This is a genomic window from Clostridioides sp. ZZV15-6598 (genome assembly GCF_020657705.1).
Classification (GTDB): Bacteria; Bacillota; Clostridia; order Peptostreptococcales; family Peptostreptococcaceae; genus Clostridioides; species Clostridioides difficile_F.
In genome coordinates this window covers 1-51,729 of record NZ_JAGWCS010000018.1, presented here as the reverse complement: position 1 = coordinate 51,729, position 51,729 = coordinate 1, and the positions used below count along the sequence as shown (strand labels likewise).

Below are 51,729 nucleotides of genomic sequence, written 5' to 3'. Positions count from 1 at the left end.
GTATATATAAGCATATAGAATATTTTTTATATTAATAAAATTTATTATATATCATATTGTTATTATATAATTATTGCCATAAAAAGACAAGGAAAAGTATAATTTTTAAGGGGGAAGGATTTATGAGTAAAGGATTCTTGACACCTGGGGAAACTGCACAAGCAACTATAAGTGCAGGCATTAAAAAAGCAAACATTTCAACACAAAATGCAATTTTATTAGGTTTATTTGGAGGAGCATTTATAGGTTTTGGGGCATTGGGAAGCATGATAGTTAGTCAAACTTTTGGCAAAATAGACCCAGGAGTAGCTAGCTTTTTAAGTGCTATGGTATTTCCAGTAGGTCTTATGCTTGTAGTGGTAGCAGGGGCAGAGTTATTCACAGGAAATACTTTAATGCTTATTCCACTTATGGACAAAAAAATAACATTAGGAAAAATGCTAAGAAACTGGGGACTAGTTTATTTTGCAAATCTAGTAGGTTCACTCCTTTTAGTGGCGCTTGTATACTATTCTTCTACATTAACAGGGGATGCAGCTACAAAAGCAATAGCTGTAGCAGAAGCTAAAGTTAATTCAACGATAGTTTCAATGTTTTTAAAAGCAATACTTTGTAACATTTTAGTCGTTTTAGCTGTATGGATGGCTACAGCATCTCAAGACATAGTATCTAAGTTAGCTTCATGTTGGGCAGTAATAATGTTATTTGTGTTATGTGGATTCCAACATAGTGTTGCAAATATGTTTTTTATACCAATGGGAATGGTATTAGGAGCAGACATTACTATGGTTCAATTAATAACTAATTTGGTATTTGTAACGCTTGGAAATGTAGTTGGAGGTTCTATAATAGTTGGGGGAATTTATTATCTTTGCTATGTGAAAAATAGTTAGATAAATAATACGAATTAAATAGCCTTTTAAAGCATTGATATCAGCGATATTGATGCTTTTTTTAAATTATTTATGTTCTTTTATATGTTGTTATTTTTTTTTTTTTACTTTATTATATATTTATTGAATATAGTTTGGAATTAAAAAACTTAAAAATATGAAATCTGTATGATAAGCAAAATCATATATTATTGAATATAGTTAATACTATATATTAATATAATTTAGATAATAATGACAACTGAAGTTTAGTATAATTTGGGAGGAAATACAATGAATAATCAAGATATATATGAAAATTTATTAAATATATTAAGCAAAGATGATATAAAAATAGATGAACCTATGAAAAAACATATCTCATTTAGAGTGGGAGGACCAGCAGATATATTGGTTAGACCTAGAACTGAAGAGCAGTTAAAAAATGTACTTCAGTTAGTGAAAAAAGAATCTATTCCATATTTAATAATTGGAAATGGTTCAAATATTCTAATTAAAGATGGTGGAATAAGAGGCATAGTAATAGAACTTGCAGACAACTTTAATTCTTATGAGATAAAGGACACTAAAATAATTGCTCAGTCAGGAGCTTTATTATCTGTTTTAGGTAAAGCTCTTCAAAAACACGAATTAAAAGGATTTGAGTTTGCCTCAGGTATACCTGGAACATTAGGTGGAGCATTAGCCATGAATGCAGGAGCATATGGTGGTGAAATGAAAGATATAGTAAAATCAGTAAGATTAATAGATATGGAAGGAAATATCTTTGAACTGTCAAATGAACAGATGGAATTTGGGTATAGAAAAAGTATAATAGCGAAAAATGGATATATAGCTTTATCAGCAGAAATAGATTTGCAAAAAGGAAATTATGATGAAATAAAAAGTTTAATGGATGACTTAACAACAAGAAGAACAACTAAGCAACCATTAAATTTTGCTAGTGCAGGAAGTACATTTAAAAGACCAACAGGATATTTTGCAGGGAAGTTAATAGAAGAAACTGGACTAAGAGGACTTACTTTGAGAGGTGCTCAAGTATCTGATAAGCATTGTGGATTTGTGGTTAATTTAGGAGAAGCAAGTGCTAAAGATATTTTAGATTTAATATATGTTATAAAAAGTGCTGTATATGCCAAGTTTGGAGTTATGTTGGAAGAAGAAGTCAAAATACTTGGAGAGGATTAACAAATGAAAATATTGGCTGATTATCATACACATACATTATATAGTCATGGTAAGGGAACTATTGAAGATAATGTAAAGGTGGCCATTTCTAAAGGGATAAAGACAATAGGAATATCAGACCATAGTTACAAACATATTGCATATGGTGTAAAGACGAAAGATATTCATAAAATGAGAGAAGAAGTAAATTCTTTGAATGATAAATATAGTGATATAAATATACTTTTGGGTATGGAGTGTAACATATTAGATGATAAAGGTAATATAGATATGGATGACAAATTTATAAAAGAACTTGACTATATTATGGCTGGATACCATTTTGGTTCTACTCCCACATCATTTGGAAGTTTATTAAATCATTGTAATAACTATATTTTTAAAACTGAAAAAGCAAAAGAGTATAATACAAAAGCTGTAATAAATGCAATGAACAATAATGATATTTTTGTAATTACGCATCCTGGTGATAAAGGTGATGTATATATAGAAGAAATAGCAAAGGTAGCAAAAAAGACAGATACGAGGCTTGAAATAAATAGTAGCCATTCTTTTTTAAATGTAAAACAAATCAACGAAATAAAAGAAATAGGAAATAAATTTATAATAGGGTCAGATGCACATTGCCCAGAAAGAGTGGGTGATTTTAAACGAGCGATGAAAGCTGTATATGATTCAAATATGAATATATCATTAGTAGAAAATATTATACTGTAATAACCAAAGATAAAAAGGAGGAGTTAGCAATGAAATTTGTTATAGTTACAGGTCTTTCAGGGTCTGGAAAAAGTGAAACAATGAGAGCTTTAGAGGATATGGGATTTTATTGTGTAGATAATCTACCTCCTGCTTTGATAACTAAATTTGCAGAATTATGTTATCAACCAAATTCAAGTATTGATAAAGTTGCTCTAGGTATAGATATAAGAGGAAGAAAGTTTTTTGAAGCTCTTCATGAGAGTTTAAACTACTTGGAAAAAGAAAATTATGAATATGAAATGGTTTATTTAGATTGTGATGATGATGTATTATTAAAGAGATATAAAATGACAAGAAGAAATCACCCATTGGCGAAAGACATGCAAATTCCAGAAGGTATAAAAATGGAAAGAAAAATAATGGAGCCTTTAAAGGAATTTTCTACATGCATAATTGACACAACTAATATGAAACCGAAAGACCTTAAGGAAGAAATAAAGAAAATATACTCTTCTGGTGAAGAAAATCCTAATCTAACTATATCTGTAGTATCTTTTGGATTTAAACATGGTATACTTGCTGACGCAGATTTAGTATTCGATGTAAGATTTCTTCCTAATCCCTATTATGTTGAAGAATTGAGATCTAAAACTGGTGATGATAAAGAAGTTAGAGATTATGTCATGAATTCTAAAATTAGTGAAGAATTTTATGTAAAACTTTTAGATATGATTCATTTCTTAGTACCTCAATATATAGAAGAAGGAAAACAACATTTAGTAATTGGTGTGGGATGCACAGGTGGCAGACATAGGTCAGTTACTATAACAAATCTTATAGCGGAGGATTTATCTAATAAAGGATATAGAGTTGTAAAAAAACACAGAGACTCTATGTTACGATAATGGAGGCAAACATGGCTAAATTACTTATTATTGTAGGAATTTTAGGTTGGATTGCATTAATTGTATCGTTATTTATATATAAGAAAGCAAAAAATGAAAAAGTAAGGTTATTTCAGAGGTCTGTTATTGAAAATAGAGACCCCAATGTAGTAGTAATAGGTGGAGGAACTGGTCAATCAGTGTTTCTAAGGGGGCTTAAACATTCTACACAGAATATAACTGCAATTGTCACTGTTGCTGATGATGGTGGAGGTTCAGGAGTATTAAGAGAAGACTTAGGAATGCTTCCACCAGGAGATATAAGAAATTGCCTATTAGCACTTGCAAATATAGAACCAACTATGAATGAAGTTATGCAATATAGGTTTACAGAAGGACTTTTAAAAGGCCAAAGCTTTGGAAATCTATTTTTAGCTGCTATGAATGGATTATATGGAAACTTTGAAAAAGCTGTGTATAAATTAAGTGAGATTTTTGCTATAACAGGTAGGGTCTTGCCAGTAACACTAGAAGATGTAAACTTAGTTGCTAAATTAAAAAATGGTGAAATAATAAATGGTGAATCTAGTATACCTGAAGAATCAAAAAATCAAAAAAGCTCTATTGATGAAATTTTCTTAAATCCTAAAGATGTTAAACCATTAGGAGATGTTATTGCATCTATTTATGATGCTGATATTATAATTATGGGTCCTGGAAGCTTATATACGAGTATAATACCAAATCTACTTGTAGATGGTGTTGTAGACGCTATTAAAGCCTCTCTAGCACCAAAAGTGTATATATCAAATATAATGACTCAGCCAGGGGAAACAGAAGGATATAATGTATTAGAACATGTTAATGCGATAATAAAGCATACTGACAATAATTTGATAGATTATGTGATAGCAAATAACGAAATATTGCCAGAAGGAATGCTTGATTTATATAAACAAGATGGAGCAGAACAGGTTTTACTAGATAAAAAACAAAAAGATAAGCTAAAAGAGATGGGTATAAAAACTGTAGAAAAAAATTTAATTGAAATAAAAAATAATTATATAAGACATGATGCAAAATATATATCTAACATAGTTATTGAGTTAGCCCTAAATCATAATTACAACAAAAGTTAGTAAAAAAGGATTTTAAAAAAAAGTGTAGAAATCCTTATCATTATGTTAGTTTTAAGGAGTGAACATCGATGAGAGAAGAGGTTAGTGCTGGTGGTGTGGTCCTGTTTGGCAATACGATTCTTTTACTAAGGAAGTTCAATGGAGATTGGGTGCTACCCAAAGGAAAAGTAGAAGAAGGGGAAAATAACCAAGAGGCAGCGTTACGTGAAGTAAGTGAAGAAACTGGAGTAAAAGCAGATATATTGAAATATTTAGGTGAAATACACTATACATTCAAAGAAAACTGGGATGAAAATAGAGCAGTTCATAAAACAGTTTTTTGGTATTTAATGCAAGCGAAAAATATGGATACTATTCCACAAAAAGAGGAAGGCTTTATTGATGCTAAATTTATCCATCTAGATAGAGTGGTAGACCTAGCTAGGTATGATGATGAAAAGGAGATAATAAAGGTTGCCTTACAAGAAATAAAAAAAAGGTTAAAGAAAAATTAGTTAATGGGTGATATATATGTCTTTTTCAACTGAAACCAAAAATGAACTAGCGAGAATTGTATCTGAGAATGAATGTTGTAATATAGCTGAACTGTCAGCTCTAGTTAAATCAGGGGGAAGTATACAAATTGTTGGATATAAAAAACTAAATTTAAAAATAACAACAGAATTAAACTCAATAGCCCGTAAAGTCTTTAAGTTATTAAAAAAGAATTTCAGCATAAATACGACAATTTCTGTAAATAAAAATCAAATGTTAAAGAGAAATAATAGTTATGTGTTAATGGTAACAAATGAAATGGGTTCAGAAATGTTATTAAAAAAGTTAGGTGTATTGGAAGAAAAAGAGGGATTTTTTACTATAAATAGAGTTCCAGAAAGTTTGGTTAAACATGAGGCATGTAAAAGAGCCTTTATAAGAGGAGCTTTTCTTGGTGGAGGTTCTATAAGTGACCCAGAAAAAAACTATCATATGGAATTTGTAACTAACAATGAGGATTTTGCAGAGTCATTAAAAGAACTTATAAATTCTTTAGGCTTTAATAGTAAAATTGTGGCTAGAAAAAATAACTATGTTGTTTATCTTAAAGAGAGTGAACAAATATCAGATTTGTTAAGTATTATAGGAGGACACCACGCTCTTTTAAGTCTCCAAAATACTAAAATAGTAAAAGAAATGAGAAATAATGTAAACAGAATAGTGAATTGCGAGACAGCTAACCTTTCTAAAACAGTAAATGCAGCCGTAAGACAAGTAGAAAATATTAGACTAATACAAGAAACTATAGGGATTAGTAGCTTACCAGAAAATTTACAAGAAATAGCCAAGATTAGAATTGAGTATGAAGATATGACTCTCAAGGAGCTTGGAGAGATGTTAGACCCGCCAATAGGAAAATCTGGTGTCAATCATAGACTTAGAAAAATAGAAGAAATCGCAACAGACTTGAAAAAAAAATCATTATAATAAATTTGAGGGGACAATCTCAAAATAAGAATTAATTTCAACATATAGGGCTATAGGTGGAAGTTAATTCCTATTTTGAGATAAAAGTCTCTGTTTTTGTTTTAAGACATATATTTGTGGTAAAATTAAATTTATAAAACAGGAGGTGATTTAATGGAAAAAGATTTTGCTCATCTTCATGTACATACTGAGTATAGTTTACTTGATGGATTTTCGAGGGTGAAAAAACTTATAAAAAGAGCTAAAGAATTAAATATGAGTTCAATTGCTATTACTGACCATGGCTGTATGTTTGGTGTTATAGATTTTTATAAAACAGCTATAGAAGAAGGAATAAAACCAATTATAGGGTGTGAAGTTTATACAGCTGCACGTGGATTAAGAGATAAAGACCCTAATTATGATAAATATCAAGGACATTTAGTTTTGTTAGCTAAGAATATGGAAGGCTATAAAAATTTGATAAAAATAGTCTCGACTTCATATGTAGAAGGCTTTTACTATAAGCCTAGAGTCGATATGGAAGAACTTAGAAAGCATTGTGATGGGATTATAGCACTTTCTGCATGTCTTGCAGGAGATGTTGCACGTGCTTTGATGAATAGAAATTATGAAAAAGCAAAAAAGTTTGCCATTGATTACAGAGATATATTTGGTGAAGAAAATTTCTTCTTAGAAATTCAAGACCATAATTTACCAGAACAGAGAGAAGTGAATTCTGGGTTGGTGAAATTATCAAAAGAGACTGGTATCCCATTAGTTGCTACTAATGATGTTCACTATGTAAATAAAGAAGATTCAAAAATACATGATGTTCTTATGTGTATTCAAATGGGTAAAACAGTAAATGACCCAAATAGAATGAGATTTGGAAGTGATGAGTTTTATCTGAAATCAAGAGAAGAGATGGAAGAGTTATTCCCATATGCACTAGAGGCTATTGATAATACTGTAAAAATAGCTGATATGTGTAATGTAGAGTTTGATTTTAATACTATACATCTTCCTAAATATGATGTTCCAGATGGATATACACCAGAAACTTATTTAAGAGAATTGTGTTTTAATGGATTAAAAGAGAGATATGATAATCCTGATAGTGAGATACTAGATAGATTAAATTATGAATTAGATGTAATTGAAAAAATGGGTTATGTGGAATACTTTTTAATAGTTTGGGACTTTATAAATTTTTCTAAAGAAAATAATATTATAGTAGGACCAGGTAGAGGTAGTGCAGCAGGTTCAATAGTAGCGTATACACTTAAGATAACTGATATAGACCCAATAAAATATTCTCTCCTATTTGAACGTTTTCTAAATCCAGAACGTATATCTATGCCAGATATAGATATAGATTTTTGCTATGAGAGAAGAGAAGAAGTTATAGACTATGTAAAACGAAAATATGGTGATGACCATGTTGCACAAATAATAACTTTTGGAACAATGGGTGCAAAAGCTGCAATAAGAGATGTCGGAAGAGTATTAGATATAGGCTACAATAAGGTTGATAAAATAGCCAAAGAAATACCATTTGCTTTAGGAATGACGATAGATAAGGCATTAGATACAAATCCAAATCTTAAGGATTTATATGACCAAGACCCTGAAACAAAAGAGATAATCAATATATCAAAGCAAATAGAAGGAATGTTAAGACATGCTTCCACTCATGCAGCAGGAGTTGTTATATCCAAGAATCCTGTAGATGAGTATGTACCTCTATACAAGCATCAAGATGCAATTACAACTCAATTTACTATGACAACACTTGAAGAACTTGGTCTTTTAAAGATGGACTTTCTTGGATTAAGAACACTTACAGTTATAAGAGATGCACTTGACTTAATAGAAAAGAATAGAACAATAAAAAATTACACTGAAAATATAGATTTTTCAAAGATGGACTATGATGATCCAAAGGTATATGAAATGCTTTCATCTGGAAATACTTTAGGAGTGTTTCAGTTGGAAAGTGCTGGTATGAGGAGTTTTATGAAACAACTGAAACCAGATAATTTTGAAGATATTGTAGCGGGGATATCTCTATTTAGACCAGGTCCGATGGACTCTATACCTGCATATATAAAAAATAAAAGTAATCCCAAAAATGTAACATACTTACATGAGAAATTAAAACCAATAATGGAAGTTACATATGGATGTTTGGTATATCAAGAACAAGTTATGCAGGTTGTTAGAGATTTAGGCGGATATAGTTATGGTCGTAGTGACTTAGTTAGAAGAGCCATGAGTAAGAAAAAAATGGATGTAATGGAAGAAGAAAGACAATATTTTATTCATGGGAAATTTGATGAAGATGGCAACATAGAAATCGCAGGATGTGTTAGAAATGGTGTAGAAGAGGAAATAGCCAATAAAATATTTGATGACATGATAGATTTTGCTCGTTATGCATTTAATAAATCACATGCAGCTGCATATGGAGTTTTAGCATATGAGACAGCTTATTTAAAAACATATTATCCTGTTGAGTTTATGGCAGCTTTAATAACTAGTGTTATGGGAAATACTGATAAGGTAGTTGAATATATAAGAGAATGTAAAGCATTAGATATAGATGTGTTGCCACCAGACATAAATAAAAGTTTTTCAAAATTCTCGGTTGAAGGTGACAACATAAGATTTGGTCTGGCTGCTGTAAAAAATGTTGGTGTAAATATAATAAACAATATAATTGATGAAAGAGAGTCTAATGGATTATTTATAGACTTAGTTGATTTAGTTAAGAGATTAGACCAAAAAGATACAAATAAGAGAGTAATAGAAAGTTTAATAAAATGTGGAGCTTTTGATAATATAAGTGAAAATAGAGCTAGTTTGATGGCTGGTTATGAAACTTTACTAGAAAGTGTATCTATGGACAGAAAGAAAAATGTTCAAGGTCAGATTTCATTATTTGATGCTTTTGGAGATAGTGAAGAAGATAGCGACTTTCAACAAATATATAATCTACCTAAAAGACCAGAATATGAAGAAAGAGAGAGACTTAATCTTGAAAAAGAAGTTCTGGGAATGTATGTAAGTGGGCATCCTTTATCGCAATTTGAAAAAGAATTACAGGAAAAAACATCTATAGATAATGGAAAGTTAAATTCATTAAAAGAGGATGAAGAATCATATATACAAATGAATGAAACAGATGCAATAATGGGTGGGATGATTGTAAATAAAACGATAAAAACCACAAAAAGAAATGAAATTATGGCATTTATTGAGTTGGAAGATTTATATGGTGCTATAGAAATAATAGTTTTTCCTCAGTTATTACAAAAATATAATGTTATTTTGAATGAAGATAATATAATTTATGTAAAAGGAACATTAAGTATAAAAGAAGGCGAAAATGCAAAACTTATAGCTAGAGAAATAAAAGATATAAAAGACAATACTGACTTTGAAGCTAAAAAATATAATTCAGTAAGAACTAAAAATGTACAAGCTGTGAAATTAGAAAGTGGAAAAAAACTGTATTTAAAAATAGATAGTATGTCTGACACAGATACAACTTACAGTATTATAGAAATAGCGAAGCAATATCCAGGTAATGACAGTATATACTTATATCCTATGGATGAAAATATAAATGGTAAGCGAAAAGCATATAAAATGACAGGAGTATCGACTTTTATATGTGATGAATTTGTAAACAATTTAGAAAGATTACTTCCTAGGGATAGCATAAAGATAAAAGCTTAATTTTTTGGATAAAAATCTAAATATATTATAATAATATGAAAAATATTGTCCGTTTTGTGATATAATATCACAAAATGGACATTTAAGGACATTTAATTTTTTTAGTCTTGATGGGATTGAAAAATGATATAGGGACGAAAAAAGTCCATTAAGATATGATATGAATGATTATAATAAAATTTGACATAAAATCCAAGGAGGTAAAAAATGAAAACTATAGGATTACTAACAAGTGGAGGAGATGCTCCAGGAATGAATGCTGCAATTAGAGCGGTTGTAAGATCAGCAATATATTATGGATGCAAAGTATATGGAATCAATAGAGGATATAAGGGATTATTAGAAGAAGATTTAACTGAAATGAACTTATCTTCTGTTGGGGATATTATACACAGAGGAGGAACTATATTAAAATCTTCTAGATGTGAAGAATTCAAAACAGAAGAAGGTAGATTAAAGGCAGTGAAAATTCTTAAAAAGTACAAAATTGACTGCTTAGTTGTAATTGGAGGAGACGGTTCATTTACAGGAGCTCAAAAACTTAGTGACTTAGGATTTCCAGCTATAGGTATACCAGGAACTATAGATAATGACTTAGCATATACAGATTATACTATAGGATTTGACACTGCAATGAATACTATTATAGATGCTATAGGTAAAATAAGAGATACATCATCATCTCATGAAAGAGTTAATATAGTAGAAGTTATGGGAAGACACTGTGGAGATTTAGCCTTATATGCAGGTCTTGCAGGAGGAGCTGAAACTATAATAGTACCAGAAGTAGAGATTAAAGTAGATGAAGTTGCTTTAAGATTAAAGACGACTCAAAAAAGAGGTAAGAGACACAGTATAATTGTGTTGGCAGAAGGAGTTGGAAGTGCTAGCGATTTAGAGAAGGAGCTTAAAAAGGAATCAGGAGCGGACTTAAGAGTAACTGTATTAGGTCATGTTCAAAGAGGAGGAAGCCCAACTGTATTTGATAGAATACTAGCAAGCAGACTTGGTGTAAGAGCTGTAGAATTATTACTAGATGGAAAGTCAGCTAGAGTTGTCGGAATAAAAGAAAATAAAATAATTGACCTAGAAATAAGTGAAGCTTTATCTCAAAAGAAAGTTTTTGATAAAGAAGCTTATGAAATGGCAAAAATATTATCTATATAAATCTTAGTATTTAAAATAAATCTGTGAAATAATATTTCAGGAGGAGCAAATATGTTAAATAATGTAAAGAAAACAAAAATTGTTTGTACACTAGGGCCAGCATCACAAAGTGAAGAAGTTTTAACTCAACTTATGCAAAATGGTCTAAATGTGTGCAGATTTAACTTTTCCCATGGTTCACATGAAGAACACAAGGAAAGAATAGATATGGCGAAAAAAGTTAGAGAAAAACTAAATAAACCAGTTGCTATATTATTAGATACTAAAGGTCCAGAAATTAGAACAGGTAATTTTGCAGACCCAGAGGTATCTTTAGAAGAAGGACAGAAATTTACTATAACTATGAAAGATGTTGTAGGAACTAAAGAAATATGTACAGTAAGTTATAAGGGTCTTGCTGAAGATGTTAAAGTAGGAGATTCTATACTAATAGATGATGGTTTAGTTGGTTTAAGAGTAAAAGAAATAAATGGCGAAGATATAATGTGTATCGTTGAGAATTCTGGAATAGTAAAAAATCATAAAGGAGTAAATGTGCCTGGTGTAAAAATAAATCTACCAGCAATAACTCCTAAAGATATAAGCGACATAGAATTTGGAATAAGTCAAGGTATAGACTATATAGCTGCTTCATTTGTAAGGAAAGCATCTGATGTACTAGCAATAAGAGAAATCTTAGAGAATAACAATGCAACTGATATACAAATTATATCTAAGATAGAAAATCAAGAAGGTGTAGAAAACTTAGATGAAATATTAAAAGTTTCTGATGGTATAATGGTAGCTAGAGGTGATTTAGGTGTTGAAATACCTACTGAAGAAATGCCAATAGTTCAGAAAATGATGATAAAAAAATGTAATGAATTAGCAAAACCAGTTGTAACTGCTACTCAAATGCTTGATTCTATGATAAGAAATCCAAGACCAACAAGAGCAGAAGTTACAGACGTAGCTAATGCCATATATGATGGAACAGATGCAATAATGTTATCTGGAGAAACTGCTGCTGGAAAATATCCTGTAGAAGCTGTAAAGATGATGGCTACAATAGCAAAAAGAACAGAAGAAACTTTGGATTATGATAGATTGTTAAAGGAAAATGGTACTAATAATGTTACAGTAACAGATGCAATAAGTCATGCTACTTGTACAACAGCTGTAGATTTAAATGCATCAGCTATAATAACATCTACTTCTTCAGGTTACACTGCTAGAATGGTGTCTAAATTTAGACCAAAATCTCCAATAATAGCTACTACAAATAATGAAAAAACTATGAATAAACTAGCTCTTACATGGGGAGTTTATCCAGTTAAATCTTCTGTTGCAGGAAATACAGATGAAGTTATAGAAAAGGCAATAGAGGCAGCTAGACAAGCGGATTATATAGATAATGGAGAACTAGTGGTTATAACTGCTGGAGTACCAGTAGGAGTGAGTGGAACTACTAACTTAATAAAGGTTCATGTAATAAGTGAAGAAATTGTTCAAGGTATAGGTGTAGGAAATCAAACAGTAGAAGGTAAAGTCCGTATAATAAAAAATGGAGATACTTGTGTAGACTTCGATAAAGGAGATATATTAGTTTCTACAACTACTGATGCTGAAATGAACAATTATATAGAAAAAGCAGGCGCTGTAGTAACTGAAAATGGTGGAATGACATCGCATACAGCTATTGTAGGAATAAATTTAGATATACCAGTTATTGTGTCTGCAAATGATATAACTAATCTAGTAAAAGATGGAGAAGTTGTAACAGTAGATGCATCAAGAGGTGTAATATATAGAGGTTCAACTAGAGTTTTATAAGAAAATAATAAATTTATTTTGTCAAGGGGCTTTATAAGCTCCTTTTTTTTTGGTAAAATAAAATATTGTAGCTTAGTAAAAAATATAGTTTAGTTAATAGCAAGATTTTAATATAAATTTAAAGAAAAAAATTTGTAAGGATTTAAATTTAATATAGTGATTGGAGGGTGATTTATGCTTTCAAAAAACGAGATGTATATTGTAGATATAGTAGACATTGGACAAGGTGGAGTAGGCGTTGGAAAGTACAATGGTATTACAGTTTTTGTAGAGGGCGGATTAATACAAGATAAAGTTAAAGTTAAAATTAATAAGGTCAAGAAAAATTATGTTGTAGGAGACATTGTTGAAATAATAGATAAGTCTCCATTTAGAGTAAAAAGAGTGTGTAGTGACAATCTTAAAGATTGTGGAGGGTGCCAAATACAAGATTTAGACTATAACAAACAACTTGAAATGAAAACAAATGAAGTTAAACAAGTGCTTACAAGAATAGGTAAGTTGGATGATGTGGTAGTTCATGATACTGTAGGTATGAAGAAGCCATATAGATATAGAAATAAAGCTCAATTTCCAATACAAAAGAACAATGGAGTTCCAATTATTGGTTTTTACAAGAAGAAGACTCATGATGTAATATCGACAGAAAAATGCGTAATACAACATGAACTAAATGATAAAATTGTTAAGATAATAAAAACATATATAAGAGCTTATAAGGTAAGCATATATGATGAAAAGACTCAGACTGGAGTAATTAGACATTTGGTAACAAAAATTGGATTTACAACTAAAGAAGTAATGGTTGTATTAGTTGCTAATGGAAATAGACTCCCATATCTTAAAGAATTAGCTTCAGTATTAGAAGAAAACATACCTGGGTTTAAGACTTTAGTTGTAAATATAAATGAAAAAAATACAAATGCCATTCTTGGAAAAGAGAATATAGTTGTGTATGGAGATGGTAAAATAAATGATTATATAGGAGATTTAGTATTTGAGATTTCTCCATTGTCATTTTTCCAAGTAAATCCTATACAAACTAAGGTATTATATGATAAAGCTCTTGAATATGCAGATTTAAAGGATACTGATACTGTTTTTGATATTTATTGTGGAATAGGTACAATATCTCTATTTTTAGCACAAAAGGCTAAAAAAGTTTATGGAATAGAAATTATAGAAGATGCTATAAAAGATGCTAAGGTAAATGCTAGGTTAAACAATATACATAATGCTGAATTCTATGTGGGTAAGGCAGAAGAGGTTGTTCCTAAGATGTATAGTGAGGGTAAGACTGCTAATGTTGTAGTTGTAGACCCACCTAGAAAGGGCTGTGACGAAAAGGTTTTAGAGACCATTGTTTCAATGAATCCTGAGAGGATTGTTTATGTTTCTTGTAATCCTTCTACTTTAGCAAGGGATTTGGATTATCTAAATATGCATGGATTTAAATGTATTGAGGCACAGCCTGTAGATATGTTCCCTCATTCTACACATGTGGAAACTGTAGCTAAGATAATTAAGAAATAGTAACACTTATATAGATTATAAATTAATAATATATTTTATTTGCCACCGATTTGCCACCATAATATGATTTCGGTGGCAAATTTATTTTACAATTCAATAATGAACAAAATTAAAGTTCTGTTTTTTAATAATGAACATACATTGTAATTATTATTCTCTGCAAGTATGATATTTCTAGGAGGATTACTAAAAATGCAGATAAAAAAAGAAGAAATAAAAAATAAAATTGCAGAAGTTGCAACAAATGAATTTTTAAAAAAAGGCTATGAAAATTCTTCTATGAGAACTATAGCTAAAAAAGCTCATACATCTATTGGAAATATGTATCATTACTACCCTAATAAAGAAGAACTTTTAAAATTTATAATAATGCCAACCATTAATGTAGTTGAGAAAAACCTAGCAAAACATGTCTGTTTAGAAGAAAATAAAGTGCTAACCAAGGAATCGGCTTTACTATATCTAGATGATTTAAATAACTTTTTAGAAAAAAGTGGATTTAAATATTTTCTAAATAAAAATACGATTATTCTTCTTAAGCTAGAAAGTACTGATTTAATCGTTTACAAAGAACGAATTATTAATAGTTTACGTAATCATCTAAAATGGCATTTAAACATAGATGATTTTCATTATTCTAAAATGATAATTAATATGTTAATAGATTGTATTAAATACATACTTATTGAGTATGAAGACTCATATGAAGCATACTTACAGTTTTCTAAAATATTTCGCATACTTTGTATGGGATTAATTGGACAAATATAACAATATTGTCTAAAAATAAAATATCATTAATTAAAATGAGAGGAGCATAGTAAAATATGCAATATTATTACAATCAAACAGAATGGAAATTAGTTCAACCATATTTACCTTTAAATAATCAGTTAAGAGAAAAAAATTTACCTAACGAATATTTTATAAAATGGGAAGGAATAAACATTCATATTGATCATTATAAAGTTGATAATCACAAGGGTACTGTTATTGTATTTCATGGGGTTGGTGGGAATGGGCGATTGCTTTCAAGTCTTTCTCTACCTTTAGTAGAAGCAGGATATGAAGTAATTTGCCCTGATTTGCCACTTTACGGAAATACAGAAATATTAAATGTTTTAAAAATTACTTATGATACATGGGTTGATTGTGGGACTTTTTTGGTTAACTACTTTCAAGATAAAGGTGAAAAAATATCATTATTTGGACTAAGTGCAGGTGGATTTTTAGCATATCAAGTGGCATGTAATTGTAAAAATATCTATGCATTAATGGCTTCTTGTTTTTTGGATCAACGTATTCCAATAGTAATTGAACAAACAGCTATTTCACCACTCATAGGAAAAGTAAGTAAAAAATGCCTACCTGTAGCAAATAAGTTATTTCCTAATTTCAAGATACCCATTAAACTAGTGGGAAATATGAAAAAAATTGTAAATAATAAAAACTTAGCTAAAATTCTTATCAAAGATAAAAAATCTTCTGGAAGTAGAGTAACAATATCTTTTTTATATGGGATGCTAAGCCCTTCTGTTAGTATAGAGCCAGAAAATTTTAATGATTGTCCAGTATTGTTAGTTCATCCTGAAAATGATTGTTGGACAGATGTATCATTAAGTAAACTGTTTTTTGACCGATTAACAGATAATAAAAAGATTACTATGCTTGAAGGTGCAGGACATTTTCCAATAGAAGAAAATGGATTGAATAAAATGAGTAGTTCTTGTATCATATTTTTGGAACAATGTTATGAAATAACAAATTTATAGAATTATTTTTATTGTCTTTATGTATTACTATAAGGAGAAATATAAAAAATACTTAATATGAAAAATTAATATTGAGTGAATATTAGGTTTGAAAAGACTCTTAAATTCTATAGAATAGAGAAATAAAACAAATCTAAATATATGAGTATGTAAAATTATACTTGAACATAAAATTATTTTATGGTAACCTATTGAAGTTTTAGTTATCAGAGAGCCAGATGAACAGACACAGAGCCGATAAATTTGTGAGTAATAGTGGTATATTGGCTCTGTTTCTATCTGTTTTTTATGTTTTTTAGTATTCATTTATAAATACATCAAATAATGCTGAAAAAGCAGTTATTGCATTTAATTATCCAACAAAAGACGTGTGTGGTTGTAATCCCCAACAGATTTTTTACTATCGATGTATAATTATATATGCATTAGTTTAAATAAAGATAAAATAAAGCAATAACATGCCAGTTAGGAGGTTATTTTATATATCTAAAATTAGTTGGTTCTAAAACCAACTAAAACTCCCTTTATTGTTTCGTTTTGTATAATATAGAGCATAGTCAGATTGTTTATATAAAGATTGAAAAGTATCTAAGTCACTTTCTAGTTTTGATATACCTATAGAACAAGAGTTGCTATCAGAACATAATTGTGCAACTTTTTTTGCCTTATTTTCAACATCTTCCTTAGACTGATTGATATATTCAAATACAGCAAATTCATCTCCTCCAAGTCTTCCAATAATAGCATCATTGGCAAACACTTTAGTCAAAACATTAGCAAATTGTATTAATATTTCATCTCCTCTAATATGACCAAATATATCATTTATTTGCTTAAAATTATCTAAATCAAAAATATAAAAATACCCACATGAAGTAGTTTCTAGTATTTCTTTTATATGTACTTCAAAGAAATGACGATTATATAATCCAGTCATAAGGTCTTTTTCTGATTTTAACTTAAATTCATGAGCCATAGCTAGAGCTTCTTTTGCTTTTTCAGTTATTGTTTTAGGATAGTATTCATCTTTTACTTGATCAAAGTTTGGAATAGAATGGTGCACATGGAGCAGTGTAATTTTACCATCTATAACTTTATATACCATAGTAAATCGAGTATCCATTTCTACATAGATTTCTCTTTCTAAGTACTCCTCCTCTATTACCCATAGGGTTCCATATACTATGAAAGTCTCATTTGTAACTTTAGTACATGAGTACCATTCATCTATAATTTTAAAATTTATTTCTTCTGATTCTTTTTGGTCTTTTTCAAGATTTATAATGAAGTTTTCTAATGATGTATAGAATTCATGTTTTCCTGTTCCAAACAATGTAAAATTATCTTCTAATAAAGAAATGATAAATTGTAAGCCATCCTCATCTGGATTTAAAATATAAATGTGCCAGATTTTCTTTGATAAATCACATAATTGTTCTTGTATTGTATTATTTTCCATAGAGTAACCCCTTAAGATTTGTAGTTTATAATTCTTTTAGTTAGTACTATTTATTTGGACGCTTGTGACAATATTATAATATAGAATTAAAAAAATTGCATCTGATTTGTATGATAGTGTACTTTATAAGATGTAAGTATAGGGTAATTATATCTAATGCAAATAATATATTTTTAAATTTCATTTAAACAAATTAATGAAAATTATTTTCAATTGTAAAAAAATAAGATAAATTTAAATATATGAGTATCTTAAATTATACTTGAACATAAAAAAGCTTTATGGTAAAATATCAACAATAATATTAGTAAAGGAGTGTCTTAATGTCGGAGTTATATATAATGGTAACCAACAAATAAATAGTTGGAGACGCATAGGTATTCTGTTTAATCAGAATTTTTAAGTGTATTTTTGATACATTTAATTGTTGTGTCTTACTCTGCCTTTATAGATAACTAACATATGACAACAAATAATAATATTATTATATATTACTTTGTTAAATTGTGGTGTAGTGGGCTTTAATCTGCTACACCTTTATTAATTTTACATAGTGTTATTATGAATATAATTATGTTGAAATAGAAAAGATTAAATTTTCTAGTCCACAGGAGTTTTCTGTTTTTGTGTAGGTAAAGATGTATACCACATAAAAAGGCAGATATAAATACCTGTGGACTTTTTTTGTAGAAAATACAAGATATGGAGGCAATAAAAATGAGTATTATTGAACTTAATGAACTGACTAAATCTTATAGAAGATTTGAGAAAGAACCAGGACTTATGGGAAGCATAAAATCTTTATTTAATAGAAAATATACAGAAAAAACAGCTATATCATACCTTGATTTAAAAATAGAGGAAGGAGAATTTGTCGGATTAATAGGGCAAAATGGAGCTGGAAAAACAACTCTTGTTAAGATGATGACTGGAATTATTGCACCATCCTCTGGAAAAATTTCTGTTATGGGTTATCATCCAAATAAATTAGAAAACAACTTTAAAAAACAATATGCTGTTGTTATGGGGCAAAAAAGTCAGCTATTTTTTGAATTGACACCAGCAGATACATTTCTATTGTTTAAGGAACTATATGATATATCTGATGAAGAGTATAAAAAGAATTTGGATTACTTTATAGAGTTGTTTGAAGTATCTGATTATCTAAATGTTCAAGTTAGAACACTTTCTTTAGGAGAAAGGATGAAAATGGAACTTATTGTAGCACTTCTCCATAATCCTAAAATTTTATTTTTAGATGAACCAACAATAGGTCTAGATGCAGTGGCACAAAAACAAATTAGGTATTTTCTGAAAGAAGTAAATGAGAAAAAAGGTACTACAATAATGCTTACATCTCATTATATGGAGGATATTAAGAGCCTTTGTAGCCGAAGTATTGTCATAGAAAATAGTCATAAAATATATGATGGCTCTACAGATGAATTATTTAATCATTTTCAAAATATAAGAAAATAACAGTTAGCTTTACTGATGAAACCAAAATTTTATTTCCAAAAGACTGTAAGGTTATTGAGCAAACAAAACATAAAATATCAGTAATTGTTCCAAAAGAAAAGGGGAATGAAACTGTTAAATGGATTTTTGATAAGTATGATGTTGAGGATGTAACAATTGAAGAAGAAGATATAGGGAATGTTGTAGAACGAATATACAAAGAAGGACGTGAAGAGTATTATGAACAACTATAATGAAGCATATTCAAGACAATCATTGTTTTATAGGTCTAAACAAAATATAAGAAAGTACTATGAAATAGCTAAAATTAATTTCAAAGTACAACTTATTTGGAGGTTTGATGTAGTAGTTAACATGATGTTTACTATTATAAAAATTTTATTTGCTTATATTTTGTGGAAGGCAATTTTTGGTGAAAATGACATAGTTTCTGGCTTTACATTCAATTCAATGTTGTCTTATTATATAATAAGTTCATTTTTATCAGGTATTGACATGTCAAGAAGTACAAGTGAGGAGATATGTAATCGTGTAAAGTTGGGTACCTTTTCAAAATACATGATTATTCCAATTGATGCACAAAATTATTTCTTTGCTAAAAATTTTGGAATGACCTTTTTTTACTTAGTATTTAATATGATTTCTGCTTTTGTATGGATTTTTATATTTAAAATAGATTTTGCCTTTACATCAAATCCAATACAGATTTTAATTTCAATTTTGATGATTTTCTTAGGGCTTATTTTTATGATGCAGCTTCATTTCTTTATTGGAATTTTATCATTTAAATTTCTAGAGATTGGTTTTTTTAGAATGATAATCGATAATATAACTGAGTTTGTTACAGGAACAATGATACCACTTGTACTTTTGCCAGAAGTTGTAGTAACTATTATGAAGTTCTTTCCATTTTATTACACAACCTATTTACCATCTATGCTATTAATAGGTAGAAATAGCAATGAGGCAGTGCAAGGACTGATTATTATAGCGTTATGGGTCTTATTCTTCTTTATAGTAAATAAAATCGTCTATAAGAGGATGAGAACACTATTTGATGGGGTGGGGATATAATGAAAAAAAATTTTAAAATAATATTTATGTTACTAAAAATGAAATTATCAAAAATGATGGTGTTTAGATTTGATTTTTTTGGAGCATTTTTTGTAGATAGTTCATTATTTATATTACAATTATTAATGTTTAATGGGATTTATTCTCATGTAGATTCAATAGGAGGTTGGCAGAGTGGAGAAATGCTAATATTTATAGGAACTTTTTCATTGATAAATGCTATAAACATGACTATTTTCTGTTTTGGAATTTATGATATTCCACGTAAAATTCAAGAGGGAGAATTAGATTATTATATTACAAAGCCAATAGACCCATTGTTTAGATTGACATTTGAGAATATTAATATCGGTTCGTCACCTTTAATTTTGGCAAGTATACTTATAGTTGTATATGGAGTATCTGAGTTAAACTCAGAAATAACTTTTGTTATGGTAATAGCATATACATGTATGGTGTTATTGATGACATTGCTTTTTTATGATGTGTGTATTATATTCCGAACAATTCCATTTTTTGTTATATCATCCTCTGCTATAATGAGATTAGAAGCTAATTTACTGCCAATGAACATGAAAATTCCGGGTGTAATTTATGAAGGTATTTTTAAACTTCTATTTTATTTAATTTTACCATATGGAATTATGTCAACAATACCAACTCAAATTTTGTCTGGGACACTGACAATAAAAGGGTTAATCTACTCAATTAGTATTGTATTTGTGTTTACAGTATTTATGTGGAGATTTTGGAAATTAGGAATGAAACATTATAAAAGTGCAAGTAGTTAATAAGTTTTCAGTTTTGAGGTGACAAGGAATGAAAAATATAGCAAATATTATTACTATACTTAGAATTATTTTATCAATAGCTTTGCTCAAAATAGATATGTTTTCTTCTTTATTTTTTACAGTCTATATTATGTGTGGAGTAAGTGATTTTCTTGATGGATATATAGCTAGAAAAATGAATATGGCAAGTAAGCTTGGTTCAAGGCTTGATAGTATAGCTGATATATGTTTCGTAATATCAATGTTTATTATTATGCTTCCAGTAATAAATATTTCAAAGTATATAGTATTATGGATATTAATAGTTGTCCTTGTTCGAATTACATCAATAATTATAGTGATTCGTAAATACAATACATTTGCTATATTACATACATATGGAAATAAATTATCTGGGTTTATGTTATTCTGTTTACCATTAGTTTATAACATTATGAATACAAATTTACTTGCAAGTATAATTTGTGTTATAGCAAGTATCTCAGCTATTGAAGAAGTAATAATACATCTATTATCTAAAGAGTTGAAAGTAGATGTTAGTAGTATTATAGAAGTACTTATTCATAAATCTGTTTCATATGATACTAGACGATAGAAGCTAAAATTTATATCAGCATTGATTGAAAGACGCAAAATAATTAGATTAAAGATTAAGGTGTTATCCTTATCGTATATGACATCATAATAGCAAGATATATTAAAACTCTATTTAAATAATTAGATATAATTTTTATGCAGAAAGGAGGTTTGTAAATGCATAATAATTTAAGTATTATTTTAAATAGAATTAATATACAGAATAATGATGTGAATGAGTGATATATTATATTCTAAAAATCAAAAAGAAGATAATATTCATGTGCAGGATAATTTACTTGCACAGAGATTTAATTTGTTTTCTTTATTAAAATTTGCACTTCCTACTATATTCATGATGATTTTTATGGGACTATATACGATTGTAGATACTATATTTGTATCTAGATTTGTAGATACAAATGCTTTATCTGCAATTAATATTGTCTGTCCTATTATTAATATTATTGTTGGACTTGGAACCATGCTCGCTACTGGAGGGAGTGCTATTGTAGCTTGCAAGATGGGGAATGGCGATATGGATGGAGCAAATAAAATCTTTACTTTGACTATATTATCTGGAGTTATAATTGGAATACTAATTACCAGTATAGGTCTTATATTTATGGACAATATTATTATATGGCTAGGAGCAAGTGACATTTTGATTCAATATTGTCGCTCGTATCTTTTTGTTATCTTGATTTTTGCTTCTGCTAATATATTACAGGTATTATTTCAAAGTCTATTTGTAACAGCTGGTAAACCTCAATTTGGATTATGGTTAGTGATTGGAGCGGGATGTACTAATATAATTCTAGATTATGTGTTTATTGTACCATTACAAATGGGTATTGGTGGAGCAGCACTTGCAACTGGTATTGGATACTTAATTCCAACTATTGCAGGTATAGTCTTCTTTTCGAAAAATAAAGGGGCACTTAGATTTTGCACACCTAAATTAGATAAAAAAGTATTATTTAAGATTTGTTTTAATGGCTCTTCTGAGATGGTGGGTCAGTTATCAACAGCAGTTACTACTTTTTTATTTAATGTCATGATGATGAGATTGATTGGTGAAGATGGAGTTGCAGCTATTACAATAATTATTTACTCTCAATTTCTTTTAACATCACTTTATATAGGTTTTTCAATGGGAGTTGCTCCAGTAATAAGTTATAATCATGGAAGTGGAAACAGTATTCAGCTGAAACGTATTTTTAAAATCTGTATATTGTTCATTTCAGTAGCATCATTACTTGTATTTATATTTTCTATATTGCACTCCCCAACTATTGTAGAAATTTTTTCTCCAAGAGGAAGCAATGTTTATAATATTACAAAGTATGGATTTTATATATTTTCTTTTAGTTTCCTTTTTTGTGGATACAATATTTTCACATCAGCAATGTTTACCGCATTATCAAATGGAAAGATATCTGCAATACTATCTTTTTTACGTACATTTGGTTTTATAACTATCAGTCTGTTGATATTACCAAGTTTGATAGATATAAATGGAATATGGTTAGCAGTGCCAATTGCGGAGGCTTTAACCTTATTTTTAACAGTCATCTTTATATATAGATATAAGAATAAATATGATTATATATAATTAGTAAATAACTACTTTAAAGTTTTTAATAAATAATTTGATTAGTATTCAATATATTAATTTAAAACTAGGAGTATAAGTTAATGGAATAATTATTTATATGCTAGAGTCATAACTTGATTGAGTATAGCTACTACTAATAGTAGCTATACTTTTTTTACTGTTTGTGTAATTTATGTTATGTCAATTTGTTGTAAGAGTAGTTAGTTGTTTGTAAACTTAAAAATGTTATCTTAACATTTCTAATAATTGATTTTATCTATTAGAGATGTTACTATTAGTAATATAAAAAAGAGCAAATAAAGATAGGGGGAAAAAATGGATAAAATTATTTTAGGGTTACTTATGATTAAGAAGTTGACAATTTATGAACTTAGAAACATTATAGAAATGAATTTTACTTCTATGTGTAGTAGCAGTATGGGAAGTATTCAAGCAGCAATAAAAAAATTACTTGAGAAGAAGATGATAGTATATGAAGAATTTGTTGAAAATAGTGTGAATAAGAAATTTTATACCTTAACTAATGAAGGAAAAGAGTGTTTTTTAGAATGGGTTCAGACAGCCATGATTTCTGGCAAGATGAAGGATATGGAACTAAGTAAATTATTTTTTATGGGATTTGTTCCGACTAAAAAGAGATTACCATTAATAGAATCTTATCTTGCTGACCTCAAAAAAGAAAAAGAGCAATTGGAGAATATTAAAAAACAGGACAACAATACTGCAAAGTTGCAATATATTGCTTATATAGAAAAAAATAAAACAGAGTTTAGCCACTTTTTGAAAGTTACTGAGAATTCTAACATACAAAAAGATATTCAAGATATAATTGATTTTGAATTATTGACTTTACAATTTGGAATTGATAGAACAAATTTTGAAATAGAATGGTTTGAAAAATTGAAGAACAAGTTAATTTGTGATTAACCAAATAAATAATTAGAGTTGAGAAAAGGGGGAAGCTAGTATGAAAGGAACTGTAATCATAACTGGAGCTAATTCTGGAATAGGAAAAGCAGCAGCATTTAAGTTTGCATCAGAAGGTTATAGAGTTATAATGGCATGTCGCAACATTAAGATTAGTGAACCAGTATGTAAGGAAATAATTGCTAAAACTAAAAATAATAATATAGATTTGCTTCAACTGGATATTTCATCAAAACAATCAATTCATAGTTTTTGTGATACATATAAGAAAAAATATGATGTTCTTGATATTTTAATTCACAATGCTGGACATTTTAGGCATGGAGAAAAAAGATTTCAACAAAGTATTGATGGTATAGAGCTAACATTTGCCATAAATCTGTTTGGACCAGTTCTTATGACTGACTTATTATTGGATGTACTTGCTAAATCAAAGAATCCTAGAGTTTTAAATGTTTGTAGTACAAATATAAAGCATTTCTTTGATGATAGAAGAAAACTTAATTTTAAAGTTTTGAGTGGTGAAACGATAGAAGATAAAGGGTACAATCCTTATAAGCTTTATGGAGATTCTAAAATGGCTTTGCTTATGGCTACAACTATGATGGAAGAAGAATACAAACATTATAATATAAGTGTAAATGCAATTATGGTTCCAGCAACAAAAATGAGTAAAGAAACAATTAAAAAATTTAATTCTTACTGGAAATTTCTTGCGTTCTTACAAAACTTTATTATACCAAAATCAGAAACTATTGGTGAAGCTTACTTTTCTATTTGTACTTCTAATATTTATGCAGATATTAATGGTAAACTAGTAAATCATCAAGGAAAAGTTGTTAAAATGGCTGATGATTCAATATCATTTATAAAAATTATGACAAGCAATGATATTTATCCACCTTATGTCGATAACAAAGAGATAATAGAGAAGGTATGGAATATATGCAAACAATATATTGAAAATGCTAAAAGTAATTTAGCAAAATAACATATGTTTATTATTTGGTACAATATGATAAAAAATTACTATTAAGTATAATTTAATTTATAATTAATATATACTTGATTTTATTTAATAGCTTTAATATACTTTAAGCAGAAAGCAGAAAGCAGAAAGCAGAAAGCAGAAAGCAGAAAGCAGAAAGTTAAATAATTGATAAATAAAAGATAATAACTCTTTATTAGGAGTGATTTTACTATGGAAACATACTTTAATAAGAAAATATTACTTGTTGATGATGAAAGAGATATAATCAATTTAATTGAGGAAGTCTTGATAAAGGATGGCTTTAAAAATATTGCTAAAGCTTATAATGGATTAGATGCACTTTCTTTGTGTAAGACAGAATGTCCAGATGTTGTTATTCTCGACATAATGTTACCTGATGTAGATGGGATAGAAGTATGCAAAAAAATTAGAGAGTTTTCATATTGTTCAATTCTCTTTCTTTCATCAAAAGATGATGATATTGACAAAATACTTGGTCTTAGTAGTGGAGGAGATGATTATATAACAAAACCATTTAGTCCAAGAGAAGTTGTTTTTAGAGTCAAAGCTCAGTTACGTAGACAACAATATCAAAGTGTTGCATCATCAGAAATTTCAATGATTAAACTAGGTAATATTACAATTGATACAGAAGGATGTCGTGTGTATAAAGATGCAAATGAAATTGAGTTAACAGGTAGAGAATATCAACTTTTAAGTTATATGGCTCAAAACTTAAATAAAATTATAGGGAAAGAAAGTCTTTATGAACAAGTATGGGGCGTATATAGTAGTATATGTGACAATACAATTATGGTACATATAAGACATTTAAGAGAAAAGATTGAAGATAATCCTTCAAATCCTAAAATACTAGTAACAGTCAAAGGGCTTGGATATAAGCTTGTGAATAGAGTTGATTAGACTGAATTTTAATAGTTATTTTTAGGCACCCATTTATGAGTGCCTATTAATATGCTTATATTTTAGTAAAATATTTACAGTCTAAAATATAACAAATACAAGAGATACTAAAATATTAAAAACAACTAATAATTAGTATTATCTATAAACAGAATATTTCCCAACAGTATAGTAATTTATATCAATTGTTTTTCTATATTAAATACCTTGTCAACCCAACCTTTATAAAACTTTTCTTCATGAGAAACCAAAATAATACTTCCTTTAAATTGTTTCAAAGCATTTTGTAAAGCATCTTTTGTTTCTGCATCAAAGTGGTTAGTTGGCTCATCTAAAATCAAGAAATTACAAGGGGACAACATCATACAACATAATTTAACTTTAGACTGTTCACCACCACTTAGTGTGGAAACACTTCTTGAAACATGTTCTTCTTTTACACCACACTTGGCTAAAGAACGTCTGATTTCTTTTGCACTTAATTTTGTATACTTATCCGCCATTATTTGAAGTGGTGTTTTAGTAGGATTTTCCCATTTTAAATCCTGTTCATAATAACCAATTTTTATTTGGTCTGAGAATATAAAGTTTCCAGAAATACAAGGAATATCTTTAACCAATGTTTTTAGCAAGGTGGATTTACCAATTCCATTGAATCCAGTTATAACTACTTTCTGACCTGCATTAACCGAAAAATTTAATTTTGGGAGCAATGAATAATAGTATCCAACTTCAAGATTAGTTACTGTAAGTGAGTTTTGTGCAGACATTTCAATTTCTGCAAATTGGATGCATGGTTTTCCTGTAAAGCTAGGAGGAGCTATTCTCTCTATTCTATCCAATTGTTTTTGTCTTCCTCTTGCAATTTTTGAATTTACACCAGCTTTATTTTTACGTATAAATGTTTCTTCTTTTTCTATTTTCTTTTGTTGTGCTTGATATTTTCTAATATAATCCTCCCTTAAGTGTGATTTTTGTTTAAGAAATTCTGAGTATTTTCCATGATATTTTTTAATCATTCCAAATTCTATATCGAGAATACCTGTAGAGATTTTTTCTAGAAAGTCAAAATCATGTGAGACTACAATAAATGCACCTCTAAATGTATTTAGATAGTTAGCAAGCCATTCAACATGTTCTTTGTCTAAAAAATTTGTTGGTTCATCTAATAATAAAACTTCATAATTAGAAAGTAGCAATTTTGCCATAATTACTTTTGCTCTTTGACCTCCACTAAGTTCCCCGATAACACGATTCATTCCTATTGAATCTAGTCCAAGACCATTTGCTACCTTATTTATTTCATTGTCTATAGAATAGAAATCACTTGCTATTAATTGCTCTTGATAAGTTGATGCCTTAATAAGTTGTTGCTCATCTCCAGATATAGCACTTTCCTGATATAGCAAATTCATTTCTTTTTCTATTGTATAGAGGTCTTCAAATGCAGTGTGTAAATACAGTGATATTGTTATATCTCTATTAATATCTGCATATTGGTCTAGATGACCTATTTTAATATTAGGTTGCCACTTAACCTCTCCTGTGTCTGGGATAACTTCTCCTAATAAAATTTTAATTAAGGTGCTTTTACCTGCGCCATTTTGCCCAACCACACCGATATGTTCACCTTTGAATAAATCAAAGTCAGTTTTTTCGTACAGTGATTTATCCATAAAACATTGTGATAAATTATTTACCTTTAATAAACTCATAATTCAAACTCCTTTTTTACTATAAAAATTTTATGAAAATAAAAAAAACAGAGGAATAGCATTATAAAATGCCGACCTCTGCTTTTGGAAAAACAAAAGGCCATAGATAAGCATTGCTATCTACGGCCATAAAATCTATATATCTATCGGCAACTAGGTAAATTTAAATAAGCATAGCTAAAAAACTATACTAAACCTATATTTGCCGATGAAGATAGAAGCTTTAAGCTTCCAGATTAACCTCTACACAACGCTTCATCGTATACATTTGTGTAGAGTTAAGTTTTCTAACAAGTTTAACTAATTTTATATAAATCATAATTGTTCACATCCTAATCTCAATATTAATTCTAATTCATTTATATTTAAATTGTACTATTGTACTTTTGATTTTTTCTTATTTAATTTAATACATATATCACTAATTATAGCTTAAATCATGTTATCATAATACTTAATCATAGTCAATATAAAAGATATTTTTACAGGACAACTTTTATAATACAATAAGTTTAAGTTATATTATAAAAATAAAGATAAAGGATATGAATTAATTACAATAAAATAGAAGATACTTACAAGATTTTAAAAAAGTAAATAGCTTCTTTTATTTGAATATATTTTTAAGTATTTATATCTATACAATATATAAATACTTAAATTATAGCAATTCTCCATATTTTTTTATAAAGATTTTTTTTAACATAGTTACCAATACCATATAAGATAAGATAGTAAAAATTAACCCTATAAAATAAATATCTGGAAGTGGAATCATGCCAATAGAATTTCCAAATGATGTATAAGGTATAATAGTCCCAATTGTAATTCCGATTGTTGTTAAAAGTGTTAGTTTCCATGAAGCTCTACTTTTAATAAATGGAATGTGTGGAGTTCTTATCATATGGATAACTAATGTTTGAGACCATAAAGATTCTACAAACCATCCTGCATGAAATAAAGATATAAAACCAAGTTGACTTGTAGTATCTAAGCTATGAAAACTTCCGCCAAATACCTTTGGACATATGAAAAAGTACATTAATATATATGTTGTAATATCAAATATTGAGCTAGTTGGACCAATCCAAGTCATAAATTTACTTATAGATGATGAGTCCCATTTTCTTGGTATTTTTAGATAATCATCATCTACATTATCCCATGGAATAGTTATACATGAGATATCATAGATTAAGTTTAGTACTAAAATTTGAATTGGTAACATTGGTAAAAATGGTAGAAATGCACTTGCTATTAATACAGAAAACATATTTCCAAAATTAGAACTTGCTGTCATCTTTATATATTTTATAATATTTGCATATGTTTTTCTTCCTTCAATAACACCTTCTTCTAACACCATAAGGTCTTTTTCAAGCAGTATAATATTTGCACATTCCTTAGCAATATCAACAGCTGTATCAACAGATATTCCAACATCAGATTCTTTCATAGCAGCAGCATCATTTATACCATCACCCATAAAACCAACAGTATGACCATTTCTACGAAGAGATGCAACTATACGAGATTTTTGTTCTGGAGAAAGTTTTGCAAATATACTTGTACATTTAACCATTTCATCAAGTTTAGTATCACTCATGTCTTCTATATCTGAACCAAGTAGAATATTTTCAACTTTAATACCTACTTGCTTACAAATACATTTTGTTACGGCATCATTATCACCAGTTAGGACTTTTACATCAACTCCATTTTCAAGTAAAGCTTTTATAGCATTAGCTGTACTTTTTTTGGGAGGGTCTAAAAATGCAAGATAACCTATTAAAACCATGTTATTTTCGTCAGAAACTGAAAAAGAATCTATAGGTGAAGGATTATTTTTTTGTGCAATACCCAAAACTCTCATACCTTCATCATTATATTTAGAAACAGTTGTAAGAACTTCTTTACGTATTTCATTAGTGATTAACTGAATATTACCTTTATATTCAACATGAGTGCAAATTGATAGCATTTCTTCAATAGCACCTTTTGTAATAAGCTGAGTTTTTCCTAGTTCATTTTTAACTACTACACTCATTCTTCTTCTATTGAAATCGAATGGGATTTCATCAATCTTTGTATAGTTTTTCCAAAGTTCTTGCATACCATTTTCATTTGCATGGTTGATAATAGCTATATCCATAAGGTTCTTAAGACCTGTTTGATGGTAACTATTTAAAAATGCATGACGAAGAACTCGTTTATCTTCTTTGCCATGAATATCAAGAGAGTATTCTAAGATTACTTTATCTTGAGTCAAAGTTCCTGTTTTGTCAGTGCAAAGTATATCCATAGCACCAAAGTTTTGGATAGAACTTAAATCTTTAACAATAACCTTTTTCTTTGACATAGCAACTGCTCCTTTTGCAAGGTTTGCAGATACTAACATTGGTAACATCTCTGGTGTAAGCCCAACTGCTACTGAAAGTGCAAACAAAAATGCTTCTGTCCAATCTCCTTTTGTAAAGCCGTTTACAAAGAGAACAATTGGAACCATGACAAACATAAATCTTATAAGCAACCATGAAACTGAATTAACACCCTTTTCAAAACTTGTTATAGTTTTTTTATTTGTTATTTGCTGAGCAATAGAACCAAATATAGTACAATCACCTACTGCAATGACAATAGCTACAGCTGAGCCACTGATTACATTACTACCCATAAATGCAAGGTTGTCTAAATCAAGAACATTATTTGAAGTACTTTTTTTAGTATTAGAAAACTTTTCTATTGGTTCACTTTCTCCTGTAAGAGAAGACTGACTAACAAATAAATCTTTAGATTGTAATATACGTACATCAGCTGGAACCATATCACCAGCAGCAAGATGGATAATATCTCCAACTACAACTTCTCTTAGTGGTATTTCCACTAATTCTTTAGAATTACGCATAACTGCTATAGTAGTATTTACCATTTCGCTTAGAGCTTGAGCTGCTTTTCCAGAGCGAGATTCTTGAATAAATTGCAATAGACCACTTATAGTTACCATTGTTAAGACTATAATAACTGTAGTTGCGTTTTTATCATTAGGTTTTGCTAAAACAACATCTGTAATAAAAGAAATTATAGCTAAAGCAAGAAGTACAATAGTAAAGGGATTTATAAAAGATTTTATAAATTTTTTTATCAAAGAATCACCATTTTTTTGAGTGATTTCATTTTTACCGTACTTATCTTGCATTTTATTAACCATTTTTTCGCAATAGCCATTATAAGAATTTTCATATTCGTTTAATAAAATACAGGCATTCATTGTAGCTGAATCAATTAAACGTTCTTTTGAAGTTGAACTAGATGTAGTTCTTGTAATAAATTTTTTATTTAATTTTTTTATCATGTCTAAATCCTCCTTAATAATTATCTGTTTTGTACAGAAAAAAGGAAGTAAAGACATAAGCCTGTGACGAAAACACATCGCTTATTTTATATTTATTAAAAACAGGCAGAAGAAATAAGACGTACAAAATAGTACATGTATTCTTCAAATAAGTGACTACTTCGCCCAACAGGGCTTATGCTACTACTACTTCCTACGTCCATTTTCTCCACCTCCTAAATTCAAAATATATAAACCTATAATAGACAAATAGGCATTAAAAAATCCCTTGTCAAAGCAAGAGCAATGACAAGGGAATTAAATCCATATAAAAATAACCAAGGTATAAAAACCTAAGTATATTTATAAAACAGTACAAACTGTTTCATTCATCGTTCAAGCTTTAACTTCATAGGGCGATGAAATTGCGTTAGATTATGCCTTGGAATCGACATAAACTGTTGACCTTCTCATAGTGTCTCCACTATTTTGCGGCAGCAACCCGTATCCCTATGGTAGCCTCACCTACCGAAATATTTAATTTCTCTAAAATTGTAAGCTATAAAAAAATATTTGTCAATAGATTTAAAAAAATTAGGTAAAGTTAATATTTTCTATTACTTGTTATAAATTATATATTTTTCCCTAGAATGGTATATTCATAAAATATTGCAACTTATAAAATCAAAGGTGTAGTATTGTTGAACTTTCAATGGTATGCTAAGATATTTATATAATTATAATAAATAAAAATATATAATGACTATATAAAAGTTATACATTCAGAGTAATCACTAAAAATATATGTTTATTATTCTTAGATAAACATATATTTTTTTAAGTATTAAGTATAATTATAAGTTTATGCATGATATAAATCTAAGTAATTTATTATTAGAATGATTATAAATAATTTGAGCAAAGATTTTATATGAGGGGGGATAAAGTTTGTGTCAATTAAGAGATTTATTTTCATCGTATTTTTAATTAATTGTATGATATTTATGTGTTTTCCAATACAATCACTTGCAAATACAGAAAATCGTGTTATAAAAGTAGGTTTTTTTGATTTTGAAGGATATCATGATTATGATAAAAATGGAAATAGAAATGGGTATGGATATGAATATCTTCATGAGATTGGAAAGCATACTGGATGGACATATGAATATGTATCTGGTACATGGGAAGAGTGTCAAACTATGTTAGAAAATGGACAGATTGACTTACTTACTTCTGCACAATATACAAAAGAACGTGCTGAGAAATTTGATTTTTCAGAAGTACCTATGGGAAGTAGTTATGCACGGCTTACAGTAAAAAGTGGAAACTCAAAGTATGTACCAAATGATTATAAAAATTTTAATGGAATAAAGATTGGACTACTTTATGGAAATAGTAGAAATGAACATTTAAAGAAATTTGCAAGTGAAAAAGGATTTAATTACACATCTAAATATTTTGAAAATCAGGAAGAATTGGAAAATGCATTAAAAAGCGGAAAAGTAGATGCAATATTAACTAGTAGTTTGAGAAAAGTTAAAAATGAAAATGTAATTGCTCAATTTTCTCCATCTCCATTTTATTGTATTGTAAAAAAAGGTAATACTGAACTATTACAAGAGGTAAATGAAGCGTTAGAAGATATTGAAATGGATAATCCAGCATATAAGTTTAATTTATATAGTAAGTACTATCAGTCTAGTAATAAAGATACATTTATTCTTTCTAAGGAAGAAAGCGATTACTTAAAAAGAAATAATCGTATACGTGTAGTAAGTATGCCAAACTCCTATCCATTATCATATTTAGATAAAGGTAAACTTAAAGGTATTATACCAGATATATTTAATTTAATTGTAAAAGACCTTGGATTAAGTATAGATTATGTAAAATCTAATTCATATAAAGAATCCATTGATATGGTAAAAGAGGGAAAAGCAGATGTTATATGTTTTTTTAATTCGGATTATGGATGGGCAGAGCAGAATGAAATTAAGATTACAGCTCCTTATATGAAATTGAACTATAGCACAATAACTAAAAATTACAAAAATACTAAATTTGATAATATGGCTGTTTCTGAGAGTGATATATTTAATGATGATTATCTCAAAGAACACTATAAAGGTATCAATATTCAAAGCTATAAATCTGAAGAAAAAGCTATAAATGCAGTGAAAAGTGGAGATGCAGATGCTGCATTTGTAAATACATATTCTGCTGAAGACTATATACAAAAAGACTATAATAATTTAAAAGCAATTCTAGTTACTGATTATAAAACTAATATATCTTTAGGTGTTGGAAAAAATATAAATCCAACATTATATTCCATTTTAGATAAGAGAATAAATGCACTTAATAAAGATGAGTGTTCAGAAATTATTGCAAAGCAGACAATTTTTCAAGACTATAAAATTAGCTTATCACAGTATATTCATCAGCATCCAGTTCAAACAGTTTTAATTTCTTTTTGTTTCTTTTTAGTTATAATAGCAGTACTTTCTTATGTTATTGCAATCAACAAAAGACATTCCACTCATATTTTTGATTTGGCATTTAAAGATATAGAAAATGGAGTTTGGAATTACAATGGATTTGAAGAACAAGCACCACGAATTCTAGAAAAGCATAGAGAAAAATTTTATGCAGTAATTGCTTTTGATATATCTAAGTTTGCTGTCATAAATGAAAATTACGGTAGAGATTCTGGCGATATGATTATAAAAGAAATTGCATCAGTTTTGAATAGAGTTATTGGAGACAGGGCATTAATAGCTCATGTAAAAGCAGACCATTTTCTTTTACTTTTACCATATGATTTTAAACAAGATTTGGAATTAACTCTTATTGATATAAGTAAAAGTATATCATACTTTGAAGTTAAGGGATTTGGCATTAAAGTAAAGGCAAACTTTGGAGTATATATTATTAAAGAGGAAGACATTGTTATTACAAAGGCTATTGATTATGCTGAAATTGCTAGAAGAAAAGCAAAAAGAAGCAATTCATCTATTATATATTTTGATGAATCTCTCAGAGAAAGTCTTAATAAAGAAAAAGAGATTGTTGATAGAATAGATTATGCATTAGAACATAATGAATTTCAGGTGTATTATCAACCCAAGTTTGATATGAGAACAAACAATATTATTGGTGCAGAAGCACTTGTTAGGTGGAATCATAAAGAACTTGGATTTATGAATCCAGGAGAATTTATTCCTATACTTGAAAAGAGTGGTGGAATTATAGATGTTGATTTTTTTGTGTTAGAAGAAGTATGTAAGTTGACAAGGTTTTGGATAGATTCTGGAGTTAAACCTATTTCAATCTCTGTAAATCAATCAAGAGTACATTTTCAGAAAAAAGATTATATAAATAGATTACAAAGTTTACTTGCTAAATATGATATACCTAAAAGTGTAATTGAACTTGAGATAACTGAAAGTCTATTTGAAAATGATAGTATATCAAATGATATGATAAATGAGATTAAGGAACTTGGTTTTTTAATTTCTGTTGACGATTTTGGCTCTGGATATTCTTCATTACATCTTCTAAATCAAGTTTCTGTAGATATTCTTAAAATAGATAAATCTCTCTTAGATAATTCTGAAGGAAAAGGTAAGGTAGGTAAGATTATTAGTAAAGTAGTTGAGATGGCAACTGATTTAGGATTAGAGGTGATTTGTGAAGGTGTTGAAAGGATAGAACAAGCAGAATTTTTAATGAGCATTGATTGTTATTATGCACAAGGTTATTTATATGCAAAGCCTATGCCAAAAGATATGTTTCTTAAAGAAATATATAAATTTAAAGGTATGTAAAAGAATACATATAGTATATGTATATAGAGAAATACATCTAATATTAATTACTAAGTAATGATTGTAATTTTATAAATATATAAATTATAATCATTACTTTTTTTATAAAATAAAAAAAATTATTATTACGAAATAATAATTTAAAGAGTATTAGCTTTATACTTAAAAAATTGAGTTGATATGGATAATAAAAATACTAACATTATCTTGCTTTAAATATTTTAAGTGTGTTATGTATATTATATTTAATTAGTTTAAAATTTTAATGATAAATACTATTTTTCATTAAATTTTATTGAAATAATTTAAATTATTTACTTATTTTAAATTATTAGCTAGAATTATACTAAATAATTAAGGAGGTGAATAGCCATAGACGAGATAGATTTAAAAATAATTAATTCTCTAAAAAAGAACAGTAGAGCCTCAACTTCTGAAATAAGTAGACAAGTTAATCTATCAATACCAGCAGTTTCAGAGCGGATAAAGAAAATTGAACAGTCAAATATAATTCAAAAGTATACTATTCAAATCAATCGAGAAAAAACAAAATATAAACTTTTAGCTTTCATATTTATCAATACAGATTTATCTAAAAGTATAGAAGAGTTTAAGAAGACTATGTTAGAGTATGACACTGTATTAGAATGTCATCACATTTCAGGAGAATATGATTATTTAATAAAAGTATTAGCAGAGGACACAAATGAACTTGAAAAATTTATATCAATAACTTTGAAAAAAATCAGAGGAATCCAGAAAGCTAATACAACCATTGTTTTATCAACAATTAAAGAGGAGATTAATACAATCAAAGATATTTTTTAGATAAGCATAGACTAAAATATTGATTATATTAATACCTACTTTATTACATATTTTTAGGAGGAAAATACAATATGAAAGTTTTAGTTTTTTTAGCAAAAGGTTTTGAAACTATGGAATTCAGCGTATTTGTAGATGTTATGGGATGGGCCAGAAATGATTATGATTACGAGATAGATGTAGTAACTGGTGGATTTAAAAAGCAAGTTGTAAGCACATTTAATGTTCCAATATTAGTTGACAAAACAATAGATGAAATATGTGTAGATGATTATGATGCCTTAGCTATTCCTGGAGGATTTGAAGAGTTTGGATTTTATGATGAAGCATATGATATATCTTTTTTAAACTTAATAAGAGAGTTTGATGCAAAAGGAAAGATAATTGCTACTATTTGTGTAGCAGCTTTACCTGTTGGTAAAAGTGGTGTTTTAAAAAATCGTAAAGCCACTACATATCATTTAAAAGATGGTCAAAGACAAAAACAGTTAAGTGAATTTGATGTAAATGTAGTCAATGAGCCAATTGTTGTAGATAGAAATATTATAACTTCATATTGTCCAGAAACCGCGCCACATGTGGCTTTTAAGCTTTTAGAAATGTTGACATCCAAGGAACATATGGAAGTTGTAAAATTAGCTATGGGATTTAAATTATAATAAATTAAAGATTATTTAAGTAATCAGAACCCCAATCACACATAACATCTAAAATAGGAATAATGCTTTTTCCAAAATCGGATAATGAATATTCCACTTTTGGAGGCACAACAGGATAAACAACTCTTACAATTAAACTATCTGCTTCTAATTCACGTAATTGTTGAGTTAACATTTTAGGAGTTGCTTTAGGTATTAATTTTCTAAGTTCATTAAATCTTAATGTGGTATCTTTAAGATGCCAAAGAATAAGTGTCTTGTATTTACCACCAATCAATGCAAGTGTTGCTTCTATAGGACAACTGTAATTACTTGAACATTTTTTCATTTTTTTAGACCTCACAATATATTTTGAAGTACCTTTTTTGGTACTATGTTACAAAAAAGTGCATTATTGTAATATAAAATTATAGTGATAAAATTATAGCATAGGTTAAATAAATCATCAACTTAGCCTAATAAAATGATAGGGGGGAAATAAATGAATTTTGTTGAAATCGCCAAAACAAGATATTCTTGTCGTAATTATCAGGACAAAAAGGTTGAAAAAGAAAAATTGGAGAAGATTTTAGAAGTTGCTAGAATAGCTCCAACAGGGGGTAACCGCCAGCCTCAAAGATTAATTGTAATACAAGAAACAGAAGGTCTTAATAAAGTTTCTAAGGCTGCAAATATATATGATGCACCATTAGCAATTATCATATGTGGAGATAAGGATAAAGCTTGGACAAGACCTTTTGATGGTAAACAACTTACAGATATTGATACAAGTATAATTACTGACCACATGATGTTACAAGCAACTGAACTTGGGTTAGCAAGTGTATGGGTATGTTATTTCAATCCAGATGTAATTAGAGCAGAATTTAACTTACCAGATAATCTTGAACCAGTAAACATATTACTAATAGGATATGAAGCTGGAACGCCAGAAAGCCCAAATAGACATAATAAAACTCGTCTTCCTTTAAATGAAATTGTTTCTTATGAAACTTTTTAGATATAAAAGTAAGTCATCTATATGAGATATAATGAGTTAGTTTTTTAAATAAAGTTTTAGAAAAAGTTAATGCTTATATAAAATTAATTTTAGTGAAGTATATATCTAGTTGAACAATGATGTATACTTCACTTAGAATATCCACTAATATTTTGAATATCCACTAAACTTAAATTTTCATTATATTAACTAAAATACATCGATATTAATTAAAATACATCAATTAAATCAATTTTAGAGTCTGGAAAACCACTTAAAATATAATCTTTTATATCATTTAGGTGGTTATAAATTTGGTTTTCAGAAATTCCATCAGGTCCATATACAAAGTATAGAATATTTTTAGTTTCTTTTGTAATCTGCGTACGATTATCTGGTCCATTAAGAATACTAGATAGTATACCAAGATTATCTGATAAAAATAAATCGTCTTTTGTTAGAACTTGTTCTCTTTCTCCTATACCATAAAAATGTTCCTCTCCATTTGCTAAATCTATTTTAAAAGGTGATTCTATCTTATCAAGGTCATGTCCTGCTGTTAAAAGAAGGTTTTTTAATTCTGCCAAAAACATTGCTTGAATAGGTATACTTACATTTGGAATACCTTTTGATTTTAGTAAAAGGGATTCTAATTGAAGTAATATAGGATAAGTTTTTTTAAATTTTTTATAATACTTTATGTAGTTGGAAAGAGGTTCTGTTTTAATCTTTTCTTTACGATTGTATTCAGGGTTTTGTGCAATAATATTTTCAATTTCAGCGTTTTTAAGAAGTAAAAAATTTTCTTTGTCAGGCGTTGAATAGGTCATATTTACAATCATAACTCCAAATTTGATATTGGGATAAATTTCTTTTACTCTACTTGATATTTCTAACATAATCTAGACTCCTTTTTATTTTTTGTTTTATGGTATAATCTTAGCAAGTAAAAAATGGATTTTGTAGTTCCATTTTTATAGTAATTTTATAGAACCACTTTTGGAGGTATTAAAATGTGGATTACAATTAATAGAAATAGTGACATATCATTATCAAGACAAATTTATTGTAAGATAAAAGATATGATTTTAGATGGGAGATTAAATTTTGAACAAAAACTACCTTCATCTAGAACTTTGGCCAAAGAACTTTCTGTATCACGAAATACAGTGTTAGATGCATATAATCAATTAATTGCAGAGGGATATTTGGAAACAAGGCATGGTTATGGCACAACTATAGCTAAAGTAATATTAGACCATCAAATTGACTTTAAGTTAGACTATACTTCTGAAATTAGAGACAATTTACATGAGTATAAACAAAATAATTATATAGATTTCTGTTCTGGAATTCCAGAATTAAAGCTATTTCCACGCAAAGAATTATCAAAGTTATATAAACAAATACTACATGATTTGTCAGATTCAGATTTTAGATACAATAGTACTGCGGGGGTGTGGAGATTAAGAGAAGAAATATCACAATATTTATTTCGTACTAGAGGAATTGAATGTAGTCCACGAAATATTATGATTGTTTCTGGTTCAACACAAGGCTTATCTTTAATTTCACAAGTTTTATATAAAAATAATCAAAAAGTTATTGTGGAAGACCCTATTCACAAAGGATTGTTAAAAGTAATTTCTACTGTGGGATATTCAGCTGTTGGAATTCAAGTGGATGATAAAGGTATAAATACTAATCTAATAAAATTTGTAAAGGATGTTTCTTTTATATATACAACACCTTCACATCAATATCCATTAGGTGGTATTTTACCAATTCAAAGAAGATTGGAACTTATTAAATATGCAGTGGAAAACAATTGCTATATAGTTGAAGACGATTATGACAGTGAATTTAGATATGAAGGTCAACCAATTAGCTCCCTTTATGAACTTAATCCCAATAAAGTAATTTATATAGGTTCATTTAGCAAAATCCTATCTCCAGCCATTCGTATGGGATTTATGTTGTTACCAGATGATGTGATAGATGATTATAAATCCTTAAAAATGTATTCTGATGTTCATACAGAATCTATATCTCAGTATGTTCTAGCTGAATTTATTAAAAATGGAGGTTTGGAAAAACATATATTTAAAATGAAGAAGCTATATAATAGAAAGCGTAAATATCTTATTGATATTTTGAATACTGAATTTACAAATGAATTTAAAATCAAAGGTCAAGCAGCAGGGCTTCACATAGTTGTTCATTTTTATAATGTTATTTTTACTGAGAAACTACTCAATCAAATTCATAAAGCAAATATCAAAATTTATCCAATACAGCAATATGCAATTGAAAATAAAATAGAATATGACCATGAAGTTGTCTTAGGATATGCTCATCTTAGTTTTGATGAAATTGAACAGGGAATAAAAATACTTAGCAAAATAATAAATACAAATCAAGATATATAGGTAAGGTTTTTTACAATAGTTTATTTTTAGGTATGTATTTTACTCTAGTTTTTTTACAACTCACATATTCATTTATACTACATACTTCCAATTGTATTGTGTAGACAAATTACTTATTGTATTCTGAAATCATCAATTAAGGAAGGTAGATGAAATGGATGAATAAGATAATAGAAGTAATTAATTTGCAAAAAAGCTATGATACTTTTAAAGTCGTGAAAGGAATTGATTTTTATGTAGAGGAAGGTAATTTGTTTGCATTATTGGGGGCTAATGGTGCTGGAAAATCTACAACAATTGATATTCTTTGTACATTATTGAATTATGATAGTGGAGAAGTAATTATAGATGGGCATAAGTTAGGCGTAGAGGATAATAAAATTAAAGAAAAAATTGGAGTAGTATTTCAAGAAAGTATACTAGACCCACTTTTGACAGTAAGAGAAAATCTTACAATTCGTGCAAAATTTTATATTAAGAATAAAGATAAAGTAAGACAAATTGTGCATGAATCTGCTTTGTCTGTAGGGGCTATGGAATTTATAGATAGACCATATGGTAAATTGTCTGGAGGTCAAAAGCGTAGGGCTGATATAGCAAGAGCTCTTTTAAATACTCCTAAAATACTGTTTCTAGATGAGCCTACAACAGGACTTGACCCAGAAGCTAGAAAATGTGTATGGGATACTATATTAAAATTACAAAAACAATATGGTTTTTCTATAGTTCTTACAACCCATTATATGGAGGAGGCTTCAAAAGCAGATTATATTGTAATGCTTGACTATGGTGTTATCACAGCAAAAGGTTCACCTCATGAACTAAAATATAAATACAAAGCAAATAATTTAGATGATGTATTTTTGAATATAGTTAGAAATAGAGGTGAAAAAAATGTTTAATATCGCACAAAGAAATATAATGATTTTTTTAAGAAATAAAAGAGGAGTATTTTCATCTTTTTTAGGTGCAATAATTGTAATCGGCATATATGTTATTTTTTTAGGAGAAAATTTAAAAGAAGGTTATCCAAATATTAAAGACATAAATATATTAATGAATAGTTGGGCAATGGCAGGAATTATTTCTGTTGTTTCTGTAACTACAACAATGGGTTCATTTGGAGTTACAGTATTGGATAAGGAATTAAAAAGAACTAAAGATTTTTATTGTTCGCCTGTTAAGACAAGAGAGTTGGTAGGAGGATATATTTTAAGTTCATATTTAATTGGTGTAATTATGAGTATATTTACATTTATACTTGCAGAGATATATATTGTATTAAGTGGGGGACAATTTTTACCTATGCTTTCTATTATAAAGGTTATTGGTGTAATTTTATTAACAGTTTTATCATCTAGTGCAATGATATTTTTTATTGTAAATTTGTTAAATAGCATAGATACTTTTGCAACTGCTTCTACGATTATAGGTACTCTTATTGGATTCTTGACGGGAATTTATATACCTATTGGAAGCTTACCTCAAGCAGTGCAAACCATTATAAAGGTATTTCCAATTTCACATGGTACTGTATTACTTAGACAAATTATTACAGAGTATCCATCAAAAGTAGCATTTGTGGATTCAACAAATGTATTAACTGCATTTAATGAACATATGGGAGTAACATTTGGTGGTATTGGCAGTTTATCTGAAACTTCAATTTATATTATGTTTCTAGTTATTTCTGCAATAGTCTTTTATTTTGTTACTATACTTATGGTATCAAGAAAAGAAAGCTAGAAATTAATAGTAGGTAAATACAGTATAGTCTTTTTATAGAAATCAAAAGAAAGGATGTGTTAGAGTGAAAGTAATAATTGAAACTCCATTAGATGGAGAAGAGGATGAAATTATCATAAGATGCAGAAATCTTGATGACGAAATGCTTAAATTGATTTTTAACATCAAGATGCAAAGAGAGTCTCTTATAGCATATAAAAATGAACAACTCTATCGTATCAATCCTTTAGATGTTTATTACTTTGAATCTGTAGATAATCATACTTATCTTTATTGTAAGAATGATGTTTATGAGTTTAAGAAGAAGCTTTATCAGATTGAGGAAATCTTTTTAAATAGTGATTTTCTTAGAATATCAAAGTCTGTAATATTAAATCTTACAAAAATAGACTCAATTGTACCAGCTTTTAATGGTAGATTTGAAGTAATACTAGATAATGGTGAAAAGACAATTATTTCACGCCAATATGTACCAATGTTGAAGAAAAAACTAAGGATATAAAGGAGTTGATTGAATATGAATTTAATAAATATACTAAAGAATGTAGTTCGTTATTTTTGTATGATAACTACAGGAGTTTTAATATCTGTTTTTACTTCTTGCCTAGTATTTAGCCCTGAGGAGACATTTAGCATAAGTATTTTCCAACAGATTTTATTAATTGCATTGGTAACATCTCTATCCACACTAATTTTTTATTCAAAACGAGAACTAGGTAGAAAAGAGTTACTAATTCGCCAAGTAATTCATATAATTTTTCTGTTTGTTTTCGTTCTGTGGTTTTCATTTAAAAGTAATTGGATTGATAGTGGTCATATTTTTCAAGCTCTGTTTATAGCACTATCTATATTTATTATCTATCTTTGTATAACACTTGCTACTTGTAAAAGAGATAAGAAAGAATCTATTTTATTAAATAAAGGTCTGAAAGAATATAGAAAAAATAAAATTAGTAAATGATAGATAAAGTAATTCAACAAATTGTAAATTTATTATTAATTGAGTTTTTATATCAGTCATTAATTTAAGATAGCAATTTATATTAAGAAGAAAATTCTTGTATGAGTTATAATACTTAAAAGGAGATGATGAGGTTGAAAACAAATACAGATGTGATTATGGAAATCATTGATTATATAGAAGAACATCTTACAGAAAATCTAAATCTAGATAAAATAGCTGATGTTGCTAGTTATTCAAAATATCATTTACACAGAATGTTTACAAATATTGTGGGATGTACTATGCATCAATACATTAAAAGAAGGAGACTTACTGAAGCAGCTAGACAACTTGTATATACAGATAAATACATTATAGATATAGCTCTTACAGTTGGATATGCTACACACCAATCTTTCACATTAGCATTTAAAACTTTATATAAAGAATCTCCACAAGTATATAGAAGTAAAGATGAATTTTATCCTATTCAACAAAGATTTGTTTTAAATCCAAATCATCAAATCCAAAATGTAGAATGTATTTCTTATACAAGTATTAATTATAAACGAAGAAGAGATGAAATTCATTCTTATCTCAACTTTGATATTAATTGTGAGGTGAAGGTAGCATGAGTTTAGTACCACATGTGATTGAACAAACAGGCCAAGGTGAAAGGTCTTATGACATATATTCAAAACTATTAAAAGATAGAATTATTTTTATAGGAGAAGACATTAATGATGATATTGCAAGTTTAGTAGTGGCTCAATTACTATTTCTAGAATCAGCAGACCCAGATGCAGATATAACTATATATATAAATAGTCCAGGAGGGGTTGTCACATCAGGGTTTGCTATATATGATACTATGAACTATGTCAGATGTGATGTATCAACTATTTGTATTGGTATGGCTGCAAGTATGAGTGCTTTTTTACTTGCTGGAGGTAGAAAAGGTAAAAGGTATGCTTTACCTAATGCAGAGATTATGATACATCAACCTGTGGGTGGAGCTAAAGGTCAAGCAACAGATGTAAAAATAGCAGTAGATAATATGTTGAGAACAAAGGAAAAATTAGATAGAATTCTTTCTGAGAATACTGGAAAATCAATAGAAGATATTAGAGTAGATACAGATAGAGATAATTTTATGACTGCAAAGGAAGCTAAAGAATATGGATTGATTGATTGCATAATGGAGAAAAGAGATTAGATTATTATTTTAAAAGCTTATTCCATAGTATATAACTAATGTTAAAATAATCATGTTTAAATGAACATGGTTATTTTTTTGTTTAAAAAAAGAAGTTTTTTAAAATGGTAAGTAAATGAGTAATAAATAGTAATTTTACGTATCAGTTTAGAGATTTTCTAGAGATATTAACCAATGTGATTGTAATGATATGATAACTTATAGACCACATTGGTTAATTTGCATAAGGAGTTCCTTTAAGTGTAAATTCTATGAACTTATGATAAAAGATAAAGAATATTATAAATATGAGTTTATAAGATATGATTGAATGCTATTGTACAAATAATAAATACAAAAAATTGATATAAAAAGTTGAGTAGAAAATATTAATTTTTTTAATCAACTAATAATAATCCAAAGTGATTTTGAATCTCTCCCTTTTCTCGTAAAGTATTTATTTCAAGTCCATTTGACCTTACTGTAGCAAAAACATCAATACCACAAGCTTCCATTGATGGAGCAGTTTTGTTAGGAAAACTACAAGTATCAGGATTACATTTGGCACACTTTGTACAAGGACCACTTCCAAAAGCAATGGTTTTATAGTATCCATCTAAAAAAAGTTCTCTTGCTATTTCGACAGCTAAAGGAGTAACAATACTCATTTTATGACATCGAAATAAAATAGCTTTTTCGTAACAATCTATTATTGATTGTGTCTGTTGATAGGTTGGAGTATTGGGTGGACAACAATGACTGTGACCGTATGTATTACAACCAAACTGACACTTGTAAATTGTCCATGCTGCTGTGACAATCGTTTTAGGGTCTATTGAAATTGCAATGTCAGCTCCACTAGATTTTAATATTTCAAAGTATTTTTTCATAAATTACCTCCTATCAAAAATAGTTTGATTTTTTTATATCATATGAATGATTAAATTTTACATATTCTTATCTTTATGGTAACGCAAAAGTACATATCAATCAAATCGAAGTCTTTAAATTCTGAATTCAATAAAAATGAAATATAAATATACATGATAAATAAATTTACCTACTAATTTTTTGTCGCTAAAAATTTTCTGGATTTTAATAACAAAATAAGAAGAAATATCATATATTACTTATGTCTGTAATATATAGAAGACAAAGGAGTTGTACATTATGATTACAATAAGTTTGTGTATGATTGTTAAAAATGAAGAAGAAGTTATAGGCAGATGTTTAGAGTGTGTAAAGGATATAGTGGATGAAATTATAGTTGTAGATACTGGTTCTACAGATTCCACAAAAGAAATAGTCTCAAAATATACAGACAGGGTGTACGATTTCGAATGGATAGATGATTTCTCTGCTGCAAGAAATTTTTCATTTTCTAAGGCTTCTAAGGACTATATAATGTGGCTTGATGCAGATGACATAATTTTAGAAGAAGATAGAGAAAAATTATTAAAAGTTAAAGGTAGTTTAGACCCTTCTATTGATATTGTTATGGCAAAATACAATGTGTCTTTTGATGAAAATGATAAACCAACTCTTTCATATTATAGGGAACGATTATTTAAGAGAAGTTCTAACTATAAGTGGGTTGACCCTATTCATGAAGTAATACCTCTTGTTGGAGAGATAGTTTATTCTGACATAGCAATATCTCATAAAAAACTTCACAGACAGGACCCCCTTAGAAATCTTAGGATTTTTGAAAAAATGATTTCAGAAGGAAAAGTATTGGAAGCAAGACATCAATTTTATTATTCCAGAGAGTTATACTATAATGCAAGATATGAAGAAGCAATAGAAGGTTTTACTAGATTTTTAGATTCATCTCAAGGATGGATTGAAGATTGTATAAGTGCTTGCAGAGATTTAGCCACATGTTATTACTTAATTAATAATGAAAAAAATGCCTTATATTCTTTATTTAGAAGCTTTGAATTTGATGAGCCAAGAGCAGAAGTTTGTTGTGATATAGGAAAGCACCTATTTGATAGACAAAAATATAGAGAAGCAATTTTCTGGTATAAGGTAGCATTAACTAGAGAAAAAAATGATATTAATGGAGGCTTTAAACTAAATGACTGTTATGGATATTTACCATATATACAATTAAGTGTATGTTATGACAAATTAAGAGCAATGGATAAAGCTATTTATTATCATGAAAAAGCGAAAGAGATTAAACCTAATGATAGTGCTATTTTGTACAACGAAGATTATTTTAGTAAGTTTAGAAATATTTTATAAGTCATGATAATATTAATTTTTAAAAATTTTATAGAGCTTAAAAGCTCAAATATATCAAGGAGTGGTTTTAATAATGAGTGGAAATAAATATTTTGGCCCATTTAATGATAATGATAACGATAACAATAGTTATAATAGAAGTTGTAATAAAAGCTGTAATTCTCATCATAGCTGTCCAACATCATGTATAGGTCCAACAGGACCAAAGGGAAATACAGGAGCAACAGGCCCAACAGGTCCAAAAGGAAATACAGGAGCAAGAGGAAGTACTGGTCCAATAGGTCCAAGAGGAAATACAGGAGTAAGAGGTTCAACAGGTTCAGTAGGCCCAACAGGTCCAAGAGGAAATACAGGAGTAACAGGCCCAACAGGAGCAACAGGAAATACAGGAGTAAGAGGTCAAGTAGGGGCAACAGGCTCAGTAGGACCAAAAGGAAGTACAGGAGCGACAGGCCCAACAGGGAGAACAGGAAATACAGGAGTAAGAGGAGCGACAGGTTCAGTAGGAGCAACAGGTTCAGTAGGACCAAAGGGAAATACAGGAGCAACAGGTCCAACAGGGATAATAGGAAATACAGGAGTAAGAGGATCAACAGGAGCAACAGGAAATACAGGAGTAACAGGGAATACAGGGTTAAGAGGTCTAACAGGTCCAACAGGAAATACAGGAGCGACGGGAAACACAGGGTTAAGAGGTCTAACAGGAGCAACAGGAAATACAGGAGCAGACGGAGCAACGGGAGCAAGAGGAGTAACAGGTCCAACAGGTTCAACAGGAAATACAGGGTTAAGAGGCGCAACAGGAGTAACAGGAAATACAGGGGCAGACGGATCGACAGGAGCAAGAGGAGCAACAGGAAATACAGGGGCAGATGGGACAACAGGTCCAACAGGAGCAACAGGAAATACAGGAGCAGATGGAGCAACAGGTCCAACAGGAGCAACAGGGAATACAGGAGCAGATGGAGTAACAGGTCCAACAGGAGCAACAGGGAATACAGGAGCAGATGGAGTACCAGGAGCAACAGGAGCAACAGGTGCGACAGGAAATACAGGAGCAGATGGAGCAACAGGTCCAACAGGAGCAACAGGAAATACAGGAGTAGATGGAGCAACAGGGCCGACAGGAAATACAGGAGTAGCAGGAGCAAGTGCAATAATACCTTTTGCATCAGGTATACCATTATCACTTACAACTATAGTTGGCGGATTAGTAGGTACACCAGGATTTGTTGGATTTGGTAGTTCAGCTCCAGGTGTAAGTATAGCTAGTGGAACAATAGACCTTACAAATCCAGCTGGAACATTGACTAACTTTGCATTTTCAATGCCAAGAGGTGGAACAATAACATCTATGTCAGCATATTTTAGTACAACAGCAGGGCTTTCACTTGTTGGTTCAACAATTACAATAAGAGCAACACTTTATCAATCAACTTCACCAAATAATACATTTACAGCTGTACCAGGAGCAACAGTAACACTAGCCCCATCGCTTATGGGAGTATTGTCAGTCGGTTCAACTTCTCATGGAATTACAACTGGATTAAATATATCAGTAACAGCGGAAACTCGTCTCTTGCTAGTATTTACTGCATCAGCTTCAGGTCTTTCATTAGTCAATACTGTAGCAGGTTATGCAAGTGCAGGAATCTCTATTAATTAGATTGAATAATTAAAATAAATAAACTTCTAGTATTTGATTTATATACTAGAAGTTTTTTGTTTTAACATCAATTAATAAGCATCTTCTAGAGCACTGTTATATAATATAAAATAATAGCATGAAATTAGAGATAGAATTGTCTAGGGGGGATATTATGAAAGATAGAATTGAAGGGTTAATGAATAATTTTGTAAAAGATTATCATAAGTCAAATAATATAATTACAAAGTGGCAAGAACTTTTATTTGCCTATGCTTCTGCTGAAGATGACATGTTTCATCAGTTAAAAAATATTGTAGGAATATCTCATGCTATGCCAAAAGATTTTTTAAAAGATGGCAAGACTATAATTACATATTTTATACCATTTGATGAAAGCATAAATAATAGTAATATTAGTGGACTTGAATGTTCAGAAAGTTGGGCGAGATCTTATATAGAAACTAATAAATTAATTTCTGATTTAAATAATTTTTTATGTGAAGAGCTAGGAAATATGGGATTTGACTCCTATGCAATTCCTGGGTCATATAATTTTGATAATGATAAATTGATTAGTGACTGGTCACAAAGACATGTAGCATTCATAGCAGGTCTTGGAACTTTTGGTCTAAATAATATGCTTATTACAAAAAAAGGATGTTGTGGAAGGATAGGAAGTATAATCACAAGTTTAGAATTAGAACCAACTAAAAGGCCAAAAAAGGAATACTGTTTGTATAAACATAATAATAGTTGTAAAAAGTGTGTAAGTAAATGCGTGAAAAAAGCTTTGAAAGAAGATGGGTTTGATAGAAATAAATGTTATGAAATGTGCATGATAAATGAAAAAAAATATTCTTATATAGGTGGATGTGATATCTGTGGAAAATGTATAGTTGGAGTTCCATGTTCGGTAATAAATCCATCAATGTAAAGAGTTTCTATTAATTAACAATTATAATTTGATATGTTATAAATTTCCAATATAAATAAAAAATAAAGGAATTATGCTGATTGACAACTATTTGTGCTATTGATAGACTTATATGTATTGCTGTGATATAAGGAGGGGTGAGACTTTATGCTTGATTTAATCTTTATTTTTGCATAGCAAGGGCTATTGTAACTATAAAATTTAATATACAGATAGCCCTTTGCTATTCCTAATAAAAAATTACTGTTTAATAGGAGAGCAAAATGAGCTATAAAAAAGCAATACATATATTGCCAGAAGAATTACTTAAATTGATACAAGAATATGTGGATGGAGAATGTATTTATATTCCCAGAAAATCAAACAATAAAAGAGAATGGGGAAGTAATACATCTACTCGTGAAGATTTAACAATTAGAAATATGCAAATTTATGAAGATTATCAAGTTGGTCATGATTTGCAATATTTATCAGAAAAATATTATCTGTCTTTGAAAAGTATTCAAAGAATTGTATTACAAGAAAAAAGAAAAGATATTTAAATGTAAGCCAGTATAGTTATATAACTATACTGGCTTATTTTCTTTTGTTAAAAATGTTTAAGGTATAGTTTTTTTTTAGTGGATGCTATAATTTAATTAATTTCAGAAGCTTATATAATAAAAAAATCCAGTTGTAGTGTATATATTAAGGGGAAATAAATTATTATATAAGTTTATAATTGAAATTAAAATTTATTAAAAATTAGGAGGTACTATTTTGAGAAAAATGCTTGATTATATTCCACCTTTTCATAACTTTCTATTTTAGCAATATTATAGAAAGGAAATTGTATGTATGCAAAAAATTACTTGGGAGATTGAATATAAATCCCAATTACCAGTAATTAGGTACTGTAAAAAATGTGGCAAAAAGACTGAATATATTTGTTCAGATTTATTTAGAGTGAATGCTCAACATAAGTATTTAGATGTTTGGTTAATATATAAATGCTCAAATTGTGATTCCACATGGAATTCAACTATATATTCTCGTATTAATCCAAAAAACTTAAATCCAGAGATATTGGAACAATTTTATACGAATGATTATAATCTTGTTAAACAATATGCTATGAATGTTGAGCTTTTACATAGAAATGGGGCGAAAGTTGGTATCCCGGAATATAAAATAGTAGGTCAAGATATTTGTATTGATGACCTTACACAAGTTCATATTGTAAGTAAGTATCCATGTCAATTGAAGGTATCGACATTATTACGTGAGAAGCTTGGATTATCTCGAAAGGTTTTTGAAGATATGTTAGACTGTGGGATGATAAAAAGCATATCTAGAGTTGACTTAAGGAGAAGTAAATTAAATTATGAGATTGTGTTACAAATTGGAAAGAGTAAACAAGAATATTTAAATCAGTTAGACCAGCCAGTTTAACATATTTTATGTAAATCATTTTAAATAAGTATAGCAGCTTTAAAAAATACAAAGAAGCTATACTTATTTGTGTATAATAGCATTATCTTTTTTCTAGATTTTCTAATATCTCGTGGTAGTGTGTTGTAGCTAGTGCACTTGGCTTACCTTTTTTGCAGAAAGATAACTTGGATAGCTTTGGGACTACACGTTCAACAATAATCTGACTATTTAACATTTTAGATTCAAGTATCTTTAACGCTTCTATAAATCTCTTATCCTTCTTTGCACGATTATAAAATGATAAAACATAGACATAAAGAAATAGGTTATAATTACGGAATGGATATTCAACTTGCATGAATAGTGTGCCAATCCCATAGTGGCAAGGTCCGATTGGTTTTCTAATTGTCCAATGTTCAAGTAAAAAATCTACAGCCTTATCAAGTTTTGGCTCTTTATTTAGATAGTCACTAAAACGGAATGCATCTAATATATTAAGCGTTGGAAGTGGATTTGAGTACTCAGTTTCAGGACCTCGACCAAAACTAAACTTATTGCAACGCCAACCACCGTCAGTATACTGAGTATCTAAAAAGTATTCAAGCGTCTTTTGTATTCTAACATCTGAAGCATATCCCATGTGGCAAAGTGCATTGGTTGCATTAGCTGTATGGCAGGGATAAATACCTCCTTTTGGATACAATTTAAAACGTCCATCTTCTCGCCATGTGCTAAATATCAAGTCAGCACATTCTTTAAGTAAAGTATCAGTAGGTTTTTTACCCAATTCCAACAGATAAAGTACACTATCTAGTGTGGTGAAAGGGGAACCTTTCATTAAACGTTTGTCAGGTGTAGCCCAATAGTCTGCACCATTATCATATCTGTGTGACAATATCTCTTCTATATCTGATAAATATTGATTTTCTATATTCATTTTTTAACTCCATTTCATATTAGATTCTGACTAAATTCATCAAAAACTTTATTATAATAGTATCGATGCTTAGAATTGATTTATTTTATTCAAAATTGCATCTATAGCTGTATCAGGAACAACTGCTAAATCTTCTGCATTAAAATAATAAATTATATTAGAGTCAAATAATATATTTGAATTTGGTGGAAATTCATCATCTCCAAACCAGAGTATAAATATCATAGAAGTATTACCTATGTATGTAAACTTATAAGCTAGGTCACCCATATTTACTTTTTCAGCTCCAATATTCTCCATAACCAGTTTATACTTGTCTATCTGAGATGTAAAGATTTCTGAAAGTCTTGCTAGGGTTCTATTTAGAAAGTTAGGATAGTAAACATTACCTCCAGGGACTTCTTTAAAAGTTATATATTTATTTGTAAGAGGTATACCTTTGGCATTACACAAATACCTAAGCATTAGAATCTTAAGTTCGAAATTTTTGCAGAGGCTTCCATTACCATTCCAAACTTCTCCACTTGGATAATCAACTATATACTGTCTACCAAAAAAATCAATATTAAATTTGCTTGAATCACTATTAAAGTCAGTATTACTTAAATTACTAATTGTATGAGGGTCTAATTCTTTGAGTTTTTTTCGTGCATAATCAAATGGAACATTATAATTACTTGTTTCAATATTTTTATCCATAATATTTTCCTCCAATTTAAAGACCTAAATGTATATTTATAAAAAGCTTTCTTATTATTGATTTTATTATATATCCAGAATATTAC

General features: G+C 28.8%; 45 protein-coding genes and 1 riboswitch. Of the genes, 37 read left to right on the top strand and 8 right to left on the bottom strand.

Annotation, left to right across the window (positions count from 1 at the left end):
• The first annotated feature begins 122 nt into the window (after positions 1–122).
• From KGF50_RS05640 to KGF50_RS05580, 13 genes are all read left to right on the top strand, one after another.
• A complete protein-coding gene (locus KGF50_RS05640) occupies positions 123–893 on the top strand; it encodes a formate/nitrite transporter family protein (protein WP_227847189.1) in 771 nt (256 codons plus the stop codon).
• A 273-nt stretch (positions 894–1,166) separates the two neighbouring features.
• Complete coding sequence (gene murB / locus KGF50_RS05635; RefSeq protein WP_227847188.1) at positions 1,167–2,081, top strand: UDP-N-acetylmuramate dehydrogenase; 915 nt, start codon at positions 1,167–1,169, stop codon at positions 2,079–2,081.
• A 3-nt stretch (positions 2,082–2,084) separates the two neighbouring features.
• Positions 2,085–2,798, top strand: coding sequence for a PHP domain-containing protein (locus KGF50_RS05630; protein ID WP_227847187.1), 714 nt, complete (start codon positions 2,085–2,087; stop codon positions 2,796–2,798).
• Between the two features lie 29 nt (positions 2,799–2,827).
• A complete protein-coding gene (rapZ, locus tag KGF50_RS05625) occupies positions 2,828–3,685 on the top strand; it encodes an RNase adapter RapZ (RefSeq protein ID WP_227847186.1) in 858 nt (285 codons plus the stop codon).
• Between the two features lie 11 nt (positions 3,686–3,696).
• Positions 3,697–4,803: a gluconeogenesis factor YvcK family protein gene (locus KGF50_RS05620; RefSeq protein ID WP_227847185.1), complete on the top strand. Its 1,107-nt coding sequence runs from the start codon at positions 3,697–3,699 to the stop codon at positions 4,801–4,803.
• A 68-nt stretch (positions 4,804–4,871) separates the two neighbouring features.
• A complete protein-coding gene (locus KGF50_RS05615) occupies positions 4,872–5,297 on the top strand; it encodes an NUDIX hydrolase (RefSeq protein ID WP_003416968.1) in 426 nt (141 codons plus the stop codon).
• 16 nt (positions 5,298–5,313) lie between these two features.
• A complete protein-coding gene (whiA, locus tag KGF50_RS05610; protein WP_227847184.1) occupies positions 5,314–6,264 on the top strand; it encodes a DNA-binding protein WhiA in 951 nt (316 codons plus the stop codon).
• 153 nt (positions 6,265–6,417) lie between these two features.
• Positions 6,418–9,987 (top strand): DNA polymerase III subunit alpha, encoded by a 3,570-nt coding sequence (locus KGF50_RS05605; RefSeq protein ID WP_227847183.1) that lies wholly within the window; start codon positions 6,418–6,420, stop codon positions 9,985–9,987.
• Between the two features lie 207 nt (positions 9,988–10,194).
• Positions 10,195–11,154, top strand: coding sequence for a 6-phosphofructokinase (pfkA, locus tag KGF50_RS05600; RefSeq protein WP_227830027.1), 960 nt, complete (start codon positions 10,195–10,197; stop codon positions 11,152–11,154).
• 51 nt (positions 11,155–11,205) lie between these two features.
• Positions 11,206–12,966 (top strand): pyruvate kinase, encoded by a 1,761-nt coding sequence (pyk, locus tag KGF50_RS05595; RefSeq protein ID WP_227847182.1) that lies wholly within the window; start codon positions 11,206–11,208, stop codon positions 12,964–12,966.
• 174 nt (positions 12,967–13,140) lie between these two features.
• Positions 13,141–14,499 (top strand): 23S rRNA (uracil(1939)-C(5))-methyltransferase RlmD, encoded by a 1,359-nt coding sequence (rlmD, locus tag KGF50_RS05590; protein ID WP_227847181.1) that lies wholly within the window; start codon positions 13,141–13,143, stop codon positions 14,497–14,499.
• A gap of 192 nt (positions 14,500–14,691) precedes the next feature.
• Positions 14,692–15,270, top strand: a complete 579-nt coding sequence (locus tag KGF50_RS05585) for a TetR/AcrR family transcriptional regulator (protein ID WP_227847180.1) — start codon at positions 14,692–14,694, stop codon at positions 15,268–15,270.
• Positions 15,271–15,326: 56 nt separating this feature from the next.
• Complete coding sequence (locus tag KGF50_RS05580; protein WP_227847179.1) at positions 15,327–16,271, top strand: alpha/beta fold hydrolase; 945 nt, start codon at positions 15,327–15,329, stop codon at positions 16,269–16,271.
• A 502-nt stretch (positions 16,272–16,773) separates the two neighbouring features.
• Here KGF50_RS05580 and KGF50_RS05575 read toward each other — a convergent pair.
• Positions 16,774–17,730: a GGDEF domain-containing protein gene (locus tag KGF50_RS05575; RefSeq protein ID WP_227847178.1), complete on the bottom strand. Its 957-nt coding sequence runs from the start codon at positions 17,728–17,730 to the stop codon at positions 16,774–16,776.
• Between the two features lie 717 nt (positions 17,731–18,447).
• Between KGF50_RS05575 and KGF50_RS05570 the strand changes: the two genes are divergently transcribed.
• The 8 genes from KGF50_RS05570 (at position 18,448) to KGF50_RS05535 (ending at position 26,110) form a co-directional block, all read left to right on the top strand.
• Positions 18,448–19,209, top strand: a complete 762-nt coding sequence (locus KGF50_RS05570) for an ABC transporter ATP-binding protein (protein ID WP_413926793.1) — start codon at positions 18,448–18,450, stop codon at positions 19,207–19,209.
• 219 nt (positions 19,210–19,428) lie between these two features.
• Complete coding sequence (locus tag KGF50_RS05565; protein ID WP_227847177.1) at positions 19,429–20,283, top strand: ABC-2 family transporter protein; 855 nt, start codon at positions 19,429–19,431, stop codon at positions 20,281–20,283.
• Positions 20,283–21,074 (top strand): ABC-2 family transporter protein, encoded by a 792-nt coding sequence (locus KGF50_RS05560; RefSeq protein ID WP_227847176.1) that lies wholly within the window; start codon positions 20,283–20,285, stop codon positions 21,072–21,074. The genes KGF50_RS05565 and KGF50_RS05560 overlap by 1 nt, the downstream gene beginning before the upstream one ends.
• 28 nt (positions 21,075–21,102) lie before the next feature.
• Complete coding sequence (locus tag KGF50_RS05555; RefSeq protein ID WP_227847175.1) at positions 21,103–21,669, top strand: CDP-alcohol phosphatidyltransferase family protein; 567 nt, start codon at positions 21,103–21,105, stop codon at positions 21,667–21,669.
• Between the two features lie 216 nt (positions 21,670–21,885).
• Positions 21,886–23,265 (top strand): MATE family efflux transporter, encoded by a 1,380-nt coding sequence (locus tag KGF50_RS05550; protein WP_227847174.1) that lies wholly within the window; start codon positions 21,886–21,888, stop codon positions 23,263–23,265.
• A 318-nt stretch (positions 23,266–23,583) separates the two neighbouring features.
• Positions 23,584–24,195, top strand: a complete 612-nt coding sequence (locus KGF50_RS05545; RefSeq protein ID WP_227847173.1) for a helix-turn-helix transcriptional regulator — start codon at positions 23,584–23,586, stop codon at positions 24,193–24,195.
• A 40-nt stretch (positions 24,196–24,235) separates the two neighbouring features.
• On the top strand, positions 24,236–25,186 hold the full coding sequence (locus KGF50_RS05540; protein ID WP_227847172.1) for an SDR family NAD(P)-dependent oxidoreductase: 951 nt from the start codon (positions 24,236–24,238) through the stop codon (positions 25,184–25,186).
• Positions 25,187–25,396: 210 nt separating this feature from the next.
• A complete protein-coding gene (locus tag KGF50_RS05535) occupies positions 25,397–26,110 on the top strand; it encodes a response regulator transcription factor (RefSeq protein ID WP_227847171.1) in 714 nt (237 codons plus the stop codon).
• Positions 26,111–26,286: 176 nt separating this feature from the next.
• On the opposite strand, the gene KGF50_RS05530 is transcribed toward KGF50_RS05535, so the two are convergent.
• On the bottom strand, positions 26,287–27,825 hold the full coding sequence (locus tag KGF50_RS05530; RefSeq protein ID WP_227847170.1) for an ABC-F family ATP-binding cassette domain-containing protein: 1,539 nt from the start codon (positions 27,823–27,825) through the stop codon (positions 26,287–26,289).
• A 661-nt stretch (positions 27,826–28,486) separates the two neighbouring features.
• A complete protein-coding gene (gene mgtA / locus KGF50_RS05525) occupies positions 28,487–31,177 on the bottom strand; it encodes a magnesium-translocating P-type ATPase (protein WP_227847169.1) in 2,691 nt (896 codons plus the stop codon).
• Between the two features lie 360 nt (positions 31,178–31,537).
• Positions 31,538–31,696: riboswitch (M-box (ykoK) riboswitch) on the bottom strand.
• Positions 31,697–32,106: 410 nt separating this feature from the next.
• Between mgtA and KGF50_RS05520 the strand changes: the two genes are divergently transcribed.
• The 3 genes from KGF50_RS05520 (at position 32,107) to KGF50_RS05510 (ending at position 36,470) form a co-directional block, all read left to right on the top strand.
• Positions 32,107–34,986, top strand: coding sequence for an EAL domain-containing protein (locus KGF50_RS05520; RefSeq protein WP_227847168.1), 2,880 nt, complete (start codon positions 32,107–32,109; stop codon positions 34,984–34,986).
• 366 nt (positions 34,987–35,352) lie between these two features.
• A complete protein-coding gene (locus KGF50_RS05515; protein WP_413926794.1) occupies positions 35,353–35,814 on the top strand; it encodes an Lrp/AsnC family transcriptional regulator in 462 nt (153 codons plus the stop codon).
• 71 nt (positions 35,815–35,885) lie between these two features.
• The gene (locus KGF50_RS05510; protein WP_227847167.1) at positions 35,886–36,470 is read left to right on the top strand and encodes a DJ-1/PfpI family protein; all 585 of its coding nucleotides are present in this window, start codon (positions 35,886–35,888) and stop codon (positions 36,468–36,470) included.
• A gap of 4 nt (positions 36,471–36,474) precedes the next feature.
• On the opposite strand, the gene KGF50_RS05505 is transcribed toward KGF50_RS05510, so the two are convergent.
• Complete coding sequence (locus KGF50_RS05505; protein WP_227847166.1) at positions 36,475–36,798, bottom strand: winged helix-turn-helix transcriptional regulator; 324 nt, start codon at positions 36,796–36,798, stop codon at positions 36,475–36,477.
• A gap of 153 nt (positions 36,799–36,951) precedes the next feature.
• On the opposite strand from KGF50_RS05505, the gene KGF50_RS05500 reads away from it, so the two are divergent.
• The gene (locus tag KGF50_RS05500) at positions 36,952–37,470 is read left to right on the top strand and encodes a nitroreductase family protein (protein ID WP_227847165.1); all 519 of its coding nucleotides are present in this window, start codon (positions 36,952–36,954) and stop codon (positions 37,468–37,470) included.
• Positions 37,471–37,679: 209 nt separating this feature from the next.
• On the opposite strand, the gene KGF50_RS05495 is transcribed toward KGF50_RS05500, so the two are convergent.
• Positions 37,680–38,348, bottom strand: a complete 669-nt coding sequence (locus tag KGF50_RS05495; RefSeq protein ID WP_227847164.1) for a phenylalanine--tRNA ligase beta subunit-related protein — start codon at positions 38,346–38,348, stop codon at positions 37,680–37,682.
• A gap of 114 nt (positions 38,349–38,462) precedes the next feature.
• On the opposite strand from KGF50_RS05495, the gene KGF50_RS05490 reads away from it, so the two are divergent.
• The 7 genes from KGF50_RS05490 (at position 38,463) to clpP (ending at position 43,783) form a co-directional block, all read left to right on the top strand.
• Positions 38,463–39,878: a PLP-dependent aminotransferase family protein gene (locus tag KGF50_RS05490; RefSeq protein ID WP_227847163.1), complete on the top strand. Its 1,416-nt coding sequence runs from the start codon at positions 38,463–38,465 to the stop codon at positions 39,876–39,878.
• Positions 39,879–40,027: 149 nt separating this feature from the next.
• Positions 40,028–40,780: an ATP-binding cassette domain-containing protein gene (locus KGF50_RS05485; RefSeq protein WP_227847162.1), complete on the top strand. Its 753-nt coding sequence runs from the start codon at positions 40,028–40,030 to the stop codon at positions 40,778–40,780.
• Complete coding sequence (locus KGF50_RS05480) at positions 40,773–41,624, top strand: ABC transporter permease (RefSeq protein ID WP_227847161.1); 852 nt, start codon at positions 40,773–40,775, stop codon at positions 41,622–41,624. Before KGF50_RS05485 ends, KGF50_RS05480 begins: the two co-directional genes overlap by 8 nt.
• 64 nt (positions 41,625–41,688) lie before the next feature.
• A complete protein-coding gene (locus tag KGF50_RS05475; RefSeq protein WP_227847160.1) occupies positions 41,689–42,126 on the top strand; it encodes a LytTR family DNA-binding domain-containing protein in 438 nt (145 codons plus the stop codon).
• A 15-nt stretch (positions 42,127–42,141) separates the two neighbouring features.
• Positions 42,142–42,585 carry a DUF3021 family protein gene (locus KGF50_RS05470; RefSeq protein WP_227847159.1) on the top strand — a complete coding sequence of 148 codons (444 nt, stop codon included), beginning with the start codon at positions 42,142–42,144 and terminating at the stop codon, positions 42,583–42,585.
• A 134-nt stretch (positions 42,586–42,719) separates the two neighbouring features.
• The gene (locus KGF50_RS05465; RefSeq protein ID WP_227847158.1) at positions 42,720–43,202 is read left to right on the top strand and encodes a helix-turn-helix domain-containing protein; all 483 of its coding nucleotides are present in this window, start codon (positions 42,720–42,722) and stop codon (positions 43,200–43,202) included.
• Positions 43,199–43,783 (top strand): ATP-dependent Clp endopeptidase proteolytic subunit ClpP, encoded by a 585-nt coding sequence (clpP, locus tag KGF50_RS05460; RefSeq protein WP_227847157.1) that lies wholly within the window; start codon positions 43,199–43,201, stop codon positions 43,781–43,783. Before KGF50_RS05465 ends, clpP begins: the two co-directional genes overlap by 4 nt.
• A gap of 377 nt (positions 43,784–44,160) precedes the next feature.
• Here the strand turns inward: clpP and KGF50_RS05455 are convergent, their stop codons facing one another.
• Complete coding sequence (locus KGF50_RS05455; RefSeq protein WP_227847156.1) at positions 44,161–44,652, bottom strand: DUF2284 domain-containing protein; 492 nt, start codon at positions 44,650–44,652, stop codon at positions 44,161–44,163.
• A 280-nt stretch (positions 44,653–44,932) separates the two neighbouring features.
• Between KGF50_RS05455 and KGF50_RS05450 the strand changes: the two genes are divergently transcribed.
• The 5 genes from KGF50_RS05450 to KGF50_RS05430 all read left to right on the top strand — a co-directional run bounded on the left by KGF50_RS05450 (position 44,933) and on the right by KGF50_RS05430 (position 50,025).
• Complete coding sequence (locus KGF50_RS05450) at positions 44,933–46,012, top strand: glycosyltransferase family 2 protein (protein ID WP_227847155.1); 1,080 nt, start codon at positions 44,933–44,935, stop codon at positions 46,010–46,012.
• Between the two features lie 73 nt (positions 46,013–46,085).
• Complete coding sequence (locus KGF50_RS05445) at positions 46,086–47,678, top strand: exosporium glycoprotein BclB-related protein (RefSeq protein ID WP_255654773.1); 1,593 nt, start codon at positions 46,086–46,088, stop codon at positions 47,676–47,678.
• Positions 47,679–47,832: 154 nt separating this feature from the next.
• Positions 47,833–48,594 carry an epoxyqueuosine reductase gene (locus KGF50_RS05440; protein WP_227847153.1) on the top strand — a complete coding sequence of 254 codons (762 nt, stop codon included), beginning with the start codon at positions 47,833–47,835 and terminating at the stop codon, positions 48,592–48,594.
• Between the two features lie 263 nt (positions 48,595–48,857).
• Entirely contained in the window at positions 48,858–49,136 is a 279-nt protein-coding gene (locus tag KGF50_RS05435) for a CD3324 family protein (RefSeq protein WP_227847152.1), read from the top strand.
• Between the two features lie 295 nt (positions 49,137–49,431).
• The gene (locus tag KGF50_RS05430; protein WP_227847151.1) at positions 49,432–50,025 is read left to right on the top strand and encodes a DUF1062 domain-containing protein; all 594 of its coding nucleotides are present in this window, start codon (positions 49,432–49,434) and stop codon (positions 50,023–50,025) included.
• A gap of 82 nt (positions 50,026–50,107) precedes the next feature.
• Here KGF50_RS05430 and KGF50_RS05425 read toward each other — a convergent pair whose 3' ends face one another.
• Positions 50,108–50,944 (bottom strand): prenyltransferase, encoded by an 837-nt coding sequence (locus KGF50_RS05425; RefSeq protein ID WP_227847150.1) that lies wholly within the window; start codon positions 50,942–50,944, stop codon positions 50,108–50,110.
• Positions 50,945–51,013: 69 nt separating this feature from the next.
• The gene (locus KGF50_RS05420) at positions 51,014–51,643 is read right to left on the bottom strand and encodes a DUF3786 domain-containing protein (RefSeq protein WP_227847149.1); all 630 of its coding nucleotides are present in this window, start codon (positions 51,641–51,643) and stop codon (positions 51,014–51,016) included.
• Between the last annotated feature and the right edge of the window lie 86 nt (positions 51,644–51,729).

Bases quoted from the DNA above. Each gene is read 5' to 3' on its own strand.
- KGF50_RS05640 (WP_227847189.1), top strand. From the start codon at position 123: ATGAGTAAAGGATTCTTGACACCTGGGGAAACTGCACAAGCAACTATA.
- murB (WP_227847188.1), top strand. From the start codon at position 1,167: ATGAATAATCAAGATATATATGAAAATTTATTAAATATATTAAGCAAA.
- KGF50_RS05630 (WP_227847187.1), top strand. From the start codon at position 2,085: ATGAAAATATTGGCTGATTATCATACACATACATTATATAGTCATGGT.
- rapZ (WP_227847186.1), top strand. From the start codon at position 2,828: ATGAAATTTGTTATAGTTACAGGTCTTTCAGGGTCTGGAAAAAGTGAA.
- KGF50_RS05620 (WP_227847185.1), top strand. From the start codon at position 3,697: ATGGCTAAATTACTTATTATTGTAGGAATTTTAGGTTGGATTGCATTA.
- KGF50_RS05615 (WP_003416968.1), top strand. From the start codon at position 4,872: ATGAGAGAAGAGGTTAGTGCTGGTGGTGTGGTCCTGTTTGGCAATACG.
- whiA (WP_227847184.1), top strand. From the start codon at position 5,314: ATGTCTTTTTCAACTGAAACCAAAAATGAACTAGCGAGAATTGTATCT.
- KGF50_RS05605 (WP_227847183.1), top strand. From the start codon at position 6,418: ATGGAAAAAGATTTTGCTCATCTTCATGTACATACTGAGTATAGTTTA.
- pfkA (WP_227830027.1), top strand. From the start codon at position 10,195: ATGAAAACTATAGGATTACTAACAAGTGGAGGAGATGCTCCAGGAATG.
- pyk (WP_227847182.1), top strand. From the start codon at position 11,206: ATGTTAAATAATGTAAAGAAAACAAAAATTGTTTGTACACTAGGGCCA.
- rlmD (WP_227847181.1), top strand. From the start codon at position 13,141: ATGCTTTCAAAAAACGAGATGTATATTGTAGATATAGTAGACATTGGA.
- KGF50_RS05585 (WP_227847180.1), top strand. From the start codon at position 14,692: ATGCAGATAAAAAAAGAAGAAATAAAAAATAAAATTGCAGAAGTTGCA.
- KGF50_RS05580 (WP_227847179.1), top strand. From the start codon at position 15,327: ATGCAATATTATTACAATCAAACAGAATGGAAATTAGTTCAACCATAT.
- KGF50_RS05575 (WP_227847178.1), bottom strand. From the start codon at position 17,730: ATGGAAAATAATACAATACAAGAACAATTATGTGATTTATCAAAGAAA.
- KGF50_RS05570 (WP_413926793.1), top strand. From the start codon at position 18,448: ATGAGTATTATTGAACTTAATGAACTGACTAAATCTTATAGAAGATTT.
- KGF50_RS05565 (WP_227847177.1), top strand. From the start codon at position 19,429: ATGAACAACTATAATGAAGCATATTCAAGACAATCATTGTTTTATAGG.
- KGF50_RS05560 (WP_227847176.1), top strand. From the start codon at position 20,283: ATGAAAAAAAATTTTAAAATAATATTTATGTTACTAAAAATGAAATTA.
- KGF50_RS05555 (WP_227847175.1), top strand. From the start codon at position 21,103: ATGAAAAATATAGCAAATATTATTACTATACTTAGAATTATTTTATCA.
- KGF50_RS05550 (WP_227847174.1), top strand. From the start codon at position 21,886: ATGAGTGATATATTATATTCTAAAAATCAAAAAGAAGATAATATTCAT.
- KGF50_RS05545 (WP_227847173.1), top strand. From the start codon at position 23,584: ATGGATAAAATTATTTTAGGGTTACTTATGATTAAGAAGTTGACAATT.
- KGF50_RS05540 (WP_227847172.1), top strand. From the start codon at position 24,236: ATGAAAGGAACTGTAATCATAACTGGAGCTAATTCTGGAATAGGAAAA.
- KGF50_RS05535 (WP_227847171.1), top strand. From the start codon at position 25,397: ATGGAAACATACTTTAATAAGAAAATATTACTTGTTGATGATGAAAGA.
- KGF50_RS05530 (WP_227847170.1), bottom strand. From the start codon at position 27,825: ATGAGTTTATTAAAGGTAAATAATTTATCACAATGTTTTATGGATAAA.
- mgtA (WP_227847169.1), bottom strand. From the start codon at position 31,177: ATGATAAAAAAATTAAATAAAAAATTTATTACAAGAACTACATCTAGT.
- KGF50_RS05510 (WP_227847167.1), top strand. From the start codon at position 35,886: ATGAAAGTTTTAGTTTTTTTAGCAAAAGGTTTTGAAACTATGGAATTC.
- KGF50_RS05505 (WP_227847166.1), bottom strand. From the start codon at position 36,798: ATGAAAAAATGTTCAAGTAATTACAGTTGTCCTATAGAAGCAACACTT.
- KGF50_RS05500 (WP_227847165.1), top strand. From the start codon at position 36,952: ATGAATTTTGTTGAAATCGCCAAAACAAGATATTCTTGTCGTAATTAT.
- KGF50_RS05495 (WP_227847164.1), bottom strand. From the start codon at position 38,348: ATGTTAGAAATATCAAGTAGAGTAAAAGAAATTTATCCCAATATCAAA.
- KGF50_RS05490 (WP_227847163.1), top strand. From the start codon at position 38,463: ATGTGGATTACAATTAATAGAAATAGTGACATATCATTATCAAGACAA.
- KGF50_RS05485 (WP_227847162.1), top strand. From the start codon at position 40,028: ATGAAATGGATGAATAAGATAATAGAAGTAATTAATTTGCAAAAAAGC.
- KGF50_RS05480 (WP_227847161.1), top strand. From the start codon at position 40,773: ATGTTTAATATCGCACAAAGAAATATAATGATTTTTTTAAGAAATAAA.
- KGF50_RS05470 (WP_227847159.1), top strand. From the start codon at position 42,142: ATGAATTTAATAAATATACTAAAGAATGTAGTTCGTTATTTTTGTATG.
- clpP (WP_227847157.1), top strand. From the start codon at position 43,199: ATGAGTTTAGTACCACATGTGATTGAACAAACAGGCCAAGGTGAAAGG.
- KGF50_RS05455 (WP_227847156.1), bottom strand. From the start codon at position 44,652: ATGAAAAAATACTTTGAAATATTAAAATCTAGTGGAGCTGACATTGCA.
- KGF50_RS05450 (WP_227847155.1), top strand. From the start codon at position 44,933: ATGATTACAATAAGTTTGTGTATGATTGTTAAAAATGAAGAAGAAGTT.
- KGF50_RS05445 (WP_255654773.1), top strand. From the start codon at position 46,086: ATGAGTGGAAATAAATATTTTGGCCCATTTAATGATAATGATAACGAT.
- KGF50_RS05440 (WP_227847153.1), top strand. From the start codon at position 47,833: ATGAAAGATAGAATTGAAGGGTTAATGAATAATTTTGTAAAAGATTAT.
- KGF50_RS05435 (WP_227847152.1), top strand. From the start codon at position 48,858: ATGAGCTATAAAAAAGCAATACATATATTGCCAGAAGAATTACTTAAA.
- KGF50_RS05430 (WP_227847151.1), top strand. From the start codon at position 49,432: ATGCAAAAAATTACTTGGGAGATTGAATATAAATCCCAATTACCAGTA.
- KGF50_RS05425 (WP_227847150.1), bottom strand. From the start codon at position 50,944: ATGAATATAGAAAATCAATATTTATCAGATATAGAAGAGATATTGTCA.
- KGF50_RS05420 (WP_227847149.1), bottom strand. From the start codon at position 51,643: ATGGATAAAAATATTGAAACAAGTAATTATAATGTTCCATTTGATTAT.